The following is a 54,938-nucleotide window of genomic DNA, read 5'->3' on the forward strand; positions in this document are numbered from 1 at the left end:
CATCGCCGACGGCATCCGCATCCTCGACCGCATCCCCGAGCCCCACTCCCACTGCGGCGTGCCCGCAGGTCGAGGGCGTCGAGCTGCCCCCGGACTGCGCGCCGTACGATCCCGACAACGCGATGGCGCAGAACGACCGCTACCGCGATCGCGTGGATCTGTCGGAGGCGAGCCGAGCGGCGGCCGAGCGGCCGGCGACCGACATCCGCACGGCGCTCGAGGCCCTGCGCACCTCGGGAGACCTGTCGGTCGACGCCGTGGAGGACGCGATCTCGGATGCCGGGCTGAGCGACATCCAGATCATCGGCGACGAGCGCGCCGTCGCGTTCGGTGTCGCCGCACCGGAGGGCGGATGCATCTTCGGAGAGGTGTCGGCGGATGTCCTCTCCGTCGAGGTCGGCGGCATCATCATGGACGGCGGCTGCCTGCCGGCGGTCGGGCACTGACCGGCGCCCACTCCGTCGGGAGCGCTCCTGTGGGAGCACTCCTCTGGGAGGAAAACTCGGTCTCAGGAGGACCCGATCCCGCGGATTCTCCTCCCGACAGGCGGATCTCCTCCCACGGCGTCACCGACCTGCAGCACCGACCGGCGTCACCGACCGGCGTCGCCGACCTGCAGCACCGACCTGCAGCACCGAGATCACGCGTCGGTGCGGAATCCCGACGCCTTGTGCGTGCCGTCGCAGAACGGCTTGATCGTCGACAGACCGCACCGGCACAGTGCGACGGTGCGACGGCTGACGGGGATCGGCTCGCCGTCGGACGTCTCGAGCACCGCCGCCCCTCTGACCAGCAGCGGCCCGTCGGGGTACGCGGTGATCGTGACGGCCTCCTCGCGCTCGCTCATCGCGACGACCGGTCCCGCAGCGAGGATTCGCCGCGCGTCCAGGACTCGAGCATGTGCCCGGCCGCCCACCCGTCGACGGTCAGGCAGGCCGCAGCGCCGAACATGATGTCCTCGAGCAGCTCGGGGTGGTCCTCGGCCAGAGCGCCTGCGAGGTCGCGCGCCGCGATCTGCTCGTGCACGGCATCCGCTTCGACATGCTCGTCGAAGTACTCGGTCACGTCCTCGGCGAAACCGAGCCGGCGCAGACCGTCGCCGTACATGCGGTTGGGGATCGACGAGGTGATCTCGAACGCGGCGAGGTGTCCGACGATCGCGCCGACGAGCCGGCGATTGACGCCGAACATCGACATCGTGTTGAGCGACGCGAGCGTGATCGCCGGGACGTCGTCGACGTATCCGCCGTAGGTGTCGTCGAGGCCGGCGCCCCGCATCGCGCGCGCGAAGATCGTCGCATGCACGCGGTCCGGCCGTCCTCCGCCGTACTCGTCCGACTGGATCTCGACGAGCGCGGCCTTCGCCCGACCGTGCAGTCGCGGGATCGCCCAGGAGTGCGGATCGGCTTCCCGCAGCGTGTAGATCGAACGCTGCATGAAGAACTCGCGCATCTGCTCCTCGGTCGCCTTCTTCGCGACGTAGCGCGACAGGCTCGGCCCGGTGTCGGCGTCGGCGAGGGCGAAGAGCGCGCGGCCGACGGCGTCGACGGTCGGCTCGGGCAGTTCGGGAGCTGGCACCGTGGCCCGCAGCGCCCGCTCGAACGCGTGCTCGAGGATCGCTCGGGTGGCGATCAGCGCCGGATCCCACTCCAGAGCAGGATCGAGCTCGGGCAGCGAGCCGTACGACGACGCGTAGAGCACGAAGAGGGCGAGCTGGATGTCGTCATCGCGCATGATGTCGGCGCTCGCGGCGAGGGCGAGCTCTGCCCGCGCGCCGAGATCGTCGACATCGTCTCCGGTCAGTCGGCGGATGACGGCGTCGCTCAACGGGCCGCGAGCGGTGCAACCGTGGAGCGCGGACGGAACGAGGGTCGGTGCAGACATGATCGCAGTCTCACCCTCGCTCGATCGACCGAGAAGGGACTTGACGGCGCGCATCGGATGCGGAAGGGCGGATGCCTCGGCATCCGCCCCGCCCGTCCCACCTATCAGGCTGCGTCAGGCGTGCACGGGGTAGTGGCTGCTGATCGCGATGCGGTTCCAGCTGTTGATCACGACGACGAGCCAGGTCACGGCCGCGATCTGCTTATCGGTCAGCACGCCGTCGATCTCGACTCCGCGGTCGACGAGGCGTCCGGGGTCGCCGATCATCGTGACGTTCTCGGCGATCTGCAGGGCCGCCTGCTCCTCGGCGGAGAAATACTGCGACTCCCACCATCCCGCGAGCACGGCGAGGCGGTCGGCCGTCTCCCCGGCCTTGACGGCGTCGGCGCAGTGCATCCTGAGGCAGAACGCGCAGCCGTTGAGCTGCGAGGCGCGAACCTTGACCAGCTCGACGAGCAGCGGCGAGAGCCCGGCATCCGCCCCCGCCTCTGCGGCCTTCGCGGCGAACTCGAGCATCGCCTGGTACGGGGCTGCGTAGATCTTGCCGATGTTCACGTGCGACACGTCGTCTCCTTCACTGGGGAGGCGCCCGATGCGCCTCACCGGTACTGACGACGCAGCATCCGGATCTGTGACGTCCGCCCTGCCGCCTAGGCTGGAACCATGAACAAGAACTCGCTGTGGACCGTCATCGGAGTCGTCCTCGCCGTGGTGATCGCCTGGTGGATCGTCAGCGCGCTGTTCTCGATCCTGTGGTTCATCGCGAAGCTCGCGATCGTGCTCGTCGTCGCGGGCGTGGTGTTCCTCGTCCTGCGGGGACTCTTCAGCTCGAAGGCCGAGTGACCGCTCGCACGACCAGTTGATCAGGCGACCGGAGTCTTCACCCCCACCCGGTAGCGCGCGGCGCGATGCGTGTCCTGCACCCGGTCGCCCTTGCCCTGCAGCTTGTGACGCAGCGTGCCCGGCGTGTACTCGTTCGGGTAGACGCCGCGCTCGCGCAGCACCGGGATGACGTGCTCGATCACGTCCTGCCAGGTGCCGGGAGTGACCGCGTACGCGAGGTTGAAGCCGTCGATGTCGGTCTCCTCGACCCACGACTGCAGTTCGTCGGCGATCTCGACGCCCGAGCCCACGACGGTCGGGCCGAGGCCGCCGATCGCGTTGTGGCGGCCGAAGTCGCCGACGGTCCACTCGCGTCCGAGGTCGGCTTCCTCCTTGAGGTGCTGCAGCACCGATCGGATGGCGTTCGACTCGACGTTCCCCACCGGCTCGTCCTCGGCGTACTGCGACAGGTCGACGCCCATCCAGCCCGACATGAACGTCAGTGCGCCTTCGGGGCTCGCGTACGAGAGGTACTCGGCGTGCTTCGCCGCGGCATCCGCGCTCGTCGCCCCGGTGATCACCGTGAGCAGCGTGTAGATCTTCGCGTCGTAGCGGTCGCGACCGGCATCCTCGAGCGCGTCGCGGATGCGCTTCACGGTGCCCGCGAGCACCTCCTTCGAGGGCGCGGCCACGAAGATCGCCTCGGCGTTCTCCGACGCGAACTTCACCCCGCGGGGACTGGCACCGGCCTGGTAGATCACCGGGGTGCGCTGCGGCGACGGCTCGGAGATGTGGATGCCGGGCACGCTGAAGTGCTTTCCCTCGTGGCCGATCGGATGCACCTTCGCCGGGTCGGTGAAGATGCCGCGTTCGCGGTCCTCGACCACGGCGTCGTCTTCCCACGACCCTTCCCACAGCTTGTAGAGCACCTCGACGTACTCGTCGGCGTGGTCGTAGCGGTCGTCGTGGGCGAGCTGGTCGGTCTGGCCCATGTTGCGCGCGGCGCTGGGCAGGTACCCGGTGACGACGTTCCAGCCGACGCGGCCGTTCGTCAGGTGATCGAGCGTGCTCAGGCGACGCGCGAACGGATAGGGATGCTCGAACGCGGTGCCCGCGGTGACGCCGAATCCGAGATGCTCGGTGACCGCAGCCATGGCGCTCACGAGCAGGATCGGATCGTTCACGGGCACCTGGGCGCCGTTGCGGATCGCCGCCTCGTTCGTGCCGCCGTAGACGTCGTAGGTGCCCAGGACGTCGGCGATGAAGATGCCGTCGAAGGTCGCGCTCTCGAGCAGCTTCGCCAGATCCGTCCAGTACGAGAGGGTGTTGTACTGGCGGGAGCGGTCGTCGGGATGCCGCCACAGGCCGGACGACTGGTGGGCGACGCAGTTCATGTCGAAGGCGTTGAAGCGGATCTGACGGGTCATGGCGTCTAGCAAACCCGCCGATCGGCCGCGCGGCCAGTCTCGCGACACGCGCCGACACATTCGCGGGGAGCCCCCCGGCGGATCCTTCGATGCGAATCGGGGCCTGGTCAGTCCCGGTCGGGGTCGATCGTCTTCACCGTCGAGGTGATCGGTCGGGGGTCGGGCATGATCGTCTCGACCTGAGGTTTCGCGTTCGCCTGCGCGCGGCACCAGACGACGAAGCCGACCGCGGTGAAGACGCCGTAGAACACGTACATGAACCCGGTCGCGTAGAACCCCGAGCTGAACAGCAGCGGCACGCCGACCACGTCGACGGCGATCCAGATGAGCCAGAACTCCGTCCAGCCTTTGGCCATGCCGTATGTGGCGAGCAGGGATCCGACGAACGTCCAGGCGTCGGCCCAGACGGGCTCCCACGACCCGAGCGCGCGGAAGAGCGGGGTGAGGGCGATCGTGCCGATCACCATGACCAGCACGAGGCCGATCCGGGCGCTGTTCGGCGCCCACCTCGGCGTGACGCGACCGCCGTCCGATGCGGCCTGGCGCCAGCGCACCCATCCGTAGATCGCCACGATGATGAACATGACCTGGCGTCCTGCCTGACCGAGCAGGTGCGGGAGTTCGTGGTCGGGGTTGAGGATCGACCCGAGGAACACCGTGAGCAGCAGCAGGTTGCCGACGATGCCCACCGGCCACGCCCAGATCTTGCGCTGCATGCCGCCAAGGGCGCTCGCGAGACCGAAGGCGTTGCCCACCACCTCGCGGATCAGCAGCACCTGGCCGCCGGGCAGCACCCACTGCGAGTTGAACGCATCGGCGAGCCAGAGCAGGGCGTTCACGTGAGCTGGTCCGGGAAGGGGCGCTCGTCGAGCACGAGCTGCAGCAGGGTGAGATCGAGCCAGCGGTCGAACTTGGCGCCGACCTGCGGCATCCGTCCGACCTGCAGGAAATCGAGGCGCTTGTGCATGACGATCGAGCCGGTATTGCCGCTCTCGACCGCCGCGACCATCACGTGCACGCCGAGCCTGCGCGCACGATCGATCAGCTCGATCATCAGCGCCTTGCCGATGCCCCGCCCGCGCTCGCCGTCGCGCACATAGACGGAGTGCTCGACCGTGTGCCGGAAGCCGTGGTGCGGACGGAAGTCGCCGAACGTCGCGTACCCCAGCACTCCGGTGTCGTCGACCGCGACGAGCACCGGATATCCCCGCGCGGTGCGCTCGGCCATCCACGCCGTGCGGTCGGCGAGGTCGACGGCGTCATCGTTCCAGATGGCCGTCGTGCGCAGCACCGCATCGTTGTAGATGGCCAGGATCGCCTCGAGGTCGGCGGTCTCGGCATCCCGGATCTGGTGGTCGCTCATCGGGTCTCCTGCATCTGCGCGGGGGTGCGCACGGGACGACGCTAGCAGGAGGCCGGTGGACAGGATCGGCGTGCACCGTCTGCAGGGCCGACGCACGCCTGCACGACCGAGGCTCGTCGACCATCCTGCATCCGTGCATCGATCCTGCAGACGTGCCGTCCGTGCACGAGCCCGGCGGGTCAGGGGGAGGGCCGCCAGTGGGTGAGCTTGGCGGGGTTGAGGACGATCCACAGCTGGGTGATCACGCCGTGTTCGACGTGGAGGTTCATGACCGAGTGCACGGCGCCCTCGTTGCGGAACACCAGTCCGATCCCGTCGCCGAACCGCTGTTCCTCCACCGTCAGACGTGGGCTCTTTGCTGCGATCCCGAGCAGGAAGCGGGCGACGTGGTCGGCTCCGCTCACGACGTTGCGCGCGGCGCTGACGACACCGCCGCCGTCGCTGCGGAGTTCGACATCGGGAGCGAGGAACCGCAGAAGCGCGCCGATCTCACCGGTTCGCGTGGCGTCCTGGAAGGCGCGGACGACGCGATCGTGCTCATCGCGAGGAACCGCGACCGCTCGGCTCTCGCGCACGTGGCGACGAGCGGATGCCGCCAGCTGCCGCACGGCTGCGGAGGATCTGCCGACCGCCGCGGCGATCTCGTCGAACGGCACGGCGAAGACGTCGTGCATCACGAACGCCACGCGTTCGGCGGGTGTCATCGCCTCGAGCACCACGAGCAGTGCGGTCGAGACGTCGTCGTCGAGGGTGATGCGGTCGAGGGGATCCGCGGGCGAGGCCGTGCGCGCTCCGATCGCCCCGGCGAACACATCGGCCGGAACGGGCTCGGGCAGCCACGGCCCGACGTACTGCTCGCGTCGACGACGTGCGGACCCGAGGAGGTCGAGCGCGACGCGGCCGGCGACGGTCGTCAGCCAGCCCGCCGGGTTCGCGATGCCCTCGCGCTCGACATCGGTGAGCCGGTACCAGCGCAGGTACGTCTCCTGCACGATGTCCTCGGCATCCGCCAGTGTGCCTGTCATCCGGTATCCGAGGGCGAGCAGACGGCGGCGTTCACGGAAGACGTCGTCGAGGTCGTCGTCCATGGGTGTCTCCTCCGGTGTGGCATCCGCCGTGTTCTCGTCCTGGGTCGCGCTCGTGGGTCGTGTTCGCGGGTGTTCTTTTCGCGTGCTTCCTGTCGCGCGTGCTTTCGCAGGATATGACGACGTGGCGTGCGCACGTGTGAGGCCTCACATTCTCGACGGCCGTCTCGTCATCACAGCGGGAGGGTGCGCGGCGGGTGCACGCACCGCGCGCAGGCGTGTTCCCGGAGCGGAGAGGAGAGGATGCCGATGAGAATCGCCGTCGCAGGAGGAACGGGTGTCGTGGGTCGGCATGCCGTCGCGCGGGCGCGGGCCGCGGGGCATGATGTCGTCGTGCTGTCGCGCGTGGGCGGTGTCGACGTGGGCGGTGTCGACGTGGGCGGTGTCGACGTGATCACGGGCGCCGGTCTCGTCGAGGCGCTGCAGGGCGCGGATGCCGTGATCGACGTCACGAACACGACCACGCTCTCGGCGGCGAAGGCCATCGCCTTCTTCGAGACGGCGACCCGCACCCTGCTCGCCGCGGAAGAGGCTGCGGGCGTCGGGCATCACGTCGCGCTGTCGATCGTGGGGATCGATGGGATCGACTCCTCCTACTATGCGGGCAAGCTCGCGCAGGAGCGCGCGGTGGCGACGGGGCCGGTGCCGTTCACGATCGCGAGAGCGGCGCAGTTCCACGAGTTCGCCGGGCAGGTGCTCTCGGGGATGCGCGGGCCCGTGGCACTCCTGCCGACGCTGCTCATGCGGCCGGTGGCCGCCCGGGAGGTCGGTGCGCATCTGGTGCGGCTCGCGGAGGGTGCGGCGACCGGTCGGGCGAGCGACCTGGTCGGTCCGCGCGACGAGATCCTGCTCGACGTCGCCCGGCGGCAGCTCGCGTACGACGGTCGGCGCCGGCGCGTGGTGGGGGTGCGCCTGCCCGGCGCATACGGCGCGGGGCTCGCGTCGGGGGCGCTGCGCGGCGGCGCCGATGCCCGGCAGGGGCGCATCACGTTCGACGAGTGGCTGCGCAGTGAGGACCACGTGCGCGGCGGGTGAGGCCGCAGTGCGCTGTGGTGGGACGCGTGTGCGCCCGGTGTGGAGGCGGTGTTGCACAGTGTGCGGAGGCCGCGATTGCGCGGCGAGTGAAGCCGCATCGCATGCCGGCATTCCGACCACAGCTTAGAACATATGTTCTAAACTGAGATCATGACCACGACCCGTCTGACGCCGCTTCTCGAGGCCATCGAGCGCCTCGGCGATGCGTGGGCCGATGCGGAGAGGAGCGCCGATCTCTCGCGGGCCGAACTGCTCGACGCGCATCGTGCGGTCGGCGAGGTGCAACGCTGTCTCGACGGGATCCACGCAGAACTCGCGGCGACGATCGCGCACGAATCGCGGCCGGAACTCGGCCCCGAGGGGTTGGCCAAGGAGCAGGGATTCCGTAACGCCGGAGCACTGATCGCGACCACGACGGGCGGTTCGCCGGGAGACGCGAAGCGCCTCATCACGGTCGGTCAGGCCGCTGCACCGCGCAGCAACCTGCTGGGCGAGGTGCTGCCCGCGAAGTACCCCGCGCTGGCGGCAGCGCTCGCCGCGGGTGAGATCTCCGTGGCCGCCGCCGCGGTCATCGTCGCACTGCTCGAACGGCTTCATCTCCGTGTGGGGTCGGCGCGGGTCGACGAGGCCGAGGGGCTGCTCGTCGCTCGCGCCGCGGGGATGACGCTCGACGACGTGCGCACGCTCGTCGCCCGCACCGAAGCCTGGCTCGACCCCGACGGGGTGGCTCCCAAAGAACAGCAGTCGCGTGATCGTCGCTCTCTCACCATGTTCGAGCGCGACGGCTCCTTCCACCTGAACCTGCAGACCGACATCGCGTCGAGCGCGCCCATCAGGGCAGCGATCCAGGCCTACGTGTCCGCGACGTTCCAGGCGCGGATCACGGCACCCGAGCCCGGTGCGGCCGACGCCGATCACCGCACCGTGGTGATGATCCAGGCCGACGCCGTCACCGCCCTGTGCGAGCATGCGATCGCCTGTGACAACGGCGGGATGCCGGCGACCGGCGCGACAGTGGTGGTGCGTGTGAACCTCGACGACCTCACCTCGGGGCGGGGAGCCGCGACGATCGACGGCAGCGACCAGCCCGTGAGCATCAGCACCTGCCGACGGATGGCAGCGGGTGGCGGGATCATCCCGGTGGTGCTCGGCTCTGCCGGAGAGATCCTCGACTGGGGCCGCGAGAAGCGACTGTTCACGCGGGCGCAACGTCTCGCCCTCGTCGAGAGAGACGGCGGATGCGCGATGTGCGGCCTCCCGCCCCAGATGACCAAAGCACACCACATCAGGTGGTGGCAGCGCGACACCGGTCCGACCGATCTGAACAACGGCGTACTGCTGTGCGAGTCGTGTCATCACCGCATCCACGACAACGGATGGGACATCAGCGTCGACGGTGTCGGCGTCGCCGCGCGGGTCTGGCTCATTCCTCCGCCGCACGTCGATCCGGCGCGGACTCCTCGCCTCGGAGGACGGGCTCGTTATGACATCGCCGCGTGACGATACCCGTGAGCGCGGGCGGGCATTCGTCTGTCCCCCAATCGGCCTACAGACGAGGTGCCGACAACCCGCTACGTTTCCCACGAGGCGCACGGGCATCTCGATCGACGGAGAAGAGAAACTATGACGACGCATGCGCAGTGCGGGGCCCTGTGGCTCGCGCCACGGGTGCGGATCGCGCTCACTCTGCCGATCGGGGGGCTGCTCATCACAGGATGCACGCCGTTGATGTCTCCTCCGTCGCCGACTCCATCGCCCGTTCCGGCGGAAGGGGCTGGGCCGTCCTCGGCCGCTCCTTCCGAGTCGATCCTCACTCCCGAGTCATGGGAGCTCGTGCCAGGCGAGACCGTTCTTCAGGCTCGAAGCGGATCCGAGCCGAGCGGAATCGACATTCCTATGGACGGAGCGGGCAAGACGTACGTCATGTACGCGATGTGCTCCTCAACGGAGGGGCTTTCTGTCGAGGCGATCGGAGTGCGCAACGGCGAGGAGTACGTCGTCTCCGAATGGGACGTCACCTGCGACGAGGTCCCCAGCAGGAGAACGAATTACACGGACGAGGCATCCGCGACGCATCTGCTCCGTCTCTCGACCGAGGGGACGGGGGCATGGGGATTCGTCCTCGCTGACGCCGCGTGAGGAGGGCGCATCACGGCCTCCAGACGCGTAGACGGATCCGTTGACGGACGCGACGAGCGATGCGCCGAGGGACGCGTTAGGCGTGCACGTCGACGGGGGATTCCCCGCCCTCGTGGAAGTTCGGCTTCTTGCCGAAGAGCTTCGCGATGCCCAGCACGATGGCCACGATGATCAGGCCCGCGACCAGTCCGGCGATGGCAGAGAACAGGGTGTCGCCGATCCAGACGATCACACCGCCCGCGGGCTCGAGGAGGTGCTCGATGCCATGCAGGATGTCGGCTCCGAAGTGCACGCCGACCTCGCCGAGATTGACGAGCAGCAGGTGGCCCCCGACCCACAGCATCGCGACGGTGCCGAGGATGCTGATGAAGCGGAAGACTCCCGGCATCGAGCGCACGATCCTGGTGCCCGTGTGGCGCACGCGCTGTACAGGGCTCTTCGCCATCTTCAGGCCGATGTCGTCGATCTTCACCAGGAGCGCGACCGCGCCGTACACCACACCGGTCATGATCAGGGCGATCACGGCGAGGATCGCGAGGGTGGTCCAGATATCGAGACCGGCCTCGAGATTCGCGAGCGAGATCAGCATGATCTCCGTCGAGAGGATCAGATCCGTGCGCACGGCGCCGAGCACCAGCTTCCGCTCGTCGCGCGCGCTCTCGTCAGCGTGCCCGTGCTGCACGCCGAACCACTCCAGCACCTTCTCGGCCCCCTCGAAGCACAGATAGGCTCCGCCGAGGATCAGCAGATAGGGCAGCACCCACGGCGCGAAGGCGGTCAGCAGCAGCGCCACCGGGATGATGATCAGGAACTTGTTGGCGAGAGATCCCACAGCGATCTTCGCGACCACCGGCAGCTCACGCGCAGGCGTGATGCCCTGCACGTACTGGGGTGTCACGGCGGCATCGTCGATCACGACGCCCGCGGCCTTGGCGGATGCCTTCATCGCCGCGCTCAGAATGTCATCGACGACCGCGAGCAGTCCAACCGACATGTGTGTCTCCCCTGTGGTGTGTGTAGCGGAGCAACTCTACCGACTGCGACGAAACTCACAGCCCGCTCACAGTCCTGCGGGACCAAAACCGGGCATCCGCCGGTTGTGCTCTATGACGCCGCAGCCAGCCGCGTCGGAAAAGGAGACGCATCATGTCGAATGACTACGGCAGGACTCCGGAGGCCGTCAGCGACCTCACCCACCTGCAGTACGAGGTGACGCAGGAGGATGCCACCGAACCGCCCTTCCGCAACGCCTACTGGAACACCCACGACGACGGCATCTACGTCGACGTGGTGTCGGGCCAGCCCCTGTTCTCGTCGACCGACAAGTTCGACAGCGGCACCGGCTGGCCGAGCTTCACCCGCCCGATCGACGAGGACGCGGTCACCACGCGCACCGACCGGAAGCTGTGGATGAAGCGCACCGAAGCCCGCTCCACCGGAGCCGACAGCCATCTCGGACACGTGTTCGACGACGGACCCCGTGCCGCCGGTGGCCTCCGCTACTGCATGAACTCCGCCGCCCTGCGCTTCATCCCTGCTGACAGCCTGGATGATGAGGGGTACGGTCGCTACCGTCACCTCTTCGCCGGCGCCGAAGCCGACACCCCCACCGCCATCCCCACCTCTGAGGAGCAGTCATGACAGACACCGGAACCATCACCCGCACCCCAGGCACCGAGACCGCCGTGCTCGCAGGCGGCTGCTTCTGGGGCATGGAAGACCTCATCCGTCGCCAGCCCGGAGTGCTCGACACCCGGGTCGGTTACACCGGCGGGTCGAACGACCACGCGACCTACCGCAACCACCCCGGCCACGCCGAGGCCGTGGAGATCGTGTTCGACCCGACGAAGACGACGTACCGCGACATCCTCGCGTTCTTCTTCCAGATCCATGACCCGTCGACGCTCGATCGGCAGGGCAACGACCGAGGGTCCAGCTACCGCTCGGCGATCTTCCCGCTCTCTCCCGAACAGGAGACCGTCGCCCGTGACACCATCGCCGACGTCGACGCGTCGGGCCTGTGGCCGGGCAAGGCCGTCACCGCGATCGAGCCCGCCGGACCCTTCTGGCAGGCCGAGGAAGAGCACCAGGACTACCTGATCAAGTACCCGAACGGGTACACCTGCCACTTCCCGCGCGCCGGATGGGTGCTGCCGAAGCGGGAGCAGAGCGCCGCGGTCTGATCGCCGCACCGAGAGCCCTTCGTCGGGCCCGTGTGACTCCGCTCCCTGAGCGAGCGCAGCGAGACGAAGGGCTCTCGTCGTGCCCGTGTGACTCCGTCCCCTGAGCGAGCGCAGCGAGACGAAGGGCTCTCGTCGTGCCACCCGTGTGACTCCGCTCCCTGAGCGAGCACACCGAGACGAAGGGCTCTCGTCGTGCCCGTGTGACTCTGGTCCCTGAGCGAGCGCAGCGAGACGAAGGGCCGCGTCAGCTCCCGGACAGGAAGGCCAGGGCCGCCTCCTTGAAGGAACGGGATCCCGGAGCGTTGAAATGATTGCGGTCGGGGATCTCGAAGAACCGACCCTGCGGGGCGGCGGAGGCGAGGGCCCGGGAGCCCTCGAGGATGGCATCCTTCGATCCGGTCGCGAACAGGATCGGACTCGCCGGAGCGTTCGACGGATCCGGGTCGATCGTCCGTGACGAGCGCATCCCCTCGGCCAGGGCGACCAGCGCGGCGAGGTCGTTGCCGGGCACGCGTTCGGTCAGCGTGATGTAGTTCTGCGTCGTCGGGTCCGACACCGGGGTGCCGTCCGCCAGATACGCGCGCACCTGATCGAGATCCAGCCGGGCGAGCGGGATGCCGTCCGGCACCCCGCCGAGCACCGCACGGCCGATGCGCTGGGGCAGGTCGCGGACGACCTCCCAGCCGACGCGCGCACCCAGCGAGTACCCGAGGTAGAACGCGTCATCGACGAGATAGGCGTCCATGACCGTCTCGACATCCGTCGCGAGGGTGCGGATCCCGTAGGCATCGGCCTGATGCGGCTTTTCGCTGAGCCCGTGGCCGCGCTGGTCGAGCGCCAGAACGCGATAGCCGGCCTTGGTGAGCTCCCGCACCCACCCCGTGAGCACCCACGTGTCGCGGGCGCTGGAGGCGAAGCCGTGCACGATCACCACCACGGGTGCGTCGAGGTCGCCCCACGTGTACGTCGCGAGGCGCGTGCCGTCAGCCGCGTACACCTGCTGGGGCTCAGGCATGTTGTTCAGGTCGGAGAGAGGGACTGCCACGGCATCCATTCTGGCCCTTCCGAAAAGAGACCATGGCCGCGAACGCGACGGGGGCCGACACGCCACCTACAGGACGGTTGGTACAAAACCATCCTGCACGTGGCGTGTCGGCCCCCGAAGTGGAGCGGCCCGGTCACCGGATGCCGGTCAGCGGATGCCGGCCACCGGATGCCGGTCAGCGGATGCCGGCCAGCGGATGCCGGTCACCGGATGCCGGTCACCGGATGCCGAGCGGGCCCGACGCTCAGAAGCGGGCGCGCAGCGCGTCGCCGAGCGAGGCGTCGACGTTCGTCCAGTACTGGAAGAAGCGCTCGCGGATCGCGTCGATTGTGATGCCCTGACCCTGACCGGTGAGGGTGTCGAGGAATCGGGCGCGCTGCTCGTCGTCGAAGACCGTGCGGTACAGGGTTCCCGCCTGACCGAAGTCGTCGTCGTCGCGGCGCAGGGTCGCCGCCGAGCGGATCAGCTCGCCATCCGACTCCCAGCTCGCCTCGACGCCGGCCAGCGGGTCGGCCTCGGGGCCGCCCTCGGCGCCGTACGAGTTCGGGGTGTACACGCGGTGCTCGGCCGGGTTGAACCGGTACTGCATGTGCCCCTCGTGCATGTAGTTGCGCACCTCGGCGGCATGCGGCTGGTTGACCGGCAGCTGGTTGTAGTTCGTGCCGACGCGGTGACGCTGGGCGTCGGGGTAGGCGAAGACGCGGGCCATCAGCATCTTGTCCGGCGAGATGCCCGTGCCGGGCACCTGGTTGCCGGGCGAGAACGCCGCCTGCTCGATCTCGGCGAAGAAGTTCTGCGGGTTGCGGTTCAGCGTGAACGTGCCGACCTTGATGCGCGGGTAGTCCTTCTTCGACCACGTCTTGGTGAGGTCGAACGGGTTGAAGCGGTACTCCTTCGCCTCCTCGTACGGCATGACCTGCACGTAGACGTCCCACGAGGGGTGCTCGCCGCGGGTGATCGCGTCGAACAGGTCGCGGCGGTAGTGGTCGGCATCCGAGCCCGCCAGCTGCTCGGCCTCGGCCGCACCCATCGCCTCGACGCCCTGGTTGGACATGAAGTGGTACTGCACCCAGAAGCGCTCGCCCTGGGCGTTCACCCACTGGTAGGTGTGCGAGCCGTAGCCGTTCATGTGGCGCCAGCTGCGGGGTAGGCCGCGGTCGCCCATGAGGTAGGTCACCTGGTGGGCGGACTCGGGCGACAGGGTCCAGAAGTCCCACTGCATGTCGGCGTCGCGCAGGCCGGAGTCGCCGAGGCGCTTCTGCGAGTGGATGAAGTCCGGGAACTTCATCGCATCGCGGATGAAGAACGTCGGGGTGTTGTTGCCGACGATGTCGAGGTTGCCCTCGGAGGTGTAGAAGCGCAGCGAGAAGCCGCGCACGTCGCGCCAGGTGTCGGGGGAGCCCTGCTCGCCGGCGACCGACGAGAAGCGGAGCAGCGTCTCGCTGGTGGCGCCGGGCTGGAACACCGCGGCACGGGTGTACGCCGAGACGTCCTCCGTGACGACGAACTCGCCGAAGGCGCCGCCGCCCTTGGCGTGCGGGTTGCGCTCCGGCACACGCTCGCGGTTGAACGAGGCGAGCTTCTCGACCAGGTAGCGGTCGTGCAGGACCGTGGGGCCGTCGGCGCCGACGGTGAGCGAGTGCGCGTCGCTCGGTGCCGGGGTGCCGGTCTGGGTCGTGGTGTTCGGTTTCGTCATGTGCTTCTCCTTCTGCGCGAGGCGAGACGAGGGCATCCGTGGGTCCGGGTGCTCTCGGTGTTCACGCCTATGCGGCGTTCTGGCAACTGGGACACAGGCCCCAGAAGGTGACTTCGGCTGTTCGGACGGTGAATCCCCCCGCCGAAGACGGGGTGAGACACGGCGCGTCGCCGACGACGCAGTCCACATCGCCGACCGCACCGCATTCGGTGCAGACGACGTGGTGGTGGTTGTCGCCGATGCGCCGCTCGTAGAGCGCTGCGGAACCTGCCGGTTCGATCCGACGGAGCAGGCCCGCCGCCGTCAGGTCCGCGAGGATGTTGTGCACCGACTGGATCGACGTCGTCGGGAGCACCGCGGACACGGAACGGTAGACCCGCTCTGCATCCGTGTGGGCCATGGATTCCATCACCTCGAGCACAGCGACACGGCCCGCGGTCGCCCGCAGTCCCGCATCGCGAAGCGCGGAGTCGAGGTCGGTGTCCATGCCTCGACTGTACCTGCTGTTTTGAGTTGTTCAAAAGACCGGCGTGTCGGCGTCGGCGGTTGCGCGCTCCGTGCAGATGCGTAGCGTGGAGTGATGGCCATGAGACGAGCGGCGACGATCGGACTGATCCTGGTGGCGGGCATCGCGCTCGCCGGATGCACGGGTGAGCCCAGCGCGTCACCGAGCGGGCCGGCCTCCGGCTCGCCCTCCCCGTCGGCATCGACACCCGCGCCCACCTCCACCGGGGATGCGGCGGACGCCGACGAAGCGCTGCTCCCGATCCCCGCCGACGAGATCAGGGACTGGGCCGAGACGGCCGTGCCGAGCACCGGTGCCGAGGGATCCACCCCGATCCTCTCCGGGTGGTTGAGCGAGAACACCTCCCCGCACCAGAAGACGCTCCTGCAGGCCCAAGAGGCCGGTGCCTATCAGGCGCAGCTCGCCTGCCGGGGCGACGGCACCATCACGCTGACGGCCGGCGAGGTCGACGACGAGCCGTCTGCCGAGCCGATCGTCTGCGAGAACGAGACGATCGCGTTCGACGTCACCACCGCCGCCACCGGGATGCAGATCGTGATGGACCTCGAGGGCGCTCCCACGATCTATGCGCTGTCGCTGCAGCGGATGGGCTGAGCCGCGGTCCCGATCGGCGTCAGGACTCCGAAGGCGCGAGAGGCAGCTCGAGTCCGTAGTTCCATGACAGGATCGCCGGCTGCTCGCGATAGAAGCTCAGCACGGAGACGGATCCGGCGTCCAGGCTGATCTGCGCTCCGAAGCGTGGGGCCAGCCGCAGGTAGACGGCGGTCAGGATGCGCAGGAAGTGGCCGTGCGCGACGAGGGCGACGTCTCCGTCCGCCAGGGCGGGCAGGATGCGGGTCAGCACCCGCGATGCCCGGGCGGCGACCTCTTCGACGGTCTCGCCCGGCGTCGCGCCGCGGATCACCCCGTGCGTGAAGGCGCTCCAGTTGTAGCCGAGCTCCTCGCGGATGTCCTTCGTCGTGCGTCCCTCGTATCCGCCGTAGTCCCATTCGACCAGCAGCGGATCGACCTCCGCGTGCAGACCGGCGAGCTCGGCAGTGCGCCGGGCTCGCTGCAGCGGCGAGGTGAGCACGAGGGAGAAGTCGTAGTCCGCGACCAGCTCGCCCGCCCCGCGCGCGAGATCCTCTCCCCGGGCGGTGAGCGGGATGTCGGTGAGGCCGGTGTGCAGACCGGCCTTCGACCATTCGGTCTCGCCGTGGCGCAGGAGCACGAGCTTGCCCGAAGGATTGTCGGGCGCGGGACGGTCGGGCAGCGGGTCGTATTCGGGGAGCGCAGGCACACCGCAACCGTAGTCCGCACGCGTCGTGGGGGGACAGCCCCGCACGGACTCAGACGAACGTGATGGTCTGCTGCAGACGGGTGCGCACGTCGAACAGCTCGTTGCCCCCGATCGCGCGGGCGCCCGGGACACCCTGGCGCAGCACCATCGACAGCGCGCTGCGCCGAACGACCACTACCGGCATGCCGCGGCTGCTGCCGAGCGGTGTGACGGCCTGCGACAGATCGTCGTCGGGGAGGACCATGATCGCTCCGCCGAACTTCACCCTGGCGGCCTTGGCCACTGTGCGCATGCGGGCGAGGGCGGCGGTCACCGGCGCGCGGGTGCCGAGGCTCGGCCCGGTGATCTCACCGCGCCGGAAGCCGACGACGCCGCCGAAGTCCTCCGACATCACGCCGTACAGACCCGACGGGCTGAGCACCACGTGGTCGAGCTTGTCGTCGGCATCCGCGCCCGTGGCGACGTCGTGCCAGACGGTGAAGCCCATGCCGAGGGCGCTCACCGTGCGGGCGGTCGCCTCCTCGGCCAGAGCATCGGCGAGCAGTCGTCGCAGGTCTCGCGGAGCCGAGCGCACGAGCGCGGGGTCGTAGGGGTCCGGCACCTCGACACCGCGGCCCGCCCATTCGCGGATCAGCGACAGATAGCGCTCGCGACGCCAGCCGCCGGGGTGGCCGTACGAGCGCGCCCTGGGGCGGGTGTCGGTGCGCGTCGCGGTCTGCGGACGCCATCCGCTCCACTCCGGCTCCGACGGGATGCCGGGGTGCGTGCCGCTGCGGCGGTCGTAGGCGGCGCGACTCTCGGCGGTGCCGACGAGCTCCCACGCCCGCTGCACCTGGATGAACACGGCGGCGTCGCCGCCGGTGTCCGGGTGCGACTCGCGCAGGCGCAGCCGGTAGGCGCGCCGCAGCTCGACGTCGTCGACCGACGGGTCCACACCGAGGATCTCGTAGGCGGACGCCGAGAGCGGGCTGTCGAACATCGCTCTCCTTCCGAGATCGCGGCATCCAGAATATCCGGCTGCTGTTGTGGATCGGCCGTGGCCGTCGGTGTCAGTCGGGCACGTCGACGATGCGCTCGCCGCCGATCACCGGCACGACGGCCCCGGAGGAGGCCGCCGCGATGTCATCCGCGAGTCGGTCGAGCTCCGGCGCCGGAACCCAGGCCTCCAGCGTCGCCCGTGCCCCGTAGCGAGGTTCGCCGAGCGTCGCCCCGTGATGCAGAACCCAGTCGCGCAGCAGGTTGTCGATGCGTCCGGCATCCGCGTGCGACACCTCCATCGTGATCCGGGTGAGCGACTGCCGCCGCACGAGCGCGGCGAGGTCGAGGGCGTCCGAGACGGCCGAGGAGTAGGCCCGCACCAGCCCGCCGGCGCCGAGCTTCACTCCGCCGAAGTAGCGGGTGACCACCGCGACGACGTCCGTCAGCTCGCGGCGGCGCAGCACCTCGAGCATCGGCACGCCGGCTGTCCCCGAGGGCTCGCCGTCGTCGGAGGACCGCGCCTGGTCGCCGAGCAGACCGGTCACCATCGCGGTGCAGTTGTGCCGGGCATCCCACCACTGCCTGCGGAGGCGCGCGATCACGGCATCCGCGTCCTCGACCGAGGCGACCGGAGTGACGGTCGCGATGAATCGGGACTTCTTGATGACCAGCTCGTGCTCCACAGGCGCGGCGATGGTCGCCGGGTGGCTGCGGGGCGGAGTCATCCGCCTCAGACTACCCAGCCCCGCCGCCTGCTCAACGGTGCCTGCTCAGCGCCGCCTGCTCAACGGTCGACGAACGACATCTGCTGCGGGTTGTAGCGGTCGCCATGCACTCCCACCCGTGCCGCGAGCTGGTCGAGATCGGCCATCTCATCGGCTGAGAGGGCGACGGTCGTCGCCCCCGCGTTCTCGGCGATGCGCGAGGTGCGTCTGGTGCCGGGGATCGGGACGATGAACGGGTGCCGGGCGAGCAGCCAGGCCAGCGCGACCTGGCCGGAGGATGCCTCCTTCGCCTCCGCGAGGGCGGTGACGTGACTGACGAGGGCCTGGTTCGCGGCCCGGTTCTCTTCGCTGAAGCGCGGGATCGTGCCGCGGATGTCGCCGTCCGAGAACGAGGTGCTCTGATCGACCGTGCCGGTGAGGAATCCCTTTCCCAGCGGGCTGAAGGGCACGAAGCCGATGCCGAGCTCGGCGAGGGTGGGCAGCACCTCGTCCTCGGGATCGCGGGTCCACAGCGAGTACTCGCTCTGCAGGGCGGTGACAGGCTGCACGGCGTGCGCGCGACGGATCGTCGAGGCGGATGCTTCGGAGAGGCCGAAGTGGCGCACCTTGCCCTCGGCGATCAGCTCGCCCACCGTGCCGGCGACGTCCTCGATCGGCACGTCGGGGTCGACGCGGTGCTGGTAGAAGAGGTCGAGCACGTCCGTGCGCAGCCGTCGCAGCGACTCCTCGGCGACGCGGCGGATCTGCTCGGGCCGGCTGTCGAGTCCGACGCTCGTGCCGTCTTCGATGCGCCAGCCGAACTTCGTCGCGATGACGACCCGGTCGCGGATCGGCTGCAGCGCCTCGCCCACGAGCTCTTCGTTGACGTAAGGCCCGTAGACCTCCGCCGTGTCGAAGAACGTCACTCCGTGGTCGAGTGCGGAACGGAGAACGGCGATCATCTCGTCGCGGCTGCCCGGGTTGGGGCCGTAGCTCTGCGACATCCCCATGCAGCCGAGACCGATGGCCGAGACCTCGAGTCCCTGTCCGAGTGTGCGAGTGTGCATGTCGTGTCCTTTCGTCGAGGACGACGCTACGCCCGCGCTCGACGCGGCGGGAGGCCCTGCCGGAACCTCCCACCGGGATGCTGAGTCGTGGACGCGAGAGGGGCGACTACTCCGCGGAGTCGTCGCGCAGGTACGCGATGTGCGCCGCGTGCCGCGTCAGGTGGTTCTGCGATCTGCGCACGAACAACCAGGCGACGAGCAGCAGCACGAACCAGATCGGCGTCACCAGCAGAGCGGTCAGAGTGTCGGGCTGCGTCGTGAGCGCCCACAGGATGAACACGAAGAACGCCAGCACGACGTAGACCATGAAGATGCCGCCGGGCATCCGGAACGTCGATGTCGCGACCTTCTCGGTACGCCGGCGCCGGTACGCCAGGTAGCTGCAGAGGAAGATCGTCCACACGAACATGAAGCACACCGCCGACACGGTGGTCACCATCGAGAACGCGGTGCCGATGTCCTCGCCCGCGTACAGCAGCACCACGCCGGAGAGCAGCAGGATGCACGAGAGGAACAGCGCGTTCTGCGGCACGCGCCGCGTCGACAGGCGGCCGAAGAGTCGCGGCGCATCGCCGTCCTGTGCGAGGCCGAACACCATGCGCGAGGTCGAGTAGATGCCCGAGTTCGCGCTGGACATCGCCGAGGTCAGCACGACGAGGTTGACGACCGTGGCGGCGATGCCGAGGCCCGCGAGGGCGAACATCGCGATGAACGGGCTCTCGTTCGCGACGTACTCCGTCCACGGGGTGACGGCCATCAGGATCACGAGCGCGCCGACGTAGAACAGCAGGATGCGGATCGGGATCGCGTTGATCGCCTTGGGCAGATTGCGCTCGGGGTCCTTGGTCTCGGCTGCCGCCGTACCGACGAGCTCGACGCCGACGAACGCGAAGACCGCGATCTGGAATCCGGCGACGAAGCCCAGGAAGCCGTGCGGGAACATCCCGCCGTGTTCCCACAGATTGGCGAAGCTCGCGGTTCCCGCGTCGTGCCGGAAGCCGGTGAAGATCATCACCAGACCGGTGATGATGAGGGCGACGATCGCGATGATCTTGATGAGTGCGAACCAGAACTCCATCTCGCCGAACGCGGCGACGGTGGGCAGGTTCAGCGCGAGCAGGATCACGACCACGAGCACGCCGGGGATCCACAGCGGGATGCCGGGGAACAGCGCGTCGGAGTAGCCGGCGATCGCGATCACGTCGGCGACTCCCGTCACCACCCAGCAGAACCAGTACGTCCAGCCGGTGAAGAATCCGGCCCAGGGGCCGAGCAGGTCGCTGGCGAAGTCGCTGAACGACTTGTACTTGAGGTTCGACAGCAGCAGCTCGCCCATCGCGCGCATGACGAAGAAGAGCATGAACCCGATGATCATGTAGACGAAGATCACCGAGGGGCCGGCGACCGAGATGGTCTTGCCGCTGCCCATGAACAGGCCCGTGCCGATCGCACCGCCGATCGCGAGCAGCTGGATGTGGCGGTTGCTCAGCGCCCGCTTCAGGTGCTGCTCGTCACCGCCCGTGGATCCGCCCGTCGCACCGCCCTTCGCTCCGTCCACGCCGACGGTCGCGCCTGTGTTCTCTGTCGTCATCGTTCGAGCCTCCGGTGGTTCTGTGCCGCCTCCCGCTGCGGCATCCTTCCGACCGTACTTCGCGATCGGGCGTGTCGGCGGAGCGAATCGCGTCGACATGCCGCACCGCGTCGTCGCGCGGGTGCCCGGCTCAGCCCGACGACGCGGAGGAGGGGGCGCGGTAGGTGCCGATGATCGCCGCGATGAGGTCGGAGTACGCGGCGTCCTGGCTCGCGAACGAGCCGTTGTTGCGTCCGTGACGAAGCACCTCGACGCGATCCGACACGGCCTGCACATCGGCGATGTTGTGGCTGATGAAGACGACGCCGAGACCGAGTTCGCGGAGCCGCTCGATGTGCGTGAGGACGTCGGCGGTCTGCGCGACGCTGAGCGACGCCGTCGGCTCGTCGAGGATCACGATGCGAGGTTGGCTGATGAGCGTGCGGGCGATCGCGACCGCCTGTCGCTGCCCGCCCGAGAGGGTGTTCAAGGCGGAGCGGATCGAGGGGATGTTCGCGGCGAGGTCGCTGAGCGCCTGTCTGGTCGACTGCTCCATCTCGCCCTCGCGCAGCATCCCGCTCGGGGTGCGCAGCTCGCGGCCGAGGAACACGTTCGCCGTGACGTCGAGGTTCTCGCAGACCGCGAGATCCTGGAAGACGGTGGCGATCCCGAGACGATGGGCTTCCGCCGGCCTCGAGATCTCGACGCGCTCGCCGTCGATGCGGATCTCGCCCGAGGTCGGCGCCAAGGCTCCGGCGATGATCTTGGCCAGAGTCGATTTGCCGGCGGCGTTGTCTCCGATGAGACCGACGACCTCTCGAGCGTGCACGGTGAAGTCCACGTCGGTGAGCGCCTCGACGGCCCCGAAGCGCATCGAGATCCCACGCAGGGTGAGCAGGGGCTCTGCCTGTGCGGCGGTGATGTTCACGCGCGGTCCTCGAGCAGCTGCGACGGATCCGTCGACTGCAGGATGTGGATGATCGCGCCGATGAGCACGGCATCCTTGCCGAACGATGAGGGCACCGGGTCGCGCCGCGGAGTCCGCCCCTGCGGCGCGTTGTCGCGGACGGCGGCGGCGAACGGCAGCAGGAAGATGGGCCCCGCGTCGACGAGCTCGCCGCCGACCGTGATCACCTCGGGCGCGAGCGATTGATGGGCGGCCGCCACGACGCGTCCGAGTGCCGTCGCGGCGTCGGCGACGACCCGCGCACACCCGGGGTCGCCCGCGGCGGCGCGGGCGATCACATCCTTGAAGGTCACCTGTCCGAAGGTGGCGCGCAGGGGGGCGGTGACGGCCTCGGCGCCGGCCACCGTCTCGAGACAGCCGCGCTGGCCGCAGGCGCAGACCGACCCTGCGGGGTCGACCTGCACATGGCCGATCTCGCCCGCCGTGCCGGAGCGTCCGCGGTAGATCTGCGAGTTCAGGACCACGCCCGCGCTCGCCGTGTACGAGGCATGCACGAACAGGCTGTCCTTCACATCGCGCGCCGTGCCCAGTGTGGCCTCGGCGAGAGCGGCGAGGTTCGCATCCTTCTCGACGAGCACCGGGCAGCCGATCCGCTGTTCGACGACCTCGGCGACCGGCCGGGTCTCCCATCGGCGCATCACCCCGCTGTAGGCGATCAGCCCCGTCTCCGGGTCGACCGGCGCCGGCAGGGCGATGCAGACGCCGATCAGGTCAGCGGCATCCGCGGCGATCATGCCGAGCATGTCGATGATGAGGAGCGTGATGCGATCGAGTACGGTGTCTTCGGCATGGTCCAGCGGCAGCGGCATCGACCGATCGGCCAGGACGTCCTGTCCGACGTCGGAGAGCCGTACGCGCATGCTGCGATTGCCGATCTGCACGGCGGCGACCAGGCCCGCTCGACGCGCGATCGTCACGAGCTGCGCGCGCCGACCGCTGCGCGAGGTCGGGTGCGTCTCGATGAGACCCGAGAGGCTGAGCTCCTTCACGATGGCCGAGACGGTGGCCGTCGAGAGGCTGGTCGCTTCGGCGAGCTCGACCTGGGTGAGCCCGCCGAAGCGCTTGACCGCGTCGACGATCTTCGCCGTGTTGGCCTCGCGCAACCCCGACTGGGATCCCGCGGGCCATCTGCTCATAGCGGGAGCTTATCGCGCGTCGATGCCGTCACCGCGGTCAGCGGGCGGCACCGGCCCGACGCTTGTTCCAGACGTCGAAGGCGACGGCGATCAGCAGCACGAGACCCTTGACCACCTGCTGGGTCGCCTGGTCGAGGCCCATGAGCTGCATGCCGTTGCTCATCACCGCCATGATCAGGCCGCCGACGATCGCGCCGCCCACTCGGCCGACGCCTCCGGTGACGGCCGCACCGCCGATGAAGCAGGCGGCGATGGCGTCGAGCTCGAACATGTTGCCCGCTCCGGGCTGAGCCCCGTTCGTGCGCGAGGAGAACACGACCCCGGCGATGCCGGCGAGCATGCCCATGTTCACGAAGATCCAGAAGTTGACCCTCTGCACGTTCACGCCGCTGAGCAGGGCCGCGTGCAGGTTGCCGCCGATCGCGTAGACGTGGCGGCCGAAGACGCTCTTCTGCGTGATCACGGAGTACGCGATGATCAGCACCGCGAGGATGATCAGGACGAACGGGAGGCCGCGGCTCGTGGACAGCTGGTAGCCGAACCACATCACGACGGCCGCGACGATCGCGATCTTGGCGACGAACCAGCCCAGCGCCTCGACCGACTGCTGGTGTGCGAGCTTCGACCGGCGGCTGCGAACCTGCCAGACGGCGTAGCCGACGACGCCGATCGCGAAGATCACGAGTGTGAAGACGTCGACCCCGTAGCCGCCGAACAACCCGTTTATGAACCCGTTGGCGATCGAGTAGTAGGTGCCGCCGAACGGCGACAGTGAGACGTTGCTCAGCACGATGAAGGTGAGTCCGCGGAACAGGAGCATGCCGGCCAGCGTCACGATGAAGGCGGGAATGCCGACGTACGCCACCCAGAAGCCCTGCCATGCCCCGACGAGCAGCCCGACGGCGATCGCCGCGAGAACGCCGACCCACCACGGCTGCTGCCCGCGGATCACGATGACCGCGGCCGTCGCACCGGTGAGTGCGACCACCGAGCCGACGGAGAGATCGATGTGGCCCGCGATGATGACGATCACCATGCCGATCGCGAGGATCAGGATGTAGGAGTACTGGAGGACGATGTTCGTGAGGTTGCCCGGCGAGAGGAACGTCGGGTTCAGGATCGCGAAGAACGCGACGATCGCGATGAAGGCGACGAGGATGCCGCTCTGGCGGAGGTTCCGCGTGGCGAGGCTGAAGAGGTTGCTGACGCCGGTCATCGCGCGGCCGTCCTTTCGAGGGTCATGAGCTGCATGAGGTTCTCCTGTGTGGCTTCTGCGGCGGGGAGTTCACCGGTGATCCTGCCGAAGGCCAGGGTGTAGATGCGGTCGCAGATGCCGAGGAGCTCGGGGAGCTCCGAGGAGATCACCAGCACTCCCTTGCCGGCCGCGACCAGGCGATTGATGATCGTGTAGATCTCGTACTTCGCGCCGACGTCGATTCCGCGGGTCGGCTCGTCGAGGATCAGGACGTCGGGTGCGGTCTGGATCCACTTGCTCAGCACGACCTTCTGCTGGTTGCCTCCGGAGAGGTTGCCGACGAGCTGGAGCACGCTGGGGGTCTTGATGTTCAGCTCGGCCCGGTACTGCTCCGCCACCTGCAGTTCGCGGTTCGCGTTGATCCATCCGCCCGGGCTGATCAGGCGCAGCGACGCCATGGTGATGTTGTGTCGGATGTCGTCGATGAGGTTGAGCCCGAATCGCTTGCGGTCCTCGGTGGCGTAGGCGATGCCCGCACGGATGGCGGCGCTCGTCGTCGAGGTGTTCACCTCTTTGCCGCGGACGAAGACCTTGCCGCGTGCGTGGCGTCCGTAGGTGCGCCCGAACACGCTCATCGCGAGTTCCGTGCGTCCGGCACCCATGAGACCGGCGATGCCGACGACCTCTCCGGCGCGGACGGACAGAGAGGCGTCGTCGACCATGACGCGCCCCGGTTGGGTGGGGTGGCTCACCGACCAGTTCTCGATGCGCAGCACCTCCTCGCCCGGATCCGAGACGCGCTCGGGGTAGCGGTGGGCCAGATCGCGGCCGACCATTCCCCGGATGATCCGCTCCTGCGTCGAGGCGGGATCCTTCATGTCGAGGGTCTCGATCGTCTTGCCGTCGCGGATGATCGTGGTGCGGTCGGCGATCTCGGCGATCTCGTTGAGCTTGTGCGAGATGATGATCGACGTCATGCCCTCGTCGCGCAGCCGGCGCAGCAGATCGAGCAGGTGCGCGGAATCGGTGTCGTTGAGCGCGGCGGTCGGCTCGTCGAGGATCAGCAGGCGCACGTTCTTCGACAGCGCCTTGGCGATCTCGACGAGCTGCTGCTTGCCCACCCCGAGCTGCGCGACGGGCGTGGCCGGGTTCTCGTCGAGCCCCACCTGGGCGAGGAGCGCCGATGCCTCGGCGTTCGCCCTGTCCCAGTCGATGAGGCCGTTCTTCGCGCGTCGCTCGTTGCCGAGGAAGATGTTCTCGGCGACGCTCAGATAGGGGATCAGCGCGAGCTCCTGATGGATGATCACGATCCCCTTCTGCTCGGAGTCGGTGATCGCGCCGAAGGCGGCCACCTCGCCCTCGTAGATGATCTCGCCGTCGTATGTGCCGTGCGGATAGACGCCCGAGAGCACTTTCATCAGGGTGGACTTGCCTGCGCCGTTCTCGCCGCAGATCGCGAGGATCTCGCCGCGGTTCACGTCGAGGCTGACGCCCTGGAGCGCCTTCACACCCGGGAAGCTCTTCTCGATCTCCCGCATCTGCAGAACCGGTGTCGTCATGACCCGATGTCCTTTCGTGAGAGAGGGGCGTGCTGCCGGTCCGGCAGCACGCCCCGAGGGAGATCTACTCGGCGACGCCCGAGTCGACTTCGGCCTGCGTCCAGTAGCCGGAGTCGATCAGCAGGGACGTGATGTTGTCCTTGTAGACGATGTCGGACTGCAGCAGGTACGAGGGCACGACCTTCACCCCGTTGTCATAGGTCTCGGTGTCGTTCGCCTCGGGCTCGTCGCCCTCGAGCATCGCCTCTGCGGCGACGACCGACTGTTCGGCGAGCTTGCGGGTGTCCTTGAAGATCGACGAGAACTGTACGCCCTTGTCGATCAGGGTGATGGAGGCGATCTCCGCGTCCTGGCCCGTGACGACGGGCAGGCCGTCGGCGATGGTGGCTCCGAATCCGCCGGTGCCCTGCAGGGCCGTGATGATGCCGCGGGAGAGCCCGTCGTACGGCGACAGCACTCCGTCGAGCTTCGTGCCGTTGCCGTAGGTCGAGGTCAGCAGGTCCTCCATGCGCTTCTGCGCGGTCTCCTGCTGCCAGCGCAGGGTCGCGGCCTGCTCGATCTCGACCTGGCCGGACGGAACCGCGAGCACGCCGTCGTCGATGAACGGCTGCAGGGTGTCCATCGCGCCCTTCCAGAAGAAGTGCGCGTTGTTGTCGTCGAGCGAGCCGGCGAACAGCTCGATGTTGAACGGTCCCTTCTGGCCGGTCTCCTTGCCGTCCGCGTCGAGGACGCCGAGGCCGACGAGGAGCGAGGTGGCCTGCTGCACGCCGACCTTGTAGTTGTCGAACGTCACGTAGAAGTCGACGTGCTCGCTGTCGCGGATCAGACGGTCGTACGAGATCACCGGGATGTTGGCAGCCGCCGCGGCGTCGAGCTGCGACGACAGCGCGGTGCCGTCGATGGCCGCGATGATGAGCAGGTCGGCACCCTTGGTGATCATCTGGTCGATCTGCTGACCCTGGGTGGGGATGTCGTCGCCGGCGTACTGCAGCTCGACCTGGTATCCGGCATCCTCGAGGCCGGCCTGCACGGCGTCGCCGTCGGCGATCCAGCGCTCCGAGGTCTCGGTCGGCATCGAGACGCCGATGAGCATGTCGCCCTTGTCGGCCCCCTCGGCTCCTGCGGGTCCGCCGGTCGAGCCTGCTCCGCCTCCGCCACAACCGGCGAGGGCGAGGGCCCCGACCAGGCCGAGTGCGGCCAGTGCGTACTTCTTCTTCATCACGAGCTCCTTCGCTGTGCATGCGTGGTGGGCGCCATCGCCCGAGATCGGAATCCCTGCCATTCGGGACTCGCTCGGGAGACACTTTCCTTGAGTTCGAGTCTCGAAGTCAAGGGGCTGTGATCATTTCGTGACTTCCCGGATAGCTCGGGGGATCAGGATGCTGTTGACGTCAACCCATGCGCGGTGTGAATTCGTTCGGTTCGAGATTCGAAGTCAAGGTGGTCGTCGCGGGCGCGAGAAGATCGGGTCTTCCGTGGCCCCGAATCGATTCGATATCCTGAACGCTCCCCCCGATCATCCCCAGTCCTGCGAGCCGCTCCCTCATGGCCACCTCTCTCACCACGGGTCGTCCGTGGCGTGTCATCCTCTCGTTCTCGATCCCCCTCCTGCTCGGCAACGTCGTGCAGCAGATGTACCAGTTCGCCGACGCCGTCGTCGTCGGCAGGCACCTCGGCGTGCAGTCGCTCGCCGCCGTCGGTGCGACGGGCAGTCTGCTGTTCCTGCTGATCGGATTCGCCTGGGGTCTCACCAGCGGCTTCGCGATCCCCATCGCCCAGGCGTTCGGCGCGGGCGACGGGGCCGCGGTGCGTCGATCCGTCGCGACCGGCGTGATCCTCACGGGTGCGACGAGTGTCGTCCTCACCGTCGTCGCGCCGTTGATCGCGGCGCCCCTTCTCGACCTGCTCCAGACGCCGTCCGAGCTCATGCCCGAGGCCACGACCTTCACGCAGATCAGCTTCATCGGCGCGAGCGCGACGATGTTCTTCAACTACCTCTCCGCGATCATCCGCGCGATCGGCGACTCCCGCACCCCGCTGATCTTCCTCACCGTCTCGTGCGTCCTCAACGTCGCACTGGTCGTGCTGATGGTGGGCCCGCTCGCCTGGGGCGTCGGCGGCGCGGCGCTCGCCACGGTCATCGCGCAGGCGGTCTCGGTGGTGCTCTGCCTCGAGTTCGTCCGCCGCCGTCTGCCCATGCTGCACCTGCGTCGTGCGGACTGGCGCGTCTCCCACGACGACGTCCGCGAGCACCTGCGGCTCGGTCTGCCGATGGGATTCCAGGCGTCGATCATCGCGATCGGCACTCTCGCCGTGCAGGTCGCGTTGAACACTCTCGGCTCCGACGCGGTCGCCGCGTACACCACGGCCTCCCGCGTCGACGGCCTGGCGGTGGCGTTCCTGTCGTCGCTGGGACTCGCGTCCTCGATGTACGCGGCGCAGAACCTGGGCGGTCGGCGGCCCGACCGCATCCGCCGAGGAGTCATCGAGGGCACCTGGATGGCGGTGATCACCGGCGCCCTGCTCGGCGCGCTCATCATCGCGTTCGGCACCGCCATGGTGCGGCTTTTCGTGGGGGAGGGGTCCGACGAGGTCGTGCGGCTCGCGCACCTCATGCTCGTCATCAACGGATGCGGCTACTGGGCGCTCGGGGTGCTGTTCGTGCTCCGCGGCGCGCTGCAGGGGCTCGGCCACACGCTGATCCCCACGGTCACCGGGGTGATCGAGCTCGTGATGCGGGTGGGCGCGGCCGTCGTGCTGGGCGCACTGATCGCCTTCGAGGGCGTGGCGCTCAGCAACCCGCTGGCCTGGCTCGGCGCGATCACGCTGCTGGTTCCCGCGTACGTGCGCGCGCACCGGTCGCTCGCGCGCATGCCGGTGGATCCCGTCGAGTCGACCGAGACGTCCGCCATCGCGATCGTCGGCCCTACGGACGGGTCCATGGTCGTCGACGCGGTCCTCACCCAGCCCGTGCGGGTGGTGCGCGGCTCGCGGTTCGCCTGGTTGACGCGCCGCTGACGCGGGGCTGACGCGGCGCGTCACGGGCTGACGCGGGGCGTCACGATCGCAGAACATCATCCTTGAGACGGATGCCCGCAATGCCGACACTTCGTAGTGTTGGTTGTACGGAGGTTCCGTTGACCGGGGGGTCGAGATGACGTCATCGAGGGTGGCAAGCGAACTGGCATCGATTCTGGTGCCGCTCGGTATGGCCGGGGCGGTGTTCGCGGCACTGTGCGCGATCGTCGCAGCCGTGGCCATCATGCGCGGCGCGGCAGGACTCGCCGGCGGAGCAGTGGGTCTGTGGATACCGGGAGCCCTGCTCAGCTCCACGGCGTCGTTCGCGAGTCAGTGGACGCCGCTGCTCGTCTCGGGCGTCGCGCTCGTCGCGATGCTCGTGATCGGAGCGGTGGCGCGCGGGGTCGTGAACGCCGGCGAACCCGCACGGCAGGCGGCACGCGAGGCTCGGGCCGCCGCGATCGTCGACGCCGTCACGCTCGCCGACGGCGCGGCGCCCGCCGCTCCCCGCACCACGAAGCCGGCCACCACGACGGGTGCTCAGCCGGCGCTCGCCGGCTGACGCCGCGCCCGTCACGTCGGCGCCCCGTCACGGAGGCTCTCAGCAGTAGGCGCTCAGCAATAGGCGCTCAGCGGTAGTCGCGGTCGCGATGCTGCGCCGCCTCGTCTCCCGCGGCGACGCGCTCGCTCTCGCGCGCCCTCAGCTCGACACGGCGGATCTTGCCCGAGATCGTCTTGGGCAGCTCGGGCACGAACTCGATGATGCGCACCCGGAGGTGCGCCGAGAGCCGGTCATGGGCGTACGCGAAGATCGACCGCGCGGCGTCGGCGTCGTCGCCCACGGCATCCGCCCGCAGACAGACGTAGGCCTTCGGCACCGCCAGCCGCGTGGGATCGGGGCTGGGGATCACCGCGGCCTCGATCACGAGGTCGTGCTCCAGCAGCACCGACTCGAGCTCGAACGGCGAGATCTTGTAGTCCGATGCCTTGAAGACGTCGTCGGCGCGACCGATGTAGGTGAGGTACCCGTCGGCATCGCGCTGGGCGATGTCGCCGGTGTGGTGGTAGCCGCCCACCCGTGACTCGGCCGTCTTCTCGGGGTCGTCGTAGTACCCGGCCATGAGCCCTGTGGGCGGATGCGCGAGGTCCAGCGCGATCTCGCCCTCGGCGTCGGCGAGCTCGCCGGTCGCGGGGTCAAGCAGCACGACCGGGTAACCGGGAAGGGGGCGGCCCATCGAGCCGACCTTCACGACCTGACCGGGGGAGTTGCCGACGCAGGCCGTCATCTCGGTCTGCCCGAATCCGTCGCGGATCGTGCCGCCCCAGGCGTCGCGCACGCGGTCGATGACCTCGGGATTCAGCGGTTCGCCGGCGCCGACGAGTTCGCGCGGCGGGTGGGTGAGGCGCCCGAGATCCGCCTGGATCAGCATGCGCCAGACCGTCGGCGGGGCGCAGAACGTCGAGACGTGGTGGGTGTCCATGACCTGCATGAGAGTGTTCGCGTCGAAGCGGTCGTAGTTGTACACGAACACCGTGGCCTCGGCGAGGAACGGCGAGTAGAAGCTCGACCAGGCGTGCTTGGCCCACCCGGGTGACGAGATGTTGAGGTGCACGTCGTCGGGACGCACGCCCAGCCACCACATCGTCGACAGGTGCCCGATCGGGTACGAGACGTGCGTGTGCTGCACGAGCTTCGGACGGCTGGTGGTGCCGCTCGTGAAGTAGAGCAGGGCCGTGGCGTCGGCGGGGGTCGGTGCATCCGGCTCGAACGTCGTCGGCGCGGTGGTCGAGTCGTCGAAGCGCGTCCACCCCTCGGGGATGCCGTCGCCCACCCCGATGCGCAGCACCTGCGCGTCGATGTCGGCGATGCGCTCGGCGAGTCCGCCCGTCGTCACGATCGCGCGGGCGCGGCCGTGCTCGACGCGGTAGGCGAGGTCGGATGCCGAGAGCAGCGTCGAGGTGGGGATCGACACGGCCCCGATCTTGGTGATCGCGAGCATCACCTCCCACAGCTCGATCGTGTTGCCGAGCATCACGATGACGTGGTCGCCCCGGCGGATGCCGATGCCGGTGAGCCACGCGGCGACCTGGTCGGAACGCGCCGACAGCTCGCCGTACGTCCACGACCTGCGGGTGAGGTCGGCCGAGACGATCTGCACGGCCGGGCGCTCGGGCCTCTCGCCGGCGATGACGTCGAACCACTCCAGTGCGAAGTTGAACGTCGCGGGTGTCGGCCACGAGAATCCGTCGCGGGCCGCGGCGTAGTCGGTCGCGTTCGCGAAGAGGAAGTCGCGCATCTCTCGGACCGATGTCGTGGCTGCGGTGGCGCTGCGGCTCATGAGGGGCTCCCTTGCTCGACGGACGACGTGTCCATCCTCGCCCACGATCCTCTCAGCGCGCGAGCAGACCCGCGCCGTCGCGCAGCTCGAACACCAGTTGGGTCTCGGTACCGCGCACCACGGGGTGCACCGTGATGTGTTCGAGCACGATGTCGCGCAGCGCCGTGGCATCCTGCACCGCGACGTGCACCAGGAAGTCGTCGACGCCCGCGACGTGGAACACCTGCAGCACCCGGGGGATGCCGGCGAGCGCGTCGAACAGTGCGGTGACCTTCGGGCCGGTGTGGTTCGCCAGCCGCACTTTGATGATCGCCTGCAGCGGAGATCCGAGGGCGGCCTCGTCGACCCTGATGCGGGTGTCGCGGATGATCCCTCGTTCGCGCAGAGAGCGCACCCGGTGAGCGCAGGTCGATTCGGCGAGACCCAGGCCGCGGGCGAGCGCCTTGTTGGTGACCTCGGCGTCTCGGGTGAGCACGGCGAGGATCTCGAGATCGACCTCGTCGAGTTGCGCTTTCGCCAACGTGACCATCTCCCTGCAGCTCCGTTCCGCTCAGAATAGCGAGATCGCCGCCTGGAGCGAGTGATTCTGTCGAACCACGGCGGCAAAAGCGCATTTCCGGCAACGTGGAAGCATGACTGCACCGTTGCATCCAGACACCCTCGCCGTGCACAGCGGGCGCGCCGACCTCGACGGACTCGGCGTGCACGCCCTGCCGATCGACCTCTCGACGACCAATCCGCTTCCCGACATCGAACGGGGCGGCGATTCGTACGAGGCGATGGCGACGGGGGGCCGTCCACCTGCCGACGGCAGCCTCGTCTATGCGCGCCTCTGGAATCCGACCGTCGCCCGGTTCGAAGACGCGCTCGCCGAACTGGAGCACGCCGAGGCGTCGGTCGCGTTCGCGTCGGGGATGGCGGCGATGACCGCCGTGATCCTCGCCCACGGTCCGGCGGCGGGTAAGCACCACGTGGTGGCGGTGCGTCCGCTCTACGGGGGCACCGATCACCTGCTCGGGTCGGGGCTCCTCGGCGTCGAGACGACCTACTGCGAGGCGGCCGACGTCGCCGCGGCGATCCGCCAGGACACGGGTCTGGTGGTGCTCGAGACTCCGGCGAACCCGACCCTCGACCTCGCCGATATCGCCGCCGTCGTCGCTCGCGCGGGAGACGTGCCGGTCGTCGTCGACAACACCTTCGCGACGCCGGTGCTGCAGAACCCGATCGATCACGGCGCGGCCATGTCGCTGCACAGCGCGACCAAGTATCTGGGCGGCCACGGCGACGTGATCGCCGGCGTCGTGGCCTGCAGCGAGACGACGGCCGAGGCCCTGCGCCGGGTGCGGGCGGTGACGGGCGGCCTGCTGCATCCGCTGGGCGCCTACCTGCTGCACCGCGGACTCACCACTCTGCCGGTGCGGATGCGCGCGCAGCAGGAGAACGCGCGACGCATCGTGCAGTGGTTGGGGGATCGGCCCGAGGTCGCCGAGGTCTTCTACCCGGGGCTCGACGGCGACCCCGCCGGCATCCTCGAGAGACAGATGCGGGGCACCGGGGCGATGATCGCGATGCGGATGCGGGGTGGCTTCGCCGCGGCATCCGCAGTGACCTCGTCGACCACCCTGTTCACGCACGCCGTGTCGCTGGGCGGCGTCGACTCTCTGATCCAGCATCCCGCCGCCCTCACGCACCGACCGGTCCCGGAGGAGGCGCGACCCGACGCCGACGTCCTGCGTCTGTCGATCGGTCTGGAGAACGTCGACGATCTGATCGCCGACCTCGCGCAGACGTTCGCGGAACTGCCCGCGGCGCGCACACTCGTCGGCGTCGGCGTCGACTGAAAGACCGGGTCGTCTGCAGGATCGATGCACGGATGCAGGATGATCCGGCCGATCCGGCCCTGCATCCGTGCTCCGGCCCTGCATGTGTGCGGAGTGTGCGGAGGCCCTGACGGCGGACCTTGTGGCAGGTCGACCGCGGGTGCCGGGCCTACGGCAGGCGGATGGTCCCCGTGGCCAGGCGCTCGGTCGGCATCCGGTCGCGGTTGTACGTGATCTCGCTGTAGCCGTGCGGGGTGGGCAGGCCGTCGTCGTCCAGGCTCACGAACACGATCTTCTCGATCGTGAGGATGCGCTTGCGGGTGATCATGTTGCGGGCGACGGCCCGCATGATCAGCGACGTGGTGCCGAAGTGCGTCGCCTGCAGGCCGATCTCGATCAGGTCGCCCTGCACAGCCGACGCCTCGAAGTTGATCTCCGAGATGTGCTTGGTCACCGCCCGGTAGTTGCCGAGCTGCACGATCGCGTAGATCGCCGCCTCCTCGTCGATCCACTTCAGCAGGCTCCCCCCGAACAGCGAGCCGTTCGCGTTCAGGTCCTCCGGCTTGACCCATTTGCGGGTGCGGAAGTTGATGCCGTCCTCGGACCACTGCCACTCGGGAGCCTTGTTCGTCGCCATGCTCCGAGGGTAGGAGCCTCATGAGTCGGGGGTGTTACGCGAGCACGCCGAGCGGATCCGCTCCGGGCGGATCCGCTCGGGGCGGATACCCGCCCACGGCGGAGCGAGGCGACGGATGCTGAGGTCATGAGCGAAGAAAACCCCCTCCCGCACTTCGGGCCCGAGGCTCGCCGAGGGCTGTTCCACGAACGCGTCCTGGTGCTCGACGGCGCCCTCGACGACGACAACGGCACGCTGCTGATGACGCAGCTGCTGACCCTCTCGGCCGAAGATCCGACCACCGACATCGCGCTCTGGATACACTCGCCGGGCGGTTCCGTTCCGTCGATGCTCGCGATCCGCGACCTGATGACGATGGTGCCGAACGACGTGTCGACCCTCGCCCTCGGGCTCGCCTGCAGTGCCGGACAGTTCCTGCTGTCGGCCGGCGCGAGGGGCAAGCGCCGCGCGCTGCCGCATGCGCGCATCCTCATGCATCAGGGGTCGGCGGGCATCGGCGGCTCGGCGGGCGAGATCGAGACGCAGGCCGACGACCTGCGGCACATGCGCGACACGGTGCTCGGGCTGATCGCCGACGACACGGGGCAGACCCGAGAGCGGATCTTCGAGGACTCGCTGCACGACCGCTGGTACACGGCGGCCCAGGCGAAGGACTACGGCTTCATCGACGAGATCGCCGCGTCCCTCGGGGATCTCATGCCGCGTCGCCGTGCCAGGGTCGGACTGGGGGCGAGCGCATGAGCGGCTACACGATCCCGAACGTCATCGCGCAGCATCCGCGGGGCGATCGGGTCATGGACGTCTACTCGCACCTGCTCGCGGAGCGGGTCATCTATCTCGGCACGGGGATCGATGCGGGCGTGGCGAACGCCCTCATCGCGCAGCTGCTGCATCTGGATGCCGACAATCAGGATTCCGGCATCCAGTTCTACATCAACAGCGAAGGAGGCGACCCGGGGGCGGCGCTCGCGATCTACGACACGATGCAGCACATCCGCCCCGCCGTCGCGACGACCTGCGTCGGGCAGGCGATCGGACCCGCCGCGCTGCTCGTCGCCGCCGGAGCACCGGGGCAGCGCGCCGCACTCGCCCATGCCCGGATCGTGCTGCATCAGCCGGCCGGACAGTCGCGCGGGGCGATTCCCGACCTGATCCTCGCCGCCGACGAGGTCGTGCGGGTGCGCTCGGACATGGAGGCGGTCCTCGCCAGGCACAGCGGACGGTCGCTGAACGAGCTGCGCGCCGACACCGATCGGGACCGCGTCTTCACGGCATCCGCCGCCCTCGACTACGGGCTGATCGACACCGTGCTGGGGGAGCGGGCCGTCTGATGGGCGGTGCGGGGTCGATAACGCATCCCGCCCGCGGTGCGGGGTCGATAACGCATCCCGCCCGCGGTGCGGGGTCGATAACGCATCCCAAACGACCAAAACCGGTGCACGATCGACCCCGTACCATCGACCCCGCACCGCAAGGCACTGGGTGAGGGCGCTGAGGGCGCGTAACGGGTCAGGCGGCGAGGGCGAGAGCCCCGCGAGAGGCCGAGACCGCGGCGGATGCCGGAGTCGCCGTCGTCTGGCGCAGCTCGTCGGCGACGGCGCTCGTCAGCTCGATCAGTGACGTGTCGAGCGCACCCGCGATCGCGGCGATCATCTCGCTCGAGGGCTCCTTGAGTCCTCTTTCGACCTCCGAGAGGTACTGGGGCGAGACACCGGCGTTCTCGGCCGTCTCGATCAGGGTCTCGTCTCGGTCATGTCGTCGCCGCCGCAGCTGCTCGCCGACCATCCGGCGCCACAGGGGTTCGGGCTCGCTGGGGCGAGGGCGGGCAGGACGAGGTGCGCGGGAGAACGGGACGAGGTCGGCCATGCCTCACGATAAACCGCCGGCAGCGGGTGATTCGAGTCGTTCTGCTCAGAGCAGAAAGCTCTGCTCACGCGTCGGTGCGCTCCGCCGACGCGGTCTCAGAAGATGCCGCGGCATCCGTCGCCGCCCAGCTGGCGAGCATCCGCAGCTTCTCCTCGGATGCTGAGCCCGGCTCCGCCGTGTAGGTCGACATCTGCAGGCCGGGATCGGCCGGCAGCTCGAAGGCCTCGTAGGTGAGTTCCATCTCGCCGACGACGGGGTGGTTGATCCTCTTGACGCCGCTGCGATGGAAGCGCACGTTGTGCGCGGCCCACAGGGTGCGGAACCGCTCGCTGCGGGTCGACAGCTCGCCCACGAGATCGGTGAGCGTGCGGTCGAACGGGTTGCGTCCGGCTTCGCCGCGCATCGCGGCCACGAGCTCCTGGGTGTTGCGCTCCCACTCGGGGTAGAACTTCTGCGCCGCCGGGTCGAGGAAGGCGAAGCGGGCGCTGTTGGGAACCGGGGTCGTGAAGAGCGGGGCGTAGAGCGCGCGGCCCAGCGCGTTCGCCGCGAGGTAGTCGAAGTAGTTGTTGCGCACGATCGCGGGCGCTTCCGTCATCGCGTCGAGCAGGCGCAGGATGCTGGGCCGCAGCGTCGCGGCTTTCTTGCGCGGCGTGCGGGCGACCGGTGAGACGTTGGCCGTGCGGGCGAGGTCGAACAGGTGCGCCGTCTCGGCCTCGTCGAGCTGCAGGGCGCGGGCGAGCGCGTCGAGCACGGTGTCGGAGACACCGGACAGATCGCCGCGCTCGAGGCGGGTGTAGTAGTCGACGCTGACGCCGGCGAGCAGCGACACCTCTTCGCGGCGGAGCCCCGGTACGCGACGATTGCCGCCGTATGCGGGCAGGCCCGCCTGATCGGGGGTGATGCGGTCGCGCCTCGACGAGAGGAATTCGCGGACCTCGGTACGGGTGTCCATGTGATCGACGGTACGCCCCCGCAAAGGATCGAGGGAGGTTCCACCAGACTCTCCCTCGTCGTCGAGACCACGCGCACACTGGAGGTATGACCATGAACATCACGCTCAACAACGGCATCGAGATGCCCGCCCTCGGCTTCGGAGTCTTCCAGGCCGCACCGGACGAGACCGTCGATGCCGTCAGCACCGCACTCGAGACCGGCTACCGACTGATCGACACCGCCGCCGCGTACGGCAACGAGCGCGAGGTGGGCGAGGCGATCCGTCGCACCGGCATCGCGCGCGACGAGATCTTCATCGAGACCAAGGTCTGGATCAGCGACTTCGGCTACGACGAGACACTGCACGCGTTCGAGAAGTCGACCGGCAAGCTGGGCGTCGACCGGCTCGACCTGCTGATCCTGCACCAGGCTCTTCCCACCCGATTCGACCTCACGCTCGGCGCCTACAAGGCGCTCGAGACCCTGCTCGCCGACGGTCGGGTGCGCGCCATCGGCGTCAGCAATTTCATGGTGGAGCACCTCGAGAAGCTGGCAGCCGAGACGAGCGTCGTCCCCTCGATCAACCAGATCGAGGTGCACCCCTACTTCCAGCAGCGCGAGGTGCAGCAGGCGGATGCCGCCGCCGGCATCGTCACGCAGGCCTGGTCGCCCATCGGCGGCATCACGGCCTACCGCCCCAACGGCGCATCCGTGTTCGATGACGAGACCCTCACGGCCATCGCCGCCGAGCACGGCAAGTCTCCCGCACAGGTGATGCTGCGCTGGCACCTGCAGCAGGGCCGCTCGGCGCTGCCGAAGTCGGTGCGCCCCGCCCGCATCGCCGAGAACTTCGACGTGTTCGACTTCGAGCTCACCGCCGCCCAGCTCGGCGCGATCGACGCCCTCGACACGGGGGTGCGCCGCGGCCCCGAGCCCGAGGACGTCACGCTCGAGACCTTCGGCCGGGAGATCCCCGAGGCCTGAGTCAGAGCGCCGCAGTCACACCCGGGAGCAGCTTGGCCGCGATCGCGCCGAGCTGCTCCCGCTCTGCGTCCGTGAGCGGGTCGAAGATCAGCTCACGGATCTGCGCCACGTGCACGGGGGCTGCGCCCCGGAGCAGTTCGCGACCGGCATCCGTCAGAGCGGCGGTCAGCGTGCGCTTGTCCGTGCTGCACGAGGTGCGCGTCACCCAGCCGAGCTCTTCGAGCGAGTCGATGGCATGGCTGAGTCGCGAGCGGCTGAGTCCGGCGATCTGCGCGAGCTCGGTCATCGGGATCGCGCGGTCGTCCTGGCCTGCCAGCGTCACGAGGATCGCGTAGTGGGCGTGCTTGAGTCCGGTCTCCGCCTTCAGCGCGCGATCGAGCACCTGCGGCAGCAGCTGGACGAACCGGATGGTCGGCAGCCACGTCTGCATCTCGATGTCGTCGAGCCGTCGGTCGCTCGCAGGGCGCTCGCTCACGACGCTGTCGATCATCACGCGGCGGAGAGATCGAGCGTGTGCGCGGTGTGGTCGCGCTTGGCCTCGAGGTAGCGGTGGTTCGCGTCCGACAGGTGCACACCGGTGCGCACGTGCTCGGTCACACGGATGCCGAGGGATTCCAGCTGCGCCGCCTTGTCGGGGTTGTTGCTCAGCAGGCGAATGCGGTCGGCGCCCACCGCGTGCAGCATCTGCGCAGCGACCGTGTAGTCGCGCTCGTCCTCACCGCGGCCGAGGGCCACGTTCGCCTCGTAGGTGTCGAGCCCTGCGTCCTGCAGCGCGTAGGCGTCGAGCTTGGCGTACAGGCCGATGCCTCGGCCCTCCTGGCGCAGGTAGAGCAGGAATCCGCCCTCCTCGGCGATGCGCTCGACGGCCTCTCGCAGCTGCGGACCGCAGTCGCAGCGCTCGGATCCGAAGACATCACCGGTCAGGCATTCGCTGTGCGGGCGCACGAGCGGTGCATCTCCGCCGTCCGCCGCGCGATCGAGCGCGCCCTTCCAATCGCCGAGGCCCAGGAGCAGGTGCTCGCGGTCGTCGACCAGCCCGTCGAACGTCACGACGTCTGCGGCGGTGGAGAATCCGTCGGCGAAGCGCATCGGCACGCGCACCCGGGTGCGCTCCGTGGCGACCGGAACGACGGTTGAAGTTTCAATCATGTGGGATGAAACGCGATGTGCGCTCGTCTATTCCCGCGGAGGGTGTCTTGTCAGAGCCTCCCGCGGACGCGACGGAAGGAGTTGACTGGACGCACAACACCGAAGGAGCACCACTCATGCGTGGAGTAGTCATGTACGCACCCGGCGACGTTCGCGTCGAGGACCGCGAGAAGCCGACCATCACCCGTCCGACCGATGCCGTGATCCGGATCGCCGCGACCTGCATCTGCGGATCCGACCTGTGGCCCTATCGGGGCGCCAACGAGGTCGATCACGACCCGATGGGCCACGAGTACGTCGGCGTCGTCGAAGAGGTCGGTGCCGACGTGAAGACCGTGAAGATCGGCGACTTCGTCGTCGGGTCGTTCATGGCCTCGGACAACACCTGTGAGATCTGCCGGGCCGGGTACCAGTCCCGCTGCGTGCACGTGGTGCCGATGGGCCGATTCGGCACACAGGCCGAGTACTCGCTGATCCCGCACGCCGACGGCACGCTCGTCGCGACGCCGGGACAGCCCGACGCCGATCTGATCCCGTCGCTGCTTGCGGCATCCGACGTGCTGGGCACCGGCTGGTTCGCCGCCGTCGCCGCAGAGGTCGGCCCGGGCAAGACCGTCGCCGTCGTGGGCGACGGCGCGGTGGGGCTGCTCGGCATCCTCGCCGCGCGTGAGCTCGGCGCCGAGCGGATCATCGCGATGAGCCGTCATGCCGACCGCCAGGCGCTGGCGCGCGAGTTCGGCGCGACCGACATCGTGGAGGAGCGCGGAGACGAGGGCGTGGCCCGCATCAAGGAGCTCACGAACGGGCTCGGCGCGCACTCGGTGATCGAGGCGGTCGGCACGCAGGAGTCGATGATGCAGGCGATCCGCGCGACCCGCCCCGGCGGTCATGTCGGGTACGTCGGCGTCTCGCACGACGTCGCGCTGCCCGGCGAGGAGCTCTTCTTCTCGGGCGTGCACCTGCACGGCGGCCCGGCTCCGGTCCGTCGCTTCCTCCCCGAGCTGATCCAGCTCATCTGGGATCGCAGGATCGACCCCGGCAAGGTGTTCGACCTCACGCTGCCGCTCGAGGACGCCGCCGAGGGCTATCGCGCCATGGACGAGCGCCGCGCCACCAAGGTGCTGCTCACGGTCTGAGCCGACCCTCGACGGCCCGATCACGGCGGCGCACGAGTCGGAGCTCGCTGGCCAGGATGCCGAGCACGACGAGTGCGCCGCCGATGAGCGCCGTGGCGGGCAGGCGCTCGCCGGCGATACGCCCGATCGCGGCCGCCCACACCGGCTCGCCCGCGTAGATGATCGTCGCGCGGGTCGGCGAGACCGACTTCTGCGCCCAGTTCATCGTGAGCTGGATGATGCAGCTCGCCGCCCCGAGCCCGACCGCGCATCCGACCCAGATCCAGGAGAACTCGGGAAGCCCCTCCCCGACGACGGGCATGGTCAGGATGCCGAGCGCACCGGCGGTGAGGAGCTGGATGATCGTGATCCGGCCGAGGTCGATCCTGCCGGCGAACACGCTGATCAGGATGATCTCGGCCGCGATCGGCAGAGTGCTGATCATCGTGAGGACCTCGCCCGATCCCAGCGTCAGCGCGAACGCGTCGGGGCCGGCGATGAGCAGCAGGCCGAGGAAAGCAAGTCCCGCGCCCACGAACGCCATGGCCGGCGGGCGCTTGCGGAACACCGCCCACTGCGCGAGCGGCACGAGCGGGATGTACATCGCGGTGATGAAGGCCGACGTGCTCGAGTCGATGGTCTGCAGCCCGACGGTCTGCAGTCCGTAGCCCAGGTAGATCATCACGCCGATCGCGACTCCCGCCCCGATGTCGCGCCAGCGGATGCCGCGGAGCGCGCTCCGGAAGATGACGATGCTGATCACCCCGGCGACGAGGAACCGGAGGCCGACGAAGAACCAGGGCCCTGAGTGCTGCATCGCCCAGTGCACGAGCAGGAAGGTGCCGCCCCAGACCGCCGTCACGGCGATGAGCGCGACCTCCTGCCGACGCAGCTCCATCCAGCGGAATCGAGTGGACATGCGGGTCCTTTCTCGACGCGGCCGGATCGAGCCTAGTGCCCGGCGGATGCGGCATCCGGCGCCGCCCTCGGTACCCTCGCAGCATGAGCAACTTCGTGAGCGCCGAGCAGCTGAGCGCACTGCAGTCCTCGGGGGCACCCGTCCGGGTGATCGATGTGCGCTGGCGCCTCGACCGACCGGACGGTCACGCGGAGTACCTCGGCGGACACATCCCCGGGGCGGTCTACGTGCCGCTCGCCACCGAGCTCGCCACGCACGGGGAGGCGTCGGAGGGACGGCATCCGCTTCCCTCCACGCTGACCCTGCAGGATGCCGCGCGCCGCTGGGGCGTGCGCCGGGGCGACCTCGTGATCGCATACGACGACGCGAAAGGCCTGAGCGCTTCCCGCGCCTGGTGGCTGCTGCGTCAGGCGGGTGTCGAGGTCCGAGTGCTCGACGGCGGCCTCCGTGCGTGGATCGCGGCCGGCCTTCCCCTCGCGACGGACGACGTACGGGTCGACGCCGGAGACGTGGTGCTGGCCGAGATCGGGGGCGATGCGATCTCGATCGACGAGGCCGAGGCTTTTCCCGAGGACGGCATCCTGCTCGACGTGCGTGCCCCCGAGAGGTATCGCGGGGAGCACGAGCCGCTCGACCCGGTCGCCGGCCACATCCCGGGTGCGGTGAACCTGCCGATGGCGGCGCACCTGGATCCCGAGGGACGGATCCTCGACATGCACACGCTGCAGGCCACCTTCGCGAAGGTCGGGGTGACCGAGGGCACGCCGGTGGCGGCGTACTGCGGATCGGGGATCACCGCCGCGCACACCGCGCTGGTGCTCGACGAGGTCGGCATCGCGGCGAAGGTGTTCCCCGGCTCCTGGAGCCAGTGGTCGAACACGCCGGGCCGCCCGGTCGCGACCGGCGACCGGCCCGCCTGAGGCGGCGGCATCACGCGGGCAGTCGCGTAGTCGGGCGTCGCGTAGTCGAGAGTTGCGTAGTCGAGAGTTGCGTAGTCGGGGTGTCGACCGCGCTCAGGCCCGGCTGCCGTCAGCGACCGTCGGCGTAGCTCCAGCTGACGCCGAGCGCCCCCGGACCGAACGCGCGGCGCACCTGGTGCACAGACCCGCGACCTTCGAGCGACAGCTCGGTCGTCGTCACCCCGGTGGGAGTCTCGACGCGCTCTTCGATGCGGTCGGGCAGGGCATCGGGGTGGAATCGCGTCCAGACGAGCAGTTCCCGGCACTGACGCGCCATGGCATGCCCCGTCTCGCGCTGCGGCGGATAGCCTGCGGGGTACTCGACCGACCATTCGACCATCGCGGTCGCCGGCGCGGTCAGCGGCGCGTCGAACTCGAACAGCACGCCGTGCACCTCGCCGTTCGGGTGCGAGTAGTGCGCCGAGATGCGTCCTCCCGACACCGCTCTGATGATCGGGGCAGGCGTGCTGATGCCGGGACTGATCTCGAGGAACGGCGTGGATGTGACGGTGCCGACCGTCGCCTGCAGGATGCTGCGGGTGATCGAGTACGCGACGTTGCCCGCCGCGTCGACGTCCGTCACGGAATGCGTGGTGAGCTCGCGGGTCGTGTCGGGGTATTCCGCGCCGAGGGCGGCGTACGCGTCCTTCACGGCCTGTTCGAGTTCCTCCTCGTCGAGGGGGAACTGACTGGGTCCGAGCGGGCCGGTGCGGTTGGTCGAGCCCAGCAGGCCGGTGAGCGATCCCGGGGCGAGATGCAGGAGCTGCTCGATGTCGCCCAGCGCCGCCATCGATTGCGCGCCCTCGGGGCGACGCGCCCCCGACCGCCAGTAGCTGAGCGTCGCCATCGACACACTGTTGCCCCGGGCGCGCAGCAGCTCGTGCAGCTTCGCCAAAGTCAATCCACGCGCATTGATCGCATCACGGAGCGAGCCTGCGAAGGCATCGGCGTACCGGCGGATCCCCGTTTCCAAACCCATCACAGCACCCCCTCCGGTATGTGAAGAATCGAGCTCTAAAGTGAGCTTACGACCACACCAGCATCGCGTAGGGGTACGAGGTGCTATTTCTGGGGTCTTTGGTGCGGACAGTCGTGGGTAGGGTGCCCGAACTCACGACGAATCCGAGCCTCGACGCAGTGTCGCCCCCGTCGCTGCGTTCTGTCGCGGGGTCCGATGATCGATCTGGGGAGATCCATCGGGCCCCGCGAACACCTCTCCTCCGGGTCCGACCCACTCCGCACCCCCGCGTAGACTGGGGGGAACACCTCGGAGGACCCTGCATCGTCATGTCTGCCCCTGCCCGCGCGTTCACCGTGCGTCACGTCCAGTTGCTGCGCGCGCTCTTCGCCGCGGCCGCCGCGGTGATGATCACGTTCTCTCCTGACCACTCCGCGGCCGTCGGGCTCTCGGTGTTCAGCGGCTTCGTGCTGACGACAGGTCTCGTGATGCTGCTCGCCGCATGGCTCGTGTACCCGGCAGGGCAGCGCTGGCCCGCCATCGTCTGGGCGCTGCTCGGCTTCGTCGCCGGAATGACGGCGGGGGTGCCGGCCTGGCGCACCGAAGACGTCTTCTTCGTCGTCGTGATCGCCTGGGCCGCGGCCACCGGCATCCTCGAGCTCGTCGTGGGCCTGCGCGGTCGACGGACGGGCGACGTCGCGGCGCGCGACTCCCTCACCCTCGGTGCGTTCGGACTGCTGCTCGCCGTGCTGCTGCTCGCGATCCCCGCGGGCTTCGTGCAGCCCTACGCGATCGAGGGGGCCGGCGAGTTCGAACTCACCGGCATCATCCTCGGCGTCGGCATGTTCGGCGGATATGCGGCGATCGTCGCGGTCTTCCTCGCCATCGCGGGGCTCAGCCCGAAGGGCGACGACGCGGTCGCCGATCCGCAGACGATCGAGAACGACCCCGCCCCCACCGGGCACGGAGGAGAGCGATGAGCGACGAGAAGCCCACGCGGCGCGACATTCTGCGCCCGCTGCACCTGCTGGGGATCGCGCTCGCCTGCGGTGTGTTCGCGGCGGTCGTGACGCTCGTGTCGACCGGCGCCTTCACGGCGCGGGTGAACAGCGCCATCGCGAACGGCACCTACGACGGCCTGACTCCGATCGCCCTCGGGCTCGTGGTCGGCGGCGGGGCGTTCATCGTGACGCTGCTGTTCCTCGCGATGCTGATCCTCGTCGTCGATCCGGCTGAGGTCACCAAGACCGTCGACCGTCCGGTGCTCTACGACGCCGAGACCCCCGACGAGCCCGACGCCGACAAGCCCGGTCGCGCTGACTCCGCCTGATCCGCTCTGCCCCTTTCTGACTCGCTGCGGTGCGGGGTCACTTTCGCACCTGATTCCGCAGTTTCTGACGCGTTATCGACCCCACAGGGAGCGTGCGCTGCACTATTGACCCCGCAGGGAGCGGGATCTCCGGCATCGATCCGGAATAGTCGCGGGGCGCCGCCGCTTGTGCCTGTAGTGACTGCCTCGATCGATCGCGCCTCCGTCGGACTCCGCTCGACGCGTGGCCCGGTGCTCGGTGCGCTCATGCTCGCCACCGGACTCATCGCGATCGACGCGACGATCCTCGCGACGGCGGTGCCCAGCATCGTCCGCGATCTCGGCAGCTACCAGCAGTTCCCGTGGCTCTTCTCGGTGTATCTCCTCGCGCAGGCGGTCAGCGTGCCGATCTACTCGCGCTTCGCGGACACCGTGGGACGCAAGCCGATCATCCTGCTCGGCATCGGACTCTTCCTGCTCGGCTCGGTGCTGTCGGGGTTCGCCTGGAGCATGACCGCACTGATCGTCTTCCGGATCATCCAGGGCCTCGGTGCCGGGGCCGTCGCGCCGATGTCGATGACGATCGTCGGCGACATCTACACGGTCGCCGAGCGGGCCAAGGTGCAGGGCTACATCGCCTCGGTCTGGGCGATCTCCTCGGTGGTCGGCCCCGCGCTCGGCGGGATCTTCGCCCAGCTCGACGCGTGGCGGTGGATCTTCTGGGTCAACATCCCGCTGTGCCTGATCGCGGGGTGGATGCTGCTGCGCAGGTACCACGAAGAGAAGCAGCCGCAGCGGCACCGCATCGACTACGCCGGAGCCGTGCTGCTCACCATCGGACTCACCGGCCTGATCCTCGGGATGCTCGAGGGCGGCAACGCCTGGGCCTGGATCTCCGTGCCCAGCGCGATCTGCTTCGGACTCGGAGTGATGGCGCTGGTCGCGTTCGGGGTCGTCGAACGGCGGGCCGCAGAGCCGATCGTCGACCTGCGGCTGGCTGCTCGTCCGCTCATCCTCACGACCACGATCGTGTCGCTCGGCGTCGGTGCGCTCATGACGGGCGTCACGAGCTTCGCACCCGCCTATCTCGAAGGGTCGACCGGCATCGCCCCGCTGCTGTCGGGGCTCGCGGTGGCGGCGCTGACCCTCGGGTGGCCGCTGGCTGCGGCGAACTCCGGACGCCTGTATCTGCGCATCGGGTTCCGCCGCACCGCGCTCACGGGCATGTCGATCACAGCCGTCGCGGCGATCGCTCTCGCGGTGGTGTCGCCCTGGCCGAACCCGTTCTCGATCGCAGCCGTCGCGTTCGTGCTCGGGTTCGGTCTGGGGTGGACCGCGGCACCCACGCTCATCGCCGCCCAGGCCTCGGTCGGCTGGGGAGAGCGCGGAGCCGTCACCGGCATGAACGCCTTCGCCCGATCGGCAGGAAGCGCGCTCGGGGTGGCCGTGTTCGGCGCGATCTCGAACTCGGTCATCGCCCGGGGCGCCGGCCCCGAGCATCCGGCGACCATCATCTCGGCATCCGTCTGGGTGTTCATCGCCGCCGCGATCGTGGCGGTCTTGACGTTGGTCGCCGCGGCGTTCATGCCGCGCGACTCCGCCGGGGCGCATTCCGGCGAGCCGCGCCCCGGCGAGCCGCGCTCGTAACCGTTAGCGACCGCATCCGCGGCGTCGTCGATCAGGTGCGGGCTTTCCCGGTGCGGGGTCACTTGTGCATCCCTGATCGGTGCGGGGTCACTTGTGCATGCCTGATCGGTGCGGGGTCACTTGTGCATGCCTGATCGGTGCGGGGTCACTTGTGCATCCGATTCGGCCCGTTGCGGAGCGTAATTGACCCCGCACAGATCGCGCGGTGCGTTATTGACCCCGCCTGGTGCGGTCGGATGCGACACGCTCACGCCCGTCAGGATCGGTGCGGGGTCACTTGTGCATCCGATTCGGCCCGTTGCGGAGCGTAATTGACCCCGCACAGATCGTGCGGTGCGTTATTGACCCCGCCTGGTGCGGTCGGATGCGACCCGCTCACGTCCCGTCAGGATCGGTGCGGGGTCACTTGTGCATCCCTGATCGGTGCGGGGTCACTTGTGCATCCGATTTGGCCTGTTGCGGTGCGTTATCGACCCCGCACAGATCGCGCGGTGCGCAATTGACCCCGCACAGATCGCGCGGTGCGTAACTGATCCCGCACAGAGCGCGCGACGCGCTGTCGCCCGCGCGGAAGGCGCGGAGGGATGCGCTGATCCACCCGCACCGAGCGCGCAGACTACGTGGCGAGCTGCTCGGCGATCCCCGTGTAGGTCGCGGGGGTGAGCGCGAGCAGACGCTGCTTCGCGGCATCCCCGATCTCGAGCTTCTCGACGAACTCCGCGAGATCCGCCGCACCGACGCGGTGGCCGCGGGTCAGCTCCTTGAGCAGGGCGTAGGGGTCGGTGATCGACGAGCGACCGGCGACGACCTCGGCGCGGATGACGGTCTGGATCGCCTCGGCGAGGACCTCCCAGTTCACGTCGAGGTCGGCGAGCAGGACATCGCGCGACAGCGAGATCGCGTTCAGGCCCCGGCGCAGGTTGTCGATCGCGAGCAGCGAGTGCCCGAAGGCCACACCGATGTTGCGCTGGGTGGTCGAGTCCGTGAGGTCGCGCTGCAGGCGGCTGGTCACCAGCGTCTGCCCGAGGGACGCGAGCAGGGCGCCCGAGATCTCGAGGTTCGCCTCGGCGTTCTCGAAGCGGATCGGGTTGATCTTGTGCGGCATGGTCGACGATCCGGTCGCGCCGGCGACGGGGATCTGCGCGAAGTAGCCGAGCGAGATGTACGTCCAGATGTCGGTCGCGAGGTTGTGCAGGATGCCGCCGGCATGACGGATCCGGTCGTACAGCTCGACCTGCCAGTCGTGGGATTCGATCTGCGTGGTGAGCAGGTTGAAGCCGAGCCCGAGGCCCTCGATGTACTCGCGGGAGATCGTGGGCCAATCCGCGTCGGGGTCGGCCGACAGGTGGGCGGACCAGGTGCCCGTCGCCCCCGAGAACTTGGCGAGGTAGTCGGATGCCGCGATCTGCGCGCGCACGCGCTCGAGGCGCCACGCGAAGACGGCGATCTCCTTGCCCATCGTCGACGGCGTGGCCGGCTGCCCGTGCGTGCGGGACAGCATCGGGGCGTCGGCGTGCTCGGCCGCCAGCTCGCGCAGCTTCGCGATCACGACGTCGAGGCCGGGCAGCCAGACCTCCTCGACCGCGCGCTTGACGGTCAGGGCGTACGAGGCGGAGTTGATGTCCTCGCTGGTGCAGGCGAAGTGCGTGAGCTCGGCGATCCGGTCGAGTCCGAGTGTGCTCAGGCGGTCGCGCACGAGGTACTCGATGGCCTTCACATCGTGCTGCGTGACGGCCTCCTTCTCCGCGAGCCAGTCGATCTCGGCCTGGCCGAAGTCGCGGTACAGGGCGCGCAGGCGCTCCTTGTCGGTATCGGACAGCGGGCTCGTCTCGAACAGCGAGCGGTCGGTGAGAGCGATCAGCCACTCGACCTCGACCTCGACCCTGGCGCGGTTCAGGCCCGCCTCCGAGAGGAAGTCGGCGAGTCCGGTGACGGCGCCGCGATAGCGACCGTCGAGGGGGCTCAGGGGCTGGGGCGGGAGCGAAGGCTGGAAAGTCAGGGGAGTCCTCCTGATAGGGCCCCTGGCGAGGGGGGCGTGCGGGGCCGACGGATGGCCGGCTCGAGCTGGCGGAACAGGCCGCGGGTCGCCGTCTCAATCATACCGAGCACGGAATCGAACATCTCGGGGCCCGCGTAGTACGGATCGGGCACGTCATGGGTGACGGCGCCGGGGTCGAAGCCGAGCAGCAGCGTGACCTTGCCCTCTTCGTCTTCGTCCCGCGCCCATTCGCGCAGGTTCCGTTCGTGGGTGCGGTCGAGCGCGACCACCAGATCGTTGTCCGCGAACGAGGCGAAGGTGAACTGCTTCGCCCGATGCTGCGAGCCGTCGTACCCCCGTCGGGCGAGGGCGTCGAGCGTGCGGTGGTCTGCCCGCTCGCCGAGGTGCCAGTCTCCCGTACCCGCGCTGCGCGAGATGATCCGCGAGCCGAGGCCCTGGCGTTCCGCGAGATCGCGGAAGACCACCTCGGCCATCGGAGAGCGGCAGATGTTCCCCGTGCACACGAAGATCACGCGGAAGGGATCCGGGGATGTCACCGTCCTATTCTGCCGCTCGTCGTCGATCCGCGCGACGCCCGCGTGCCACTCCGGCGGTCTCGACGCCCTCTGCACCGTTCTCGTTCGCCGCCCGACTGCTCACCGCGGCCGGGAAATCGGGGATTCCGCGGCCTGCGGGCACCCCCGGATCGCGGATGCTGGCCGCATGCATTCCTCCTACGCACTCGCACCGACGAGCTCGGCAGATGCCGCATGGGCCAAGGCGCGGGCCGCCCGCGAGATCCGCGCCGTGATCGACGCGCTCGACGACGCCGCGGCGGCCCTGCGCGGTCTCGCCGTCGACACCCGATGGCACTCCGGCGGGGTGACGGCGTTGCGCGAGACGCTGGCCGACATCGCCCGGCGCGTGGGCGCAGAGGCGGCGGGCGCCCGCGATCGCGAGGCCGAGGTCGCCCGGATCGATGCGGCATGAGCGGGCTGACGATCGATCACGGCGGGGTGATCTCCGTCGATCCCGAGGTGCTGCGCGAGGCCGCTGGTCGCCTCGACCGGGTCGCCTCGCGCATCGACGCTGCGCGGGTCGCGCTCGACAGTGCGCAGCGGATCATCGTCGACACACCGGGGTTCAGCGCGTACGTCGACACGATCGCGCTGTGGGGCGCCGTCCAGCACGTGTCGTCGCTGACAGAGGAATGCCGCGAGGTCGTGTCGAGCACGCTGCTCATGGCGGATGTCTACGAGTACGTCGAGCTGCGGGCCGAGGCCGAGATGCTCGCACGGACGGATCCCGCGGCGGCCGATCGGCTGAGCCTCCGGGCCGAACGGCTCGGCGCGTCGGACGACCGCATCCGCACGATGGCCGTTCAGCTCGAGGCCGCCTGGCGCACGCGACGGTTCGACGGGCTGGTGGGCAACCCGGTGCTGCCGGCGCTGTACGGCGACGTCTTCGGACTGGCGGCGCTGGTGGGCGTGTTCTCGGGGTTCGGCAAGGTGCTGCCGGGCGAGACGCTCTCCGGTACGGCCGATCGGGTGACCGTCGCCCCCGTGAAGACCTCGTCGCCGTCGAACGGCCCCACGGGTCTGGCCGCGGCCTTCCGCCGCATGCCCACCGCCGAGGGAGCGCAGGTGGCTGTGGAGAAGTACTCCTATGCCGACGGACGCACCCGCTACGTCGCCTACCTGAAGGGCACGCAGAGCGTCGGCTGGGGCGGCCGCGAGCCCTGGGACCTCAAGTCCAACGCCGAGCTGTACACGAACAAGCGCTCCGCGTCGTATCAGGCGACCCTCGACGCCCTCGCCGCCGCGGGCGCGGAGGCCGGCGACGAGGTCGACGTCGTCGCCCACTCTCAGTCCGGCATGGTCACCGGGCATCTGTCCATGGAGAGCGAGTTCGACGTGCAGGTGCAGATCACGGCGGGGAGCCCGGTCGAACCCACGCTCGACCCCGACCAGACCCTCGTGCAGCTGCGGCACACCGACGACCCGGTGTCGGCGCTGGCCGGCGGCGGTTCGCTCGAGGGCACGGGGTCACCCGACAGCGTCATCCTCTCGCGGGAGGGGGATCCGCTGGACACGATCGAGGACATCTGGGTCGACACCCATCTGCTGCACTCCTACACCGAGACCGCGGAGATGGCGGATGCCTCGGGAGACCCGAGGGTGGAGGCCCTCGACGGCTTCTGGGACGAGCTCTCCGACGCCGAGATCATCGAACGCACCGAGTACCACGCGGAGCGGGTGCAGTGACCGGCCGGTCGCGGTCGCCGCTCAGTCGATGTCCGTCGCTCAGTCGCTGTCCGCCGCTCAGTCGCGGCGCTGCTTCTTGCTCTGCGGGCGCAGGATGAAGCCGAACACTCCGTTGATCAGCGAGATGATCAGCGCGGCGAGCACACCCCACCAGAAGCTGCCGACCGTCAGGCCCCAGCCGAAGCCGCTCGTGATCCAGGCGGTGAGCCACAGCAGGAAGCCGTTGATGACGAAGCCGATGAGCCCCAGGGTCAGGATGTACAGCGGGAACGCGACGATCTTGACGACGGTGCCGATGATCGTGTTGACCAGCGCGAAGATGGCGGCGACCGCGAGAAGGGTCAGCACGAGCTGCAGGGTCTCGCCGGGCGCGAACGCTCGGATCTGCACCTGCAGGGCGGGGATCAGCGTGACGACCCAGAGGGCGAACGCGTTGACGACGACTCGGATGATGAAGCGCATGGTGAGGCCAGTCTTCCATGCGCGGCGCGAGAAGTCAGCGGATGTGTGCCCGAAGTGAGTCCGCGATCTCCTCGAGTGACGCGGAGCTCTGGGCGGTTCGCAGGATCAGATCGAACGCCGTCTCGAGATCCATGTCGATGATCATCCCGTTGAGCTCCAAGAAGGTCATGGTCATGATCCAGGCGAACCGCTTGTTGCCGTCGAAGAGGGGGTGATTCTGGCTCAGCGATGAAAGCAGCGACGCCGCCTTGAGCTCGAGTCCCGCGTACGCCTCCACACCGAACATCGAGCTCCCCGGGCGCGAGAGCGCCGACGACAGCAGGCCGATGTCCCGGACATGGAAGCCGAGTGCCTCGAGAATCCCGACCGCCTGCGGAAGCTCGAGGTAACGGGTCACGCGTCTTCCAGCTTCTTCATCAGCTCCGAGTACCGATCGGCGACATCACGTGCGATAGTCACGGCCTGTTCGGTGGTGACCTCCTCGCGGAGAAAACGATCTGCGGCCTCGATGAGCAGCGCGTGCTTGGACGTGTGTCGGCGCTCGGCGAGCGCGTTCAGCTGGGCATCGAGTTCCTCGGGAAGTCTCACCGTCATCGCCATACCAAAATGGTACTACCTCGGGAAAGTGGTCGCCAGGGCCTGCGGGATCCTTAGACTCATCCTTGTGACCGACCCGATCCTGCCGCGCATCCGTCCCGCCATCGCCGCCCTCGCGCCGTATAGACAGGGCAAGCAGGCAGGCCCCGACGCGTACAAGCTGTCGAGCAACGAGAACCCGTTCGAGCCGCTCCCCTCGGTCGCCGCCGCGCTGCAGCACACCACGCCAATCAACCGCTACCCCGATGCCACGGCCACGCGGCTGCGTGAGCGGCTCGGCGCGCGGTACGCGGTCGAGCCCGACCAGGTGCACGTCGCGGCCGGGAGCGTGTCGATCCTCCACCAGCTCATCCTCGCCACCGCCTCCGTGGACGACGAGGTCGTCTACGCGTGGCGCTCCTTCGAGGCCTACCCGAGCCTGCCGCTGGTCGCCGGGGCGACCGGGGTGCCGGTGCCGCTGACCGCGGAGTCGCGTCACGATCTCGACGCGATGGCGGATGCCGTCACCGACCGCACCAGGGCGATCATCCTCTGCACGCCGAACAACCCGACCGGGCCGATCATCACCAGCGACGAGTTCGCGACCTTCGTCGAGCGCGTGCCGACCGACGTGCTGATCGTCCTCGACGAGGCCTACGCCGAGTTCGTGACGGCACCGGATGCGGTCGACGGGCTCGAGGAGCGGGTGTTCGAGCGGCATCCGAACGTGGTCGTGCTGCGCACCTTCTCGAAGGCGTACGGGCTCGCGGGTCTGCGCATCGGGTACGCGATCGGCAACGAGAAGGTCCTCGACGCGGCCCGGACGACGGGCATCCCGCTCTCGGTCACGTCGGCGGCGGAGAACGCAGCGATCGCGAGCCTCGATGCCGAGGCCGAGCTCTTCGAACGGGTCGCCGTGATCGTCGAGCGACGCACCCGCCTGCTCGAGGGGCTGCGCGCGCAGGGCTGGGACGTCCCGGACACCCAGGCGAACTTCATCTGGCTCCCCACCGGGGAGCGCACCGAGTCGGTGGCGGCCGCGTTCGTCGCGGCCGACCTGATCGTGCGTCCGTTCCCCGGCGACGGCATCCGCATCTCCGTGGGCGAGGAGGCCTCGGTCGACCGCGTTCTCGAGGTCGCCGCCCGCCTCCGCTGACCTCGCCTCGGGACCGGAGCGGCGCGCCGAGACCGCCTGTTCTCCGGTTTCCCGGCAGATGCGAGGACGTCCTAGGTATGCGTGACCACGCATGCGCACGCCGGTAGCGTGGGACCGTGACCTCGCCAGAGACTGAACTCGTCCGCGTCCTCGATCAGGACGGTCGCTTCACGCCCAGCCCGGCCGCCGAGCGCTATCTGCCATTGATCGAGGCGATCAGCGACGCCGAGCTCGAGCAGTTCTACAGCGACATGGTCGCCATCCGCGCGATCGACACCCAGGCGACGAACCTGCAGCGTCAGGGTCAGCTCGCCCTGTGGCCGCCGAGCCGGGGGCAGGAGGCCGCACAGGTCGGATCCGCCCGCGCCGCGCGTGCGCAGGACACGATCTTCCCGTCGTACCGGGAGCACGCGGTCACCCGCATCCGCGGCGTCGACCCCGTCGACATCATCAAGCTCATGCGCGGTGTCTCGCACGGCGGATGGGACCCCACGGATCCCAAGAACGGCAACACCCGGCTGTACACGCTCGTGCTCGGCTCGCAGGTGCTGCATGCGACCGGGTACGCGATGGGACTGAACTTCGACGGTCGCTCCGGCACCGGGGACCCCGAGCGAGACGAGGCCGTCATCGTCTACTACGGCGATGGGGCATCGAGCCAGGGCGATGTGCACGAAGCCATGGTCTTCGCCGCCAGCTACCAGGCGCCCACCGTCTTCTTCCTGCAGAACAACCACTGGGCGATCTCGGTGCCGGTGTCGACGCAGTCGCGCGTGCCGCTCGTCGAGCGCAGCGCCGGCTACGGCATCCCCAGCATCCGGGTCGACGGCAATGACGTGCTCGCCAGCTACGCGGTCTCCCGCATCGCCCTCGACGAGGCGCGGGGCGGGGCCGGACCCCGGGCGATCGAAGCCGTCACCTACCGGCTCGGTGCGCACACCACCAGCGACGACCCCACCAAGTACCGCGGCTCGGACGAGGAGCAGTCCTGGGCCCTGCGCGACCCGATCGACCGGATGCGCGCCTTCCTCGAGAACCGGGGAGCATCGGCGCAGTTCTTCGCCGACGTCGAGGCCGAGGCGGCCGATGCGGCGGAGGACCTGCGCGCCCGGAGCGTCGAGCTCGGCGCCCCGACGGCCGACAAGATCTTCGACCACGTGTACAGCGATCCGCATCCGCTCATCGCGGAGCAGAAGGCCTGGCACAAGAGGTACGAGGCATCGTTCGAAGGAGACGGCAAGTGACCCTCGAGACGATGCCGTTCAGCAAGGCGCTCAACGCCGGGCTGCGCAAGGCGATGGAGGATGACCCCAAGGTCCTGCTCATGGGTGAGGACATCGGCAAGCTCGGCGGCGTGTTCCGCGTCACCGAGCACCTGCAGCGCGACTTCGGCGAGCAGCGCGTGCTCGACACTCCCCTCGCCGAGTCCGGGATCGTGGGCACCGCGATCGGACTCGCGATGGTCGGGTTCCGTCCGGTGATCGAGATCCAGTTCGACGGATTCGTGTTCCCGGCGTTCGACCAGATCACGACGCAGCTCGCGAAGCTCACCAACCGTCACGAGGGAAACCTCAGCCTGCCCATCGTGATCCGCATCCCGTACGGCGGGCACATCGGTGCCGTCGAGCACCACCAGGAGAGCCCCGAGGCCTACTTCGCGCACACCCCGGGTCTGCGCGTGGTGTCGCCGTCGACCCCGAACGACGCGTACTGGATGATCCAGGAGGCCATCGCGTCGAACGATCCGGTGATCTTCATGGAGCCCAAGAGCCGCTACTGGCCCAAGGGCGAGGTCGACCTCGCCGGGTCCGCGGCGCCGCTGCACTCGTCGCGCGTGGTGCGCACCGGCTCCGACGTGACCCTCGTCGGTCATGGCGCCATGGTCACGACCCTGCTGCAGGCGGCGGCGCTCGCCGAGTCCGAGGGCACCAGCTGCGAGGTCGTCGACGTCCGCTCGCTGTCGCCCATCGACTACGAGCCCATCCTCAACTCGGTGCGCAAGACCGGTCGCATGGTCTACGCGCAGGAGGCGCAGGGCTTCACCAGCATCGGCAGCGAGGTGGCGGCGACCGTCATGGAGCGCGCCTTCTACGCCCTCGAGGCACCGGTGCTGCGCGTCTCGGGGTACGACACCCCGTTCCCACCCGCGAAGCTCGAGGGCACCTACCTCCCGGATGCCGACCGCATCCTCGAGGCCGTCGACCGCTCGCTGGCCTACTGATGCCCGCCGCAGTCGCCTTTCCCCCGGTCATTGAGCGAGGAGCGCCGCGACGAGACGAAATGCCTCAACGCGTTTCGTCTCGCTCTGCTCGCTCAACGACCGCGAACGAGTAAGGACCAACCATGAGCACGCAGAACTTCACCCTTCCCGATGTCGGCGAGGGGCTGACCGAGGCCGAGATCGTGACGTGGAAGGTCGCACCCGGTGACACGGTCGCCATCAACGACGTCATCTGCGAGATCGAGACGGCCAAGTCGCTCGTCGAGCTGCCCTCACCGCATGCCGGTGTCGTCGGCGAGCTGCTCGCGGCCGAGGGCGAGACGGTCGAGGTCGGCGCCCCGATCATCACCTTCGTGACGGATGCCCGTGACGACGCCGGTCCCGGCGTGGTCGCGACCGCCGAGGCGCCCGCGCCCGAAGAGGGCGGCGGGTCGGTCCTCGTCGGCTACGGCACCGGCGGCGGCGCGACCTCTCGTCGCAAGCGTCCGGCGGAGCGTCCGGTGCGCTCGTCCGTCGGCGTCATCGCGAAGCCTCCGATCCGCAAGCTCGCCCGCGACCTCGGCGTCGATCTCACGACGGTGACCCCGACCGGCGCCGACGGCGAGGTCACCCGCGACGACGTGGTCACCCACGCCCAGCAGGCCAGTGTGTTCCGCAACATCGAGACGCCCGAGTGGGGTGCCGTGCGCGAGGAGACGGTGCCCGCGCCGCAGAGCGCACCCTCGGGCCTCGCCCGGGGTCTGTCGCCGGCCGCTCCGGCAGCGACCGCGTCCGACGACCGCACCGAGTCGATCCCGGTCAAGGGTGTGCGCAAGGCCACCTCGTCGGCGATGGTGCAGAGCGCCTACTCCGCCCCGCACGTGACCGTGTGGAAGGAGATCGACGCGAGCCGCACGATGGAGCTCGTCAAGCGCCTCAAGGCCTCGCCGGACTACACCGACATCCGCGTCTCGCCGCTGCTCATCATG

Annotated in this window: 59 protein-coding genes and 2 pseudogenes (2 of these 61 only partly in view); 26 read left to right on the forward strand and 35 right to left on the reverse strand. The window is 69.1% G+C overall.

Annotated elements, in window-relative coordinates; all coding sequences use genetic code 11:
* Positions 1-446 carry the 3' portion of a hypothetical protein gene (locus ASD43_RS05465; protein WP_157550832.1) on the forward strand. The gene continues 109 nt to the left of window position 1, outside the view, so the window shows 446 of its 555 coding nt (coding positions 110-555); its start codon lies off the left edge, out of view; it ends in the stop codon at positions 444-446.
* A 194-nt stretch (positions 447-640) separates the two neighbouring features.
* Here ASD43_RS05465 and ASD43_RS05470 read toward each other — a convergent pair whose 3' ends face one another.
* The 3 genes from ASD43_RS05470 to ASD43_RS05480 form a co-directional block, all read right to left on the reverse strand.
* Positions 641-847 (reverse strand): CDGSH iron-sulfur domain-containing protein, encoded by a 207-nt coding sequence (locus ASD43_RS05470; RefSeq protein WP_056414589.1) that lies wholly within the window; start codon positions 845-847, stop codon positions 641-643.
* A complete protein-coding gene (locus tag ASD43_RS05475) occupies positions 844-1,884 on the reverse strand; it encodes an iron-containing redox enzyme family protein (RefSeq protein ID WP_157550835.1) in 1,041 nt (346 codons plus the stop codon). Before ASD43_RS05475 ends, ASD43_RS05470 begins: the two co-directional genes overlap by 4 nt.
* A 114-nt stretch (positions 1,885-1,998) precedes the next feature.
* A complete protein-coding gene (locus ASD43_RS05480; RefSeq protein WP_056414593.1) occupies positions 1,999-2,448 on the reverse strand; it encodes a carboxymuconolactone decarboxylase family protein in 450 nt (149 codons plus the stop codon).
* 99 nt (positions 2,449-2,547) lie between these two features.
* On the opposite strand from ASD43_RS05480, the gene ASD43_RS05485 reads away from it, so the two are divergent.
* On the forward strand, positions 2,548-2,727 hold the full coding sequence (locus tag ASD43_RS05485; protein ID WP_045252830.1) for a hypothetical protein: 180 nt from the start codon (positions 2,548-2,550) through the stop codon (positions 2,725-2,727).
* Between the two features lie 20 nt (positions 2,728-2,747).
* Here ASD43_RS05485 and ASD43_RS05490 read toward each other — a convergent pair whose 3' ends face one another.
* From ASD43_RS05490 to sigJ, 4 genes are all read right to left on the reverse strand, one after another.
* Positions 2,748-4,133: an LLM class flavin-dependent oxidoreductase gene (locus tag ASD43_RS05490; RefSeq protein WP_056414596.1), complete on the reverse strand. Its 1,386-nt coding sequence runs from the start codon at positions 4,131-4,133 to the stop codon at positions 2,748-2,750.
* 107 nt (positions 4,134-4,240) lie between these two features.
* On the reverse strand, positions 4,241-4,972 hold the full coding sequence (gene pnuC, locus ASD43_RS05495) for a nicotinamide riboside transporter PnuC (protein ID WP_200946569.1): 732 nt from the start codon (positions 4,970-4,972) through the stop codon (positions 4,241-4,243).
* Positions 4,969-5,496, reverse strand: a complete 528-nt coding sequence (locus ASD43_RS05500) for a GNAT family N-acetyltransferase (protein WP_056414599.1) — start codon at positions 5,494-5,496, stop codon at positions 4,969-4,971. Before ASD43_RS05500 ends, pnuC begins: the two co-directional genes overlap by 4 nt.
* Before the next feature lie 179 nt (positions 5,497-5,675).
* Positions 5,676-6,584 (reverse strand): RNA polymerase sigma factor SigJ, encoded by a 909-nt coding sequence (gene sigJ, locus ASD43_RS05505; RefSeq protein ID WP_056414602.1) that lies wholly within the window; start codon positions 6,582-6,584, stop codon positions 5,676-5,678.
* Between the two features lie 246 nt (positions 6,585-6,830).
* On the opposite strand from sigJ, the gene ASD43_RS05510 reads away from it, so the two are divergent.
* The 3 genes from ASD43_RS05510 (at position 6,831) to ASD43_RS05520 (ending at position 9,755) form a co-directional block, all read left to right on the forward strand.
* Entirely contained in the window at positions 6,831-7,616 is a 786-nt protein-coding gene (locus ASD43_RS05510) for an SDR family oxidoreductase (RefSeq protein WP_056414605.1), read from the forward strand.
* 150 nt (positions 7,617-7,766) lie between these two features.
* Positions 7,767-9,116, forward strand: a complete 1,350-nt coding sequence (locus tag ASD43_RS05515; RefSeq protein ID WP_056414608.1) for an HNH endonuclease signature motif containing protein — start codon at positions 7,767-7,769, stop codon at positions 9,114-9,116.
* 396 nt (positions 9,117-9,512) lie between these two features.
* The gene (locus tag ASD43_RS05520; protein WP_056414611.1) at positions 9,513-9,755 is read left to right on the forward strand and encodes a hypothetical protein; all 243 of its coding nucleotides are present in this window, start codon (positions 9,513-9,515) and stop codon (positions 9,753-9,755) included.
* A 76-nt stretch (positions 9,756-9,831) separates the two neighbouring features.
* On the opposite strand, the gene ASD43_RS05525 is transcribed toward ASD43_RS05520, so the two are convergent.
* Positions 9,832-10,749 carry a DUF808 domain-containing protein gene (locus ASD43_RS05525; protein WP_056414613.1) on the reverse strand — a complete coding sequence of 306 codons (918 nt, stop codon included), beginning with the start codon at positions 10,747-10,749 and terminating at the stop codon, positions 9,832-9,834.
* A gap of 152 nt (positions 10,750-10,901) precedes the next feature.
* On the opposite strand from ASD43_RS05525, the gene msrB reads away from it, so the two are divergent.
* Both msrB and msrA read left to right on the forward strand, forming a co-directional pair.
* Positions 10,902-11,396 (forward strand): peptide-methionine (R)-S-oxide reductase MsrB, encoded by a 495-nt coding sequence (msrB, locus tag ASD43_RS05530; RefSeq protein WP_056414617.1) that lies wholly within the window; start codon positions 10,902-10,904, stop codon positions 11,394-11,396.
* A complete protein-coding gene (gene msrA / locus ASD43_RS05535; RefSeq protein WP_045252821.1) occupies positions 11,393-11,938 on the forward strand; it encodes a peptide-methionine (S)-S-oxide reductase MsrA in 546 nt (181 codons plus the stop codon). Before msrB ends, msrA begins: the two co-directional genes overlap by 4 nt.
* A gap of 244 nt (positions 11,939-12,182) precedes the next feature.
* Here the strand turns inward: msrA and ASD43_RS05540 are convergent, their stop codons facing one another.
* The gene (locus tag ASD43_RS05540; RefSeq protein WP_056414620.1) at positions 12,183-12,992 is read right to left on the reverse strand and encodes an alpha/beta fold hydrolase; all 810 of its coding nucleotides are present in this window, start codon (positions 12,990-12,992) and stop codon (positions 12,183-12,185) included.
* Between the two features lie 235 nt (positions 12,993-13,227).
* Positions 13,228-14,679 (reverse strand): catalase, encoded by a 1,452-nt coding sequence (locus ASD43_RS05545; RefSeq protein WP_056419165.1) that lies wholly within the window; start codon positions 14,677-14,679, stop codon positions 13,228-13,230.
* On the opposite strand from ASD43_RS05545, the pseudogene ASD43_RS17690 reads away from it, so the two are divergent.
* A pseudogene (locus tag ASD43_RS17690) lies at positions 14,678-14,953 on the forward strand (hypothetical protein); the annotation flags it as partial. The gene ASD43_RS05545 and the pseudogene ASD43_RS17690 sit on opposite strands and share 2 nt — an antisense overlap.
* Here the strand turns inward: ASD43_RS17690 and ASD43_RS05550 are convergent.
* Positions 14,873-15,166, reverse strand: a pseudogene (locus ASD43_RS05550) (Fur family transcriptional regulator); the annotation flags it as partial. The pseudogenes ASD43_RS17690 and ASD43_RS05550 overlap by 81 nt on opposite strands.
* Positions 15,167-15,259: 93 nt before the next feature.
* Between ASD43_RS05550 and ASD43_RS05555 the strand changes: the two are divergent.
* Positions 15,260-15,799: a hypothetical protein gene (locus ASD43_RS05555; RefSeq protein ID WP_056414626.1), complete on the forward strand. Its 540-nt coding sequence runs from the start codon at positions 15,260-15,262 to the stop codon at positions 15,797-15,799.
* A 19-nt stretch (positions 15,800-15,818) separates the two neighbouring features.
* Here ASD43_RS05555 and ASD43_RS05560 read toward each other — a convergent pair whose 3' ends face one another.
* The 10 genes from ASD43_RS05560 to chvE form a co-directional block, all read right to left on the reverse strand.
* Complete coding sequence (locus tag ASD43_RS05560) at positions 15,819-16,484, reverse strand: histidine phosphatase family protein (RefSeq protein ID WP_235564039.1); 666 nt, start codon at positions 16,482-16,484, stop codon at positions 15,819-15,821.
* A 49-nt stretch (positions 16,485-16,533) separates the two neighbouring features.
* Positions 16,534-17,463: a DnaJ domain-containing protein gene (locus ASD43_RS05565; RefSeq protein ID WP_056414631.1), complete on the reverse strand. Its 930-nt coding sequence runs from the start codon at positions 17,461-17,463 to the stop codon at positions 16,534-16,536.
* A gap of 70 nt (positions 17,464-17,533) precedes the next feature.
* Positions 17,534-18,187 carry a YigZ family protein gene (locus tag ASD43_RS05570; RefSeq protein WP_056414634.1) on the reverse strand — a complete coding sequence of 218 codons (654 nt, stop codon included), beginning with the start codon at positions 18,185-18,187 and terminating at the stop codon, positions 17,534-17,536.
* 59 nt (positions 18,188-18,246) lie between these two features.
* A complete protein-coding gene (locus tag ASD43_RS05575) occupies positions 18,247-19,233 on the reverse strand; it encodes an aldo/keto reductase (protein ID WP_056414637.1) in 987 nt (328 codons plus the stop codon).
* Between the two features lie 106 nt (positions 19,234-19,339).
* Entirely contained in the window at positions 19,340-20,824 is a 1,485-nt protein-coding gene (gene cycA, locus ASD43_RS05580) for a D-serine/D-alanine/glycine transporter (protein WP_235564040.1), read from the reverse strand.
* Positions 20,825-20,954: 130 nt separating this feature from the next.
* On the reverse strand, positions 20,955-21,731 hold the full coding sequence (locus tag ASD43_RS05585; RefSeq protein WP_082539274.1) for an ATP-binding cassette domain-containing protein: 777 nt from the start codon (positions 21,729-21,731) through the stop codon (positions 20,955-20,957).
* Entirely contained in the window at positions 21,728-22,906 is a 1,179-nt protein-coding gene (locus tag ASD43_RS05590; protein WP_056414641.1) for an ROK family transcriptional regulator, read from the reverse strand. The genes ASD43_RS05585 and ASD43_RS05590 overlap by 4 nt, the downstream gene beginning before the upstream one ends.
* Positions 22,907-22,943: 37 nt before the next feature.
* A complete protein-coding gene (gene mmsB / locus ASD43_RS05595) occupies positions 22,944-24,122 on the reverse strand; it encodes a multiple monosaccharide ABC transporter permease (RefSeq protein WP_045252812.1) in 1,179 nt (392 codons plus the stop codon).
* Complete coding sequence (gene mmsA, locus ASD43_RS05600) at positions 24,119-25,660, reverse strand: multiple monosaccharide ABC transporter ATP-binding protein (protein ID WP_056414643.1); 1,542 nt, start codon at positions 25,658-25,660, stop codon at positions 24,119-24,121. The genes mmsB and mmsA overlap by 4 nt, the downstream gene beginning before the upstream one ends.
* A 64-nt stretch (positions 25,661-25,724) precedes the next feature.
* Positions 25,725-26,879 (reverse strand): multiple monosaccharide ABC transporter substrate-binding protein, encoded by a 1,155-nt coding sequence (chvE, locus tag ASD43_RS05605; RefSeq protein ID WP_056419178.1) that lies wholly within the window; start codon positions 26,877-26,879, stop codon positions 25,725-25,727.
* 326 nt (positions 26,880-27,205) lie between these two features.
* Here chvE and ASD43_RS05610 point away from each other — a divergent pair, with 326 nt between their 5' ends.
* Entirely contained in the window at positions 27,206-28,678 is a 1,473-nt protein-coding gene (locus ASD43_RS05610; RefSeq protein WP_056414647.1) for an MATE family efflux transporter, read from the forward strand.
* A 151-nt stretch (positions 28,679-28,829) separates the two neighbouring features.
* Positions 28,830-29,240, forward strand: a complete 411-nt coding sequence (locus ASD43_RS05615; RefSeq protein ID WP_157550837.1) for a hypothetical protein — start codon at positions 28,830-28,832, stop codon at positions 29,238-29,240.
* A gap of 67 nt (positions 29,241-29,307) precedes the next feature.
* On the opposite strand, the gene ASD43_RS05620 is transcribed toward ASD43_RS05615, so the two are convergent.
* Positions 29,308-31,017, reverse strand: a complete 1,710-nt coding sequence (locus ASD43_RS05620) for an AMP-binding protein (RefSeq protein ID WP_056414653.1) — start codon at positions 31,015-31,017, stop codon at positions 29,308-29,310.
* A gap of 52 nt (positions 31,018-31,069) precedes the next feature.
* A complete protein-coding gene (locus ASD43_RS05625; RefSeq protein WP_174233221.1) occupies positions 31,070-31,537 on the reverse strand; it encodes an Lrp/AsnC family transcriptional regulator in 468 nt (155 codons plus the stop codon).
* Between the two features lie 112 nt (positions 31,538-31,649).
* On the opposite strand from ASD43_RS05625, the gene ASD43_RS05630 reads away from it, so the two are divergent.
* Positions 31,650-32,858, forward strand: coding sequence for a trans-sulfuration enzyme family protein (locus tag ASD43_RS05630; protein WP_056414658.1), 1,209 nt, complete (start codon positions 31,650-31,652; stop codon positions 32,856-32,858).
* 148 nt (positions 32,859-33,006) lie between these two features.
* On the opposite strand, the gene ASD43_RS05635 is transcribed toward ASD43_RS05630, so the two are convergent.
* Positions 33,007-33,474 (reverse strand): acyl-CoA thioesterase, encoded by a 468-nt coding sequence (locus ASD43_RS05635; protein WP_082539275.1) that lies wholly within the window; start codon positions 33,472-33,474, stop codon positions 33,007-33,009.
* A gap of 126 nt (positions 33,475-33,600) precedes the next feature.
* On the opposite strand from ASD43_RS05635, the gene ASD43_RS05640 reads away from it, so the two are divergent.
* Both ASD43_RS05640 and ASD43_RS05645 read left to right on the forward strand, forming a co-directional pair.
* The gene (locus ASD43_RS05640) at positions 33,601-34,215 is read left to right on the forward strand and encodes a ClpP family protease (RefSeq protein WP_056414661.1); all 615 of its coding nucleotides are present in this window, start codon (positions 33,601-33,603) and stop codon (positions 34,213-34,215) included.
* Positions 34,212-34,805: a ClpP family protease gene (locus ASD43_RS05645; RefSeq protein ID WP_056414664.1), complete on the forward strand. Its 594-nt coding sequence runs from the start codon at positions 34,212-34,214 to the stop codon at positions 34,803-34,805. The genes ASD43_RS05640 and ASD43_RS05645 overlap by 4 nt, the downstream gene beginning before the upstream one ends.
* Positions 34,806-34,983: 178 nt before the next feature.
* Here the strand turns inward: ASD43_RS05645 and ASD43_RS05650 are convergent, their stop codons facing one another.
* Both ASD43_RS05650 and ASD43_RS05655 read right to left on the reverse strand, forming a co-directional pair.
* Entirely contained in the window at positions 34,984-35,340 is a 357-nt protein-coding gene (locus ASD43_RS05650) for a helix-turn-helix domain-containing protein (protein ID WP_056414667.1), read from the reverse strand.
* Positions 35,341-35,404: 64 nt separating this feature from the next.
* A complete protein-coding gene (locus ASD43_RS05655) occupies positions 35,405-36,292 on the reverse strand; it encodes a helix-turn-helix transcriptional regulator (protein ID WP_056414670.1) in 888 nt (295 codons plus the stop codon).
* Between the two features lie 92 nt (positions 36,293-36,384).
* Between ASD43_RS05655 and ASD43_RS05660 the strand changes: the two genes are divergently transcribed.
* The gene (locus ASD43_RS05660; RefSeq protein ID WP_200946608.1) at positions 36,385-37,257 is read left to right on the forward strand and encodes an aldo/keto reductase; all 873 of its coding nucleotides are present in this window, start codon (positions 36,385-36,387) and stop codon (positions 37,255-37,257) included.
* Between the two features lies 1 nt (position 37,258).
* Here the strand turns inward: ASD43_RS05660 and ASD43_RS05665 are convergent, their stop codons facing one another.
* Positions 37,259-37,732, reverse strand: a complete 474-nt coding sequence (locus ASD43_RS05665) for a MarR family winged helix-turn-helix transcriptional regulator (RefSeq protein WP_235564041.1) — start codon at positions 37,730-37,732, stop codon at positions 37,259-37,261.
* 14 nt (positions 37,733-37,746) lie between these two features.
* Entirely contained in the window at positions 37,747-38,406 is a 660-nt protein-coding gene (locus tag ASD43_RS05670; protein ID WP_056414677.1) for a GTP cyclohydrolase II, read from the reverse strand.
* A 116-nt stretch (positions 38,407-38,522) separates the two neighbouring features.
* Between ASD43_RS05670 and ASD43_RS05675 the strand changes: the two genes are divergently transcribed.
* Positions 38,523-39,542, forward strand: coding sequence for a zinc-dependent alcohol dehydrogenase family protein (locus ASD43_RS05675; protein WP_056414680.1), 1,020 nt, complete (start codon positions 38,523-38,525; stop codon positions 39,540-39,542).
* Here the strand turns inward: ASD43_RS05675 and ASD43_RS05680 are convergent.
* Positions 39,532-40,440, reverse strand: coding sequence for a DMT family transporter (locus ASD43_RS05680; RefSeq protein WP_056414682.1), 909 nt, complete (start codon positions 40,438-40,440; stop codon positions 39,532-39,534). The two genes, ASD43_RS05675 and ASD43_RS05680, sit on opposite strands and share 11 nt — an antisense overlap.
* 83 nt (positions 40,441-40,523) lie before the next feature.
* On the opposite strand from ASD43_RS05680, the gene ASD43_RS05685 reads away from it, so the two are divergent.
* A complete protein-coding gene (locus tag ASD43_RS05685; protein WP_056419184.1) occupies positions 40,524-41,360 on the forward strand; it encodes a sulfurtransferase in 837 nt (278 codons plus the stop codon).
* A 109-nt stretch (positions 41,361-41,469) separates the two neighbouring features.
* Here ASD43_RS05685 and ASD43_RS05690 read toward each other — a convergent pair whose 3' ends face one another.
* Positions 41,470-42,378: a hypothetical protein gene (locus ASD43_RS05690; protein WP_056414687.1), complete on the reverse strand. Its 909-nt coding sequence runs from the start codon at positions 42,376-42,378 to the stop codon at positions 41,470-41,472.
* 308 nt (positions 42,379-42,686) lie between these two features.
* On the opposite strand from ASD43_RS05690, the gene ASD43_RS05695 reads away from it, so the two are divergent.
* The 3 genes from ASD43_RS05695 (at position 42,687) to ASD43_RS05705 (ending at position 45,313) form a co-directional block, all read left to right on the forward strand.
* A complete protein-coding gene (locus tag ASD43_RS05695; protein ID WP_056414689.1) occupies positions 42,687-43,337 on the forward strand; it encodes a hypothetical protein in 651 nt (216 codons plus the stop codon).
* Positions 43,334-43,687: a hypothetical protein gene (locus ASD43_RS05700; protein ID WP_056414691.1), complete on the forward strand. Its 354-nt coding sequence runs from the start codon at positions 43,334-43,336 to the stop codon at positions 43,685-43,687. Before ASD43_RS05695 ends, ASD43_RS05700 begins: the two co-directional genes overlap by 4 nt.
* Before the next feature lie 177 nt (positions 43,688-43,864).
* Positions 43,865-45,313 (forward strand): MFS transporter, encoded by a 1,449-nt coding sequence (locus tag ASD43_RS05705; RefSeq protein WP_056414694.1) that lies wholly within the window; start codon positions 43,865-43,867, stop codon positions 45,311-45,313.
* Positions 45,314-45,929: 616 nt separating this feature from the next.
* Here the strand turns inward: ASD43_RS05705 and purB are convergent.
* Both purB and ASD43_RS05715 read right to left on the reverse strand, forming a co-directional pair.
* Positions 45,930-47,312: an adenylosuccinate lyase gene (gene purB, locus ASD43_RS05710; RefSeq protein WP_056414698.1), complete on the reverse strand. Its 1,383-nt coding sequence runs from the start codon at positions 47,310-47,312 to the stop codon at positions 45,930-45,932.
* Positions 47,309-47,848, reverse strand: a complete 540-nt coding sequence (locus ASD43_RS05715) for a low molecular weight protein-tyrosine-phosphatase (protein WP_262492028.1) — start codon at positions 47,846-47,848, stop codon at positions 47,309-47,311. The genes purB and ASD43_RS05715 overlap by 4 nt, the downstream gene beginning before the upstream one ends.
* Positions 47,849-48,014: 166 nt before the next feature.
* Here ASD43_RS05715 and ASD43_RS05720 point away from each other — a divergent pair, with 166 nt between their 5' ends.
* Positions 48,015-48,281, forward strand: coding sequence for a hypothetical protein (locus ASD43_RS05720; protein ID WP_056414701.1), 267 nt, complete (start codon positions 48,015-48,017; stop codon positions 48,279-48,281).
* Complete coding sequence (locus tag ASD43_RS05725) at positions 48,278-49,555, forward strand: ESX-1 secretion-associated protein (protein ID WP_056414704.1); 1,278 nt, start codon at positions 48,278-48,280, stop codon at positions 49,553-49,555. The genes ASD43_RS05720 and ASD43_RS05725 overlap by 4 nt, the downstream gene beginning before the upstream one ends.
* Before the next feature lie 57 nt (positions 49,556-49,612).
* Here ASD43_RS05725 and ASD43_RS05730 read toward each other — a convergent pair whose 3' ends face one another.
* From ASD43_RS05730 to ASD43_RS05740, 3 genes are read right to left on the reverse strand one after another with little or no spacing between them, the layout of a single operon-like run.
* Positions 49,613-50,017, reverse strand: coding sequence for a phage holin family protein (locus ASD43_RS05730; protein ID WP_045252860.1), 405 nt, complete (start codon positions 50,015-50,017; stop codon positions 49,613-49,615).
* 34 nt (positions 50,018-50,051) lie between these two features.
* Complete coding sequence (locus tag ASD43_RS05735) at positions 50,052-50,414, reverse strand: type II toxin-antitoxin system death-on-curing family toxin (protein WP_056414706.1); 363 nt, start codon at positions 50,412-50,414, stop codon at positions 50,052-50,054.
* Positions 50,411-50,617, reverse strand: a complete 207-nt coding sequence (locus ASD43_RS05740) for a ribbon-helix-helix protein, CopG family (RefSeq protein ID WP_056414710.1) — start codon at positions 50,615-50,617, stop codon at positions 50,411-50,413. Before ASD43_RS05740 ends, ASD43_RS05735 begins: the two co-directional genes overlap by 4 nt.
* Positions 50,618-50,681: 64 nt before the next feature.
* On the opposite strand from ASD43_RS05740, the gene ASD43_RS05745 reads away from it, so the two are divergent.
* From ASD43_RS05745 to ASD43_RS05760, 4 genes are all read left to right on the forward strand, one after another.
* On the forward strand, positions 50,682-51,749 hold the full coding sequence (locus ASD43_RS05745) for a histidinol-phosphate transaminase (RefSeq protein ID WP_056414713.1): 1,068 nt from the start codon (positions 50,682-50,684) through the stop codon (positions 51,747-51,749).
* Positions 51,750-51,865: 116 nt separating this feature from the next.
* Entirely contained in the window at positions 51,866-52,993 is a 1,128-nt protein-coding gene (locus ASD43_RS05750) for a thiamine pyrophosphate-dependent dehydrogenase E1 component subunit alpha (RefSeq protein WP_056414716.1), read from the forward strand.
* An 11-nt stretch (positions 52,994-53,004) separates the two neighbouring features.
* On the forward strand, positions 53,005-53,970 hold the full coding sequence (locus tag ASD43_RS05755; RefSeq protein WP_056419191.1) for an alpha-ketoacid dehydrogenase subunit beta: 966 nt from the start codon (positions 53,005-53,007) through the stop codon (positions 53,968-53,970).
* Between the two features lie 122 nt (positions 53,971-54,092).
* A protein-coding gene (locus ASD43_RS05760; RefSeq protein WP_056414719.1) for a dihydrolipoamide acetyltransferase family protein crosses the window boundary here: on the forward strand, positions 54,093-54,938 show its 5' portion. 510 nt of this gene lie beyond the right edge of the window; the window shows 846 of its 1,356 coding nt (coding positions 1-846); the start codon lies at positions 54,093-54,095; the stop codon falls past the right edge of the window.

This window comes from Microbacterium sp. Root553 (assembly GCF_001426995.1).
In the GTDB taxonomy this organism is placed as follows: Bacteria; Actinomycetota; Actinomycetes; order Actinomycetales; family Microbacteriaceae; genus Microbacterium.

Bases quoted from the DNA above. Each gene is read 5' to 3' on its own strand.
- sigJ (WP_056414602.1), bottom strand. From the start codon at position 6,584: ATGGACGACGACCTCGACGACGTCTTCCGTGAACGCCGCCGTCTGCTC.
- ASD43_RS05485 (WP_045252830.1), top strand. From the start codon at position 2,548: ATGAACAAGAACTCGCTGTGGACCGTCATCGGAGTCGTCCTCGCCGTG.
- ASD43_RS05510 (WP_056414605.1), top strand. From the start codon at position 6,831: ATGAGAATCGCCGTCGCAGGAGGAACGGGTGTCGTGGGTCGGCATGCC.
- ASD43_RS05680 (WP_056414682.1), bottom strand. From the start codon at position 40,440: ATGTCCACTCGATTCCGCTGGATGGAGCTGCGTCGGCAGGAGGTCGCG.
- ASD43_RS05755 (WP_056419191.1), top strand. From the start codon at position 53,005: ATGCCGTTCAGCAAGGCGCTCAACGCCGGGCTGCGCAAGGCGATGGAG.
- mmsA (WP_056414643.1), bottom strand. From the start codon at position 25,660: ATGACGACACCGGTTCTGCAGATGCGGGAGATCGAGAAGAGCTTCCCG.
- chvE (WP_056419178.1), bottom strand. From the start codon at position 26,879: ATGAAGAAGAAGTACGCACTGGCCGCACTCGGCCTGGTCGGGGCCCTC.
- ASD43_RS05655 (WP_056414670.1), bottom strand. From the start codon at position 36,292: ATGGACACCCGTACCGAGGTCCGCGAATTCCTCTCGTCGAGGCGCGAC.
- ASD43_RS05650 (WP_056414667.1), bottom strand. From the start codon at position 35,340: ATGGCCGACCTCGTCCCGTTCTCCCGCGCACCTCGTCCTGCCCGCCCT.
- msrA (WP_045252821.1), top strand. From the start codon at position 11,393: ATGACAGACACCGGAACCATCACCCGCACCCCAGGCACCGAGACCGCC.
- ASD43_RS05565 (WP_056414631.1), bottom strand. From the start codon at position 17,463: ATGTTCGACAGCCCGCTCTCGGCGTCCGCCTACGAGATCCTCGGTGTG.
- ASD43_RS05675 (WP_056414680.1), top strand. From the start codon at position 38,523: ATGCGTGGAGTAGTCATGTACGCACCCGGCGACGTTCGCGTCGAGGAC.
- ASD43_RS05470 (WP_056414589.1), bottom strand. From the start codon at position 847: ATGAGCGAGCGCGAGGAGGCCGTCACGATCACCGCGTACCCCGACGGG.
- ASD43_RS05525 (WP_056414613.1), bottom strand. From the start codon at position 10,749: ATGTCGGTTGGACTGCTCGCGGTCGTCGATGACATTCTGAGCGCGGCG.
- ASD43_RS05520 (WP_056414611.1), top strand. From the start codon at position 9,513: ATGGACGGAGCGGGCAAGACGTACGTCATGTACGCGATGTGCTCCTCA.
- ASD43_RS05610 (WP_056414647.1), top strand. From the start codon at position 27,206: ATGGCCACCTCTCTCACCACGGGTCGTCCGTGGCGTGTCATCCTCTCG.
- mmsB (WP_045252812.1), bottom strand. From the start codon at position 24,122: ATGACCGGCGTCAGCAACCTCTTCAGCCTCGCCACGCGGAACCTCCGC.
- ASD43_RS05645 (WP_056414664.1), top strand. From the start codon at position 34,212: ATGAGCGGCTACACGATCCCGAACGTCATCGCGCAGCATCCGCGGGGC.
- ASD43_RS05555 (WP_056414626.1), top strand. From the start codon at position 15,260: ATGGCCATGAGACGAGCGGCGACGATCGGACTGATCCTGGTGGCGGGC.
- ASD43_RS05490 (WP_056414596.1), bottom strand. From the start codon at position 4,133: ATGACCCGTCAGATCCGCTTCAACGCCTTCGACATGAACTGCGTCGCC.
- ASD43_RS05635 (WP_082539275.1), bottom strand. From the start codon at position 33,474: ATGGCGACGAACAAGGCTCCCGAGTGGCAGTGGTCCGAGGACGGCATC.
- ASD43_RS05700 (WP_056414691.1), top strand. From the start codon at position 43,334: ATGAGCGACGAGAAGCCCACGCGGCGCGACATTCTGCGCCCGCTGCAC.
- ASD43_RS05475 (WP_157550835.1), bottom strand. From the start codon at position 1,884: ATGTCTGCACCGACCCTCGTTCCGTCCGCGCTCCACGGTTGCACCGCT.
- ASD43_RS05670 (WP_056414677.1), bottom strand. From the start codon at position 38,406: ATGATTGAAACTTCAACCGTCGTTCCGGTCGCCACGGAGCGCACCCGG.
- ASD43_RS05640 (WP_056414661.1), top strand. From the start codon at position 33,601: ATGAGCGAAGAAAACCCCCTCCCGCACTTCGGGCCCGAGGCTCGCCGA.
- ASD43_RS05730 (WP_045252860.1), bottom strand. From the start codon at position 50,017: ATGCGCTTCATCATCCGAGTCGTCGTCAACGCGTTCGCCCTCTGGGTC.
- ASD43_RS05500 (WP_056414599.1), bottom strand. From the start codon at position 5,496: ATGAGCGACCACCAGATCCGGGATGCCGAGACCGCCGACCTCGAGGCG.
- ASD43_RS05740 (WP_056414710.1), bottom strand. From the start codon at position 50,617: ATGGCGATGACGGTGAGACTTCCCGAGGAACTCGATGCCCAGCTGAAC.
- ASD43_RS05545 (WP_056419165.1), bottom strand. From the start codon at position 14,679: ATGACGAAACCGAACACCACGACCCAGACCGGCACCCCGGCACCGAGC.
- msrB (WP_056414617.1), top strand. From the start codon at position 10,902: ATGTCGAATGACTACGGCAGGACTCCGGAGGCCGTCAGCGACCTCACC.
- ASD43_RS05725 (WP_056414704.1), top strand. From the start codon at position 48,278: ATGAGCGGGCTGACGATCGATCACGGCGGGGTGATCTCCGTCGATCCC.
- ASD43_RS05720 (WP_056414701.1), top strand. From the start codon at position 48,015: ATGCATTCCTCCTACGCACTCGCACCGACGAGCTCGGCAGATGCCGCA.
- cycA (WP_235564040.1), bottom strand. From the start codon at position 20,824: ATGACGACAGAGAACACAGGCGCGACCGTCGGCGTGGACGGAGCGAAG.
- ASD43_RS05695 (WP_056414689.1), top strand. From the start codon at position 42,687: ATGTCTGCCCCTGCCCGCGCGTTCACCGTGCGTCACGTCCAGTTGCTG.
- ASD43_RS05570 (WP_056414634.1), bottom strand. From the start codon at position 18,187: ATGACTCCGCCCCGCAGCCACCCGGCGACCATCGCCGCGCCTGTGGAG.
- ASD43_RS05690 (WP_056414687.1), bottom strand. From the start codon at position 42,378: ATGGGTTTGGAAACGGGGATCCGCCGGTACGCCGATGCCTTCGCAGGC.
- ASD43_RS05630 (WP_056414658.1), top strand. From the start codon at position 31,650: ATGACTGCACCGTTGCATCCAGACACCCTCGCCGTGCACAGCGGGCGC.
- ASD43_RS05620 (WP_056414653.1), bottom strand. From the start codon at position 31,017: ATGAGCCGCAGCGCCACCGCAGCCACGACATCGGTCCGAGAGATGCGC.
- ASD43_RS05590 (WP_056414641.1), bottom strand. From the start codon at position 22,906: ATGAGCAGATGGCCCGCGGGATCCCAGTCGGGGTTGCGCGAGGCCAAC.
- ASD43_RS05575 (WP_056414637.1), bottom strand. From the start codon at position 19,233: ATGCACACTCGCACACTCGGACAGGGACTCGAGGTCTCGGCCATCGGT.
- ASD43_RS05540 (WP_056414620.1), bottom strand. From the start codon at position 12,992: ATGGATGCCGTGGCAGTCCCTCTCTCCGACCTGAACAACATGCCTGAG.
- ASD43_RS05685 (WP_056419184.1), top strand. From the start codon at position 40,524: ATGAGCAACTTCGTGAGCGCCGAGCAGCTGAGCGCACTGCAGTCCTCG.
- ASD43_RS05515 (WP_056414608.1), top strand. From the start codon at position 7,767: ATGACCACGACCCGTCTGACGCCGCTTCTCGAGGCCATCGAGCGCCTC.
- ASD43_RS05660 (WP_200946608.1), top strand. From the start codon at position 36,385: ATGAACATCACGCTCAACAACGGCATCGAGATGCCCGCCCTCGGCTTC.